The organism is Psychrobacter sp. Pi2-51 (genome assembly GCF_904846665.1).
Lineage (GTDB): Bacteria > Pseudomonadota > Gammaproteobacteria > Pseudomonadales > Moraxellaceae > Psychrobacter > Psychrobacter glaciei.
Window position 1 is genome coordinate 57672 of record NZ_CAJHBP010000011.1, and the last position, 49417, is coordinate 107088.

The following is a 49417-nucleotide window of genomic DNA, read 5'->3' on the forward strand; positions in this document are numbered from 1 at the left end:
AAGGGTCAAGGCCAGCTCTTCATAACGCTGCGCACTGGCAGCTTGTTTAGACAAGCGTTTTTGTTGGCTGACTAGCTCACTTTGCATGTCATGCAGACGTGCTAGGTTTTCTTGTGTTTTCTCTAGTTTCTTTTGCGTTTCTTCGCGGCGCGCTTGATAACGAGACACCCCTGCGGCCTCTTCAATAAATTCACGCAGCTGCATGGGACTAGATTCGACAATACGTCCAATCATGCCTTGTTCAATCACCGCATAACTACGCGCACCAAGTCCCGTACCCAAAAAAACATCGACCACATCACGGCGACGACAGCGCGTGCCATTGATGAAGTAATCCGAGCGGCCTTCTTTATTGACCTGACGACGTACAGATAGCTCTTGGTACAGGTTAAACTCATGACGAATGCCGGTATGCTCATCTTGCGTATGCTCAAATGTCAGCTCCACACTGGCGACACTTTTGGCAGCCTTATCTTGCGTACCAGCAAAAATGACATCACTCATCGCGCCACCACGCAACTGCTTGGCAGAGGTCTCACCCAGCACCCAGCGAATGGCATCAATCACGTTAGATTTGCCACAGCCGTTCGGCCCGACAATGGCGGTGATGCCATGACGGAAGGTAAAAGTCGTTGGATTGGCAAAGGATTTGAAGCCTGCCAGCTTTAGGGATTTTAGACGCATGAAGAATCAGTAAACTTAGCAAAAACAGGCGGCTATTCTACCTGAAATTGTAGTGGGTTTTTAGGGTTTGTGAACTGTTAGGTATAGTCTGACTTATATTTTTGAATCTCACTATATAACTCATCATATCTTTCATCAAACTTTACTTTTAGCGACTCCAGATTATCTGAATTACTATTTGTAGAGTTATGATGGCGATTATATTGTGATACGAATAACGGATTTGCTACGTCTAAGAACCTCTTGCATTCATCAACTAATTTAGGAAAGTAGAGCACAGTAATTACCTCTATCTGTCCGCCTTTCTCGATAAACTCATTGATATTAATTTGCCTTGTTCCTTGCTGCTGTACATTTAAATCTAATGATCTTAAGATCATAGAAAAATCAATAAGTCTAAACACCAAGTCTTCATACTTTTGTCTTAGGAAAATTTGTCGCTCATAATCATACTCAGTTTTTTGCTTAGCAAGATTATGATCGTGGTCAGAGTTCTGTTTTTTAGTATCCTGCTTATATCTTTGAACATTCAAAAAGTAATTTGCTACGAACGAAACTCCTCCTCCGGCTATCACACCGATAACACCAGCTATTAATGCGTCCACTCATTTTCCCTAAAGTAATATCATCCAAAATAGACGGAAAATTGGTATCCCTAAATCACCCCAATCCCACTTAATAACAACTGTCCACCAGCAAACACTAACAACACGCCAAACGCACGTTTTAGCATCAGCGCAGGTAATACATGGGCGAGCTTGGCACCGACTTTTGCCATCGCAAAGCTAGCCACTGAAATGCATAGAAATCCCGTGATATGTACGAAGCCTATCGTACCCTCAGGCAGATTGACCACATCTTGACCGAACCATGCAAACCCTGCCGCGCCAGCCAATGCAATCGGTAGACCACACGCTGCTGAGGTGCCGACCGATTGTTTCATCGGGAGTCCCGCCCAATTCAAAAAAGGCACGGTTAAACTACCACCGCCAATTCCAAAGATAGACGACGCCATACCAATACCTGTACCAGCACCAAACTGGACACCAGCAGAAGGCAATGGCTTGCCCAACTGTTCTTTATTAGAGAAAAACAGCATCTTAATCGCAACCAAAAGCGCGCCCACACCGATAATGGCTTGTAGTACCTTGCCGTCAATCATGTCCGCAACACCCGCGCCCACCAGACTACCAACGACCAAACCCAATGCCATTTTTCGCCACACTTCCCAGCGTACACCGCCGCGCTTATTATGAGCAGTGAGTGAGCTAATCGAGGTCACAACGATGGTCGCCAGTGACGTACCAATCGCCAAATGAGTGATCACTTCCGGCGAAAAATCATATGCGGTAAAGATCCATACCAATGCTGGTACGATAATCATGCCGCCGCCAACACCAAACAATCCAGCACTCACGCCAGCAAATGCCCCTGCAATCACAAACCACACATATAGCATCATCGAATTAGCCTTTTATCTTGCTTGTATTTTGAACGGTATTTTTATCTTACTGATTTGCCTGTTTATACACTTAGTGGCATCTTCTTAATTGCATTTGCCAAATCACACCCCAATCTTTATGCTGTCTGTTCGCGAAAACCGTCCAGTATATCAAAGATTATCCCAGCGACATTACTCAAGTAGAATAAACTTATGCCGATACTTAATCAATCATCTCACTCTGCGCCTGAGTCATTCACACTTGAGCATTTACCTGAGCTGAATCATCGCCATCTTACCAGTAGCGCGTCTACGAATAGCGAGCTAATAGCGGATGTACAGAATGGCATATTAAATGCGACCGAGATGCACCTGCTAACCGCTGAAACCCAAAGCGCTGGTCGTGGACAACACGGGCGCTCATGGCAATCACCGCGTGGCAATGTCTACCTGTCTCTCTATCATCCTGTTCACATACCCGTTAGCGGCTTACTGTCATTAATCATCGGTGTAGAGCTGGCAAAAATGCCCGTTATCCAAGTGCTAAACGAGCAATTACAAACGCAAGGACTAACACCAATCGGCGTGAAGTGGGCAAATGATTTGGGCTTTTACCAAGGTCAAAGTCAGCCTCAAAGCCAATCTGCCTTAGATAACGCTGATGCGCATAATACGGCACTAGACCAGCAGACGCTGCCGTTTAATAAACTTGCTGGGATTCTGATTGAACCCGTATCGCAAGCAGGCAGACTGGTTGGCGTGGTCATCGGTGTCGGTCTCAATGTCCAAGCCACACCAAAGCTAACTGCCCAAACCTCTGAAGGCATGAGTTATCAAGCGATTAGCTTACAAGATATTGCTGAGACACTACAGCCAAAAGCGCAGGCTGCCAGTCTACCGAGCTTACGTGTGCTCTATCAGCAAATGAGTAAAGCGTTAATGGCTGCTATGACGCGCTTTGAGCACCTAAGTATAGAAAAGCCAACGGGACATCGTTATTATCTGGACAGCTTTTTGAAGCAGTTTGACTCGATGGATGCACTGAGCGATCTACGATTACGTGTGACCCAAGAGCATAACGGTCAAACGAGTATACTCACAGGTCACGCTTGTGGTGTCGATACACATGGATGTTTGCAATTGCGCTTAGATAACGGTAATATTTCTACGCTTTTTACTGGACGCATTGACGTTATTTATTAAGTGTAGATAACCATACTGACGAGTATCATATATTAACGAGCACGATATAAAGGGACTTTTATGCTCTGGCTTGATCTTGGAAATACCCGCCTGAAATACTGGCTCACTGATGATATCGGTCAGATAGTCACACATGATGCCAAACAGCATTTGCAAGCACCAGCCGAATTACTGATGGGTCTGACGGATCGCTTTGAGCGCTTTGCCCCTGACTTTATCGGTATATCATCCGTATTGGGCGACAATCTCAATGCTCAAGTATCAGAGACCCTAAGTCGTCTCAATACGCCGTTTGAGTTTGTCCATGTGGATGCCACGCATACGCTGATGAAGAGTAACTATAATGACGAGCAGCTCGGCTGTGATCGTTGGCTACAGATGCTGGGTGCGGTCGATAAGAAAAAACGCCAATGTGTGATTGGCTGCGGTACCGCCGTGACCATTGATTTGATTGATCATGCTGAGCATTTGGGCGGTTATATCTTCCCGAGTATCTACCTGCAACGTGAGTCGTTGTTTTCTGGTACCAAGCAAATTACTATCTCTAATGGTACATTCGATAGTGTTGGCCAAGGCTTGACCACACAAGATGCTGTGCACAGAGGTATCTTACTCTCTATCGTTGGTGCAATTAATGAGATTAGCCACCGTCATCCTAACTTTGAGTTGATTATGACAGGTGGTGATGCAGCCACGATCTCGCAGCACGTCAATCGCCCAGTACGCTTGCGTGATGATTTATTATTAAATGGTTTGGCAAGATACTTTGATTATCGGAATAAGTCATAACTACTTATAGATAATTAAGTTTCACGTTAACATGAAAAAAGCAGTACGTTTTAAACGTACTGCTTTTTTATTTTACAATCAGAAAAGAGATAATATCTGGCTAGCTATTGCCCTAATACTTTCTTATTTTGTCTCGTTAAACAACTCACGACCGACTAACATACGGCGGATTTCACTGGTTCCTGCGCCGATCTCATACAGCTTAGCATCACGCCAGTAGCGACCAAGTGGGTACTCATTGGTATAGCCGTTACCACCAAATATTTGAATACCCTCGCCTGCCATCCACGTGGCTTTTTCAGCACACCATAAAATCACACTGGCACAGTCTTTACGTACTTCTCGACTATGACCGGCACCGCGCGCGTCCAACATATCGAGATTTTTGCCGACGGTGTACAAGAAGCTACGACCTGCTTGCAGTATCGTATACATGTCTGCAACTTTACCTTGAATAAGCTGGAACTCACCGATCGCTTGACCAAACTGCTTACGATCATGGATATAAGGCACGACATTGTCCATCACTGCTTGCATGATACCGATAGGACCTGCAGCCAATACGGCACGCTCATAATCTAGGCCACTCATCAATACCTTAACGCCCTCATTGAGACCGCCTAAAATATTTTCGCTTGGTACGGTCACATTGTTAAAGGTCATCTCGCCCGTATGGCTACCACGCATGCCAAGTTTATCCAACTTTTGCGCTGTGCCGAAACCTTCCATGCCTTTTTCAACGATAAAGGCTGTCATGCCTTTGCTGCCTAGCTCAGGATTGGTCTTCGCATAGACTACCATCACATCTGCATCTGGACCATTGGTGATCCACATTTTAGTGCCGTGCAACACATAGCTGCCGTCTTTTTCTTCGGCTCTAAGCTTCATACTGACCACATCTGATCCAGCACCAGTCTCACTCATTGCGAGTGCACCGATGAATTCACCGCTGACCAGCTTTGGCAAATATTTTTGCTTTTGTGCATCACTACCGTTACGTTTGATTTGGTTGATACATAGGTTTGAGTGTGCACCATAGCTCAGCGCTACCGATGCCGAAGCGCGGCTAATCTCTTCCATCGCGACCATATGTGCGACGTAGCCCATGTTAGAGCCGCCGTACTCTTCAGGAACGGTAATACCATGTAGACCGATGTCACCCATCTTCTGCCACAGATCCATTGGGAACTCATCACTACTGTCGATTTCGCTTGCACGTGGGGCTATTTCATTGGTTGCAAACTGCTGTACCATATCGCGTAGGGCATCAATATCTTCGCCAAGCTGAAAATTCAATCCAGGTAAACTCATAACCATTCCTTGTGTTTTGATATTTTTAAATTTCGAATTTCAATCTGTTTTTTAAAACCACTGTAACTGTATTTATAATGTCATTTTTGAAGTCATAGTCAATTCAATGTGAAAGTATGACAAGGCAACCGAGTGTCGATGTATATTGAATACTTCAAGCGAGGTTAACGCTGTCATACTTTTATAGTGGATTGACTTTGCTGTTTAAGACTGACGTTTATTAATGGCGTTTATTAATGATGGCACGTGCCACATTTGAGCCATTTGGACGCTTTAAAAACTCACTGATACGCTCGCCTGCCACGACCAATTTATCCAAATCAATACCCGTGCTAATACCCATACCATGTAGCATATACACCACATCTTCGGTCGCGACATTACCCGTTGCGCCTTTGGCATAAGGACAGCCTCCCAGTCCAGCCACCGAGGTATCAAACTCACTGACACCCATTTGTAGTGCGGCTAGCGTATTGCTCAATGCTTGACCATAAGTATCGTGAAAGTGCCCTGATAGCATAGAGATATCAGCATATTCTAATGCGGCTTGTAATGCTTGTTGCACTTTGAGCGGCGTACCAACACCAATAGTATCAGCAATACCAATTTGCTCTGAGCCAATCTCTATTAGACGCTTGGTCACATAGGCTACTTGGCTAGGGTCAATCTCGCCTTCATAAGGACAACCGACCGTACAAGAAATCACGCCTCGTACTTTGATGCCTTGCGCTTTTGCCGCAGCAGCCACTGGTGCAAAACGCTCAATGCTCTCGTCAATACTACAATTGATGTTTTTTTGGCTGAAGGTTTCACTTGCTGAGCCGAAAATAACGATTTCGTCAGGACGATGAATGATGGCATTTTCAAAGCCGCGCATATTGGGTACCAGTACCGAGTAGCAAACCTCCATTTGTCGCGTAGGTGCTAGGGCATTAAGTAGCGCACTGTTATCACCCATTTGTGGCACCCACTTTGGCGAGACAAAACTGGTTGCTTCTAGCTTTTGGACACCTGCCGCAATCAAATCGTTGATAAGCGTTTGCTTAACCTCAGTCGGTACCGTCGTTGACTCGTTTTGCAAGCCATCGCGTGGACTGACATCAACGATGGTGACGTGTTTTGGGTATGCATTTTTCATACTTATCATCCTTTTTAATGCTCGCCTTTCTATAGTCGATTCAATTTTAAAATAATACCGTATTGCTGGGATAGATTTTGCGAAGCCTCTGGAGCGCGAAGCGCACAGCAAGCGAGGAAAATGTATACCATCAGAAAGCTATTTTGAACGTACTTCTTTTATATTGCACTGACTATATTATTCTTCCGTCAGCTATTCGCTTTCCGTATCAATACGTAATAACTCGTCACCATCAGCGACCAAGTCACCCGCGCCAAATAACAATTCTGCCACCACACCATCCGTTGGTGCAGTAATCGTGTGTTCGATTTTCATGGCTTCGATAACGGCAAGTGGCTCGCCTTTTTTCACGGTATCGCCAACCGCCACTTTAAAGGCCACTACTTGTCCTGGCATCGGTGACTTTAAACTACCGACCGCTGCGGACTCTTCACCCACATGTGCCATAATATCAACAAGCGTAATCTCGTCACGGCCACTGTCTGTGAACACATAAACGGTCTCATTATGCACCCAGCTTTGCGCACTAGTACGTGCACCATCCAACCATAACGTATGATTATTTTCGTCACTGCTAACATAGCTCACTTGACCTTCATAAACCGTTTCGGTCTGAGCAGCTACGTTAATATTGCTATTATCCTGCGTGTTAGCGATTTCTTTTTCAATAACGAGCGTAAAGCTGCTGAGATTTTCAGTGCCTTTTTTACTATCAGAACAATTCGCATTATGCCAATTGCTCAGGCGAGCCGTATAAGCATTCTCATGATAAACCAAGCTGAATGAGCGAGTGTAATCGTTATAAGCACGGAAGCCAGTAGGTTTACTAAATGGATCGATATCTATCTCTTGCGTCGCCATCTCGCTCGCCATCTCGCTCGCAATCTGACGAGTAATGGCGGTCACAACCAGCGTCGATAAAGCTAAAGGCTGCTGGTTAAAAATCGCATCACGCTCATGTTCAATCAATGCAGTATCGAGATTGGCTTTGCTAAATGAATCGGTATTTAAAATATAGCGTAAAAATGCCGCGTTATTCGGCAAACCGACGATACGCGTTTGGGCAAGTGCGCGATCGAGCTTGGCTAATGCTTGCTCTCGCGTGGGAGCATGAACGATGACCTTAGCAATCATAGAGTCATAGAACGGGCTAATCACATCGCCTTCGCGCACGCCATCATCGATACGCACGCCAGTACCGTCTTTATCAATCATAAAGGTGCTGTGCTCAGGTTTTTGATACGTAAACAACGTACCTGTCGCTGGCAAGAAGCTATTGTCAGGGTTTTCAGCACAGATTCGTGCTTCAATTGCATGGCCGTTGATAATTAGGTCGGCTTGGGTTTTTGGCAATGGCTGACCTGCCGCGACCAACAGTTGCCACTCGACCAAATCGACACCGGTGATCGCTTCACTGACTGGGTGCTCAACCTGCAGCCGCGTATTCATCTCCATAAAATAAAAATTCATAGAATCTTCGCGCTGCTCAACGATGAACTCGACCGTGCCTGCACCAACATAATCCACTGCACGGGCCGCTTCGATGGCAGCGGTTCCCATCGCTTCACGCATCGCAATATCAACACCTGGTGCAGGCGCTTCTTCTAATACTTTTTGGTGACGGCGCTGTACGGAACAATCACGCTCAAATAAATGCACATAGTTGCCATGTGTGTCACCAAATACTTGGATTTCGATATGGCGCGGTTTTAATGCGTATTTCTCAACCAATACTTTGTCATCGCCAAAGCTGGTAATGGCTTCACGGCGACATGAGTCTAACAAGTCAATAAAATCGCTGCTCTTTTCAACGATACGCATGCCTTTACCTCCGCCACCTGCACTGGCTTTAATCAAAACAGGATAGCCGATACTATCGGCTTGCTGCTGCAAAAATTGCGCATCTTGATTGTCACCATGATAGCCGGGTATCAATGGTACGCCAGCTGTTTCCATCAACCGCTTGGATTCAGATTTTCCACCCATGGCACGAATAGCATCAGCCGATGGACCGATAAAGACTAAGCCAGCATCTTGACAGGCTTGCGCAAAGTCAGCATTTTCGCTTAAAAACCCATAACCCGGATGAATCGCTTGTGCGCCAGTTTCAAGCGCTATCGCAATAATGGCATCGCCTTTGAGATAGCTGTCTTTTGGTGCCGAACCGCCCAAATAGATCGCCTCATCACAGACAGCCACATGCTTGGCTTCACGATCCGCATCAGAGTAAACAGCGACGGTGCTGACACCCAGACGCTTGGCAGTCGCGGCTACTCGGCAGGCAATTTCACCACGGTTGGCAATTAGAATTTTAGAAAACATAACTATCCCTGTGTGTTATCGTTTTTATTTGACGTCTTGTCTATTTACTCATTTATCTCTCGTGCATTATTAATCTGCCGTCAACCAGTTGGGCTTACGTTTTTGCAAAAAGGCTTGCACGCCCTCTTTGCCTTGCTCTGATGAGCGGATATCAGCGATGCCTTTGACCGTATCCGCAATCAGCTCATCAGTGATGGGCGCACCCGCGACATTGTGTAATAGCTGCTTGCAGGTTTTTACCGCATCAGGGCTGTTTTTGACGACCTTATTACAGAACGCAGCTACTTCATCACTTAGCCACTCTTCGCTAACACGCTCATGGATAAAGCCAAGCTGGCGTGCTTTTTTGGCATCAAATACTTCAGCACTTAAGAAATAACGCTGCGACGCTCTGACGCCTAGCGCTCGTATGACATAAGGGCTAATCGTTGCAGGGGCTAACCCTAAACGCACCTCACTTAGGCAGAAGTTAGCAATTTTGACCGCGATGGCTACATCACAAGCAGCGACCAGACCCATGCCACCTGCATATACATCGCCTTGAATAGCCGCAACTGTTGGTTTTGGGCACTCATAAATAGTCTTAAGCATTTGCGCCAATTTATCAGCATCCGCTAGATTTTCTTCATAGCTATAATCCGCCATGGTACGCATCCAATTGAGGTCAGCGCCTGCACAGAATGCCTTGCCCGCTGCTGCTAGCACAATGACACGTACTTCATCATCAGCACCAAGCGTATTGAACGCATCGGTTAGCTCAGCAATCATTTCATCGTTAAAGGCATTACGTATCTCAGGACGATTCAGTGTCACCGTCGCCACATGTTGCACGACGTTAACCAATAAGCTTTTATAGTTATTTATATTTTGTTGCATTGTCTTCTCTTTTTTTAGTCGCTATCCACTATCTTTACTAATGGATATATTTATTGAGTACCATTAAATACTAAGAACTGGTTGTTGACTACATTCTAAAAACACCAAACGTCGTCTCTTCAATTGGCGCGTTATAGGCAGCGCTTAACCCTAATGCCAATACATGACGGGTATCAGCAGGATCAATCACGCCATCATCCCACATACGTGCCGTCGCATAATATGGATGACCTTGCTCTTCATACATTTCACGAATCGGCGCTTTAAATGCGGCTTCGTCTTCGTCGCTCCACGCTTCGCCTTTGCGATCAAAATTATCACGTTTGACCGTTGCCAGTACCGAGGCTGCTTGCTCGCCACCCATGACAGAGATGCGGGCATTTGGCCACATCCATAAGAAACGCGGGCTATAAGCGCGGCCGCACATGCCGTAGTTACCAGCACCAAACGAACCACCGACGATGACCGTAAATTTCGGTACTTTTGCATTGGCTACTGCCATAACCATTTTGGCACCGTGACGGGCAATGCCTTCATTTTCGTACTTACGCCCGACCATAAAACCTGTGATATTTTGCAAAAATACCAATGGGATTTTACGCTTGCAACATAGCTCAATGAAGTGTGTGCCTTTTTGCGCAGACTCACTGAACAAGATGCCGTTGTTGGCGATGATACCGACTGGCATTCCTTCGATATGAGCGAATCCGCAAACCAACGTCGTGCCAAAGCGTGATTTAAATTCATCAAAAGCACTGTCATCGACGATACGAGCAATGATTTCTTTGATATCAAATGGCTTGCGTTTGTCCGTTGGGATGACGCCATATAACTCTTTAGCGTCATAACGCGGTGGACGCGGTGTTATTTGATTAGGAATATTTTTCGCAGGGCGATTTAGATGACTGACGATATTACGGGCAATCGATAGTGCATGGGTATCGCTCTGTGCTAGATGATCGACCACACCTGACAGTCGAGTATGCACATCGCCGCCACCTAAATCTTCTGCGGTAACCTCTTCGCCAGTCGCTGCTTTGACCAGTGGCGGACCACCCAAAAAGATCGTGCCTTGCTCTTTGACGATAATCGACTCGTCACTCATCGCTGGTACATAAGCACCGCCAGCCGTACAGCTACCCATGACCACAGCAATCTGTGGAATGCCTGCCGCACTCAGATTAGCTTGGTTAAAGAAGATACGGCCAAAGTGCTCTTTATCCGGAAATACATCATCTTGGTTCGGTAGGTTTGCACCACCTGAATCAACTAGATAAACACATGGCAGATGATTTTCTTGCGCAATCTCTTGTGCTCGCAGGTGTTTTTTGACCGTCATTGGATAGTACGTGCCGCCCTTTACTGTGGCGTCATTACAGACGATCATACACTCAATACCATTGATACGGCCAATACCCGCAATCACGCCAGCCGCTGGAATCTCTTCGCCATACATATCATGTGCGGCCATCGGTGCCACTTCTAAAAATGGTGTACCCACATCAAGCAAACGCTCGACACGCTCACGTGGTAGCAACTTGCCGCGTGCTAAATGCTTGGCTCGTGCGCGCTCTGAGCCGCCTTGGGCAACTTTACGCAAGTGTACATACAGGTCATCGACTATCTCTTGCATCGCGGCACTGTTTTGCTGAAAGTCGCTTGAGTTTGGACTCAGTTTACTGGTTATGATAGCGCTCATGATATCCCTTTTTCTTTAATACGTAGATGCAAGTAGCTTTTTATGCAAATGATTCTAGCTACTGGTTATTTTAGTCTGGATTCGTATTCTTATTCGTATAGTCAGCTCGATTTATAATCGATACAGCGAGATTTGGATGAATTTTTTGTAGTCTCTGTCGGCGTAGGCACGGCAATCTAGAAAAATTAATACAAGTCTCGCGTTATACCATAACGTATTTATTCCACTTGGTATCGACCATAACTTTTAATAAAATAGACATAATAGTCAGATTAACTATAATCCCAGCTCTTCTTTCATCTGCTCAATGATTTTATATTTCTGAATTTTTCCAGTGATGGTCATTGGATATTCAGTCACAAAGCGATAGTAAGCTGGCACTTTATAATGAGCAATATGCTCACTACAGAATTGGCGTACTTCTTCTTCAGTCAAACAGCCAGCTTCCTTAGGAATAATCCAAGCCGCCAATACTTCGCCATACTTTTTATCAGGAATTCCGACGATTTGCACATCACGAATCTTTGGATGACGATAAAGGTAGTTTTCAATTTCTACCGGATAGATATTTTCGCCACCACGGATGACCATGTCTTTACTACGGCCAACGATTTTGACATAGCCATCTTCATCCATGGTTGCCAAATCACCCGTATGCATCCAGCCATCTTGGATGGCTTCGCGTGTTTTAAAGCGACTGCCCCAGTAGCCTTTCATCACTGAATAACCACGTGTGAGTAGCTCGCCTGTCTCGCCCAGCGCCACGATTTCACCCGTTGCGGTATCGATTACTTTGACTTCAAGTGCAGGCTGTACCAACCCCACCGTCGATACTTGCTTATCAAGCGGCGTATGTTCATTGGTCTGGCAAGACACTGGACTGGTCTCTGTCATACCATATGCAATGGTGACTTCACTCATGTGCATCTTATCGATGACTCGGCGCATGACCTCAATCGGACAGCTAGAGCCAGCCATAATGCCCGTTCGCAGGGTCGATAAATCAAAATTTTCAAACTCAGGATGGTCGAGCTCTGCGATAAACATCGTTGGCACGCCATGCAGACCCGTACATTTCTCTTCTTCGACTGCTTGCAAGACTGTCAGCGGCTCAAAGCCGTCATTCGGATAAACGATACAACCGCCATGCGTGAGAATCGCTAAATTACCAAGCACCATACCGAAGCAATGATAGAGTGGCACTGGAATACACAGCTTATCTTCTTCGGTGAGATTCATGGACTCACCGATAAAGTAACCGTTATTTAAGATATTGCGATGGCTTAAGGTTGCACCTTTTGGTGTGCCTGTCGTACCACTGGTGAACTGTACATTGATGGCATCCGTATTTTTGAGCTGGGCTTGGCGCTCGGCAACACGAGGATCGTTGGCATCGCCTTCCGCCATCCATGCAGAGAATTTCTGCATAAATCCAAAGGTCTCTTCCGACTCTGGCTCATCAATCCAAATAATGCGCTCAATCGTCGGAATCTCAACCAAATCAAGCTGCGTATAGTCTTTATGATAAATCTCAGGACACAGCTCGCGGATTAAACTGGCGTAATCACTGCTTTTGAAATGACGCATGAGCACAAGCGCCGAGCAGCCCAATTTATTCAGAGCATATTGCAGCTCAAAGGTGCGGTAGGCGGGATTGATATTGACGAGAATGACGCCGACTTTTGCCGTCGCTAATTGCATGAGCAACCATTCAGCATTGTTGTGTGACCAGATACCGATGCGATCACCGATTTCCAGCCCCATCTCAATCATGCTACTGGCCAGCTGATTAACATGCTGCTGTAGCTCACGATATGTCCAGCGGATGTTTTGATGGCGCACGACCAGTGCTTCGCGCTCTGGATATTTAGAGACAATAGCATCAAAAAAATCACCGATAGTCGCTTCAATCAGCGGCACATCAGGACCTTTGTCATAGCTTTGAGTTAGTGGTGCATTCGCTGAGCGTGCGCCCATGTTGATACTAGGAATATTATTTAAAATAGCATCGAAATCAACGTGAGTCGCATTCAAATCGGAATGTTGAGTCATAACGAGTCCTTTCGTTTTACTTTTTATAGTATTTATAGATAGTGCTTATTGATAGCCTGTGGGCAAGCTTTCTTCCTTGATCAGGTCTTACATAGCATTCAGCTACTATAACGCCATCAATGAAAGCGTGTCAACAATATCAATACAGTATGTATCATTTAATTAGTCATTAAATACTTGCACTTGGTAAAAGGTAGCATAGAATCATGGCAAATATTTGACATAAAAAAGCCAACCATACAATTGGTAGTATGGTTGGCCTCTTTAGCAATTAATGGCATCAATGCTTGATAGTTGCACTGCATAAGCCTTTCACACTGGATAATGGCTACTGCTCAAAATGCCAAATCACTCTAGACCCAACTCTTCAATCATTTGCTCAACGATTTTGTATTTCTGAATTTTTCCAGTCACGGTCATCGGATATTCATTGACGAAGCGAAAGTAGGTCGGCACTTTATAATGAGCAATATGATCCTGACAGAACTGCTTTACCTCTTCTTCACTTAAGCTGTTCGGCTCTTTTGCAATAATCCACGCTGCAAGCACTTCACCGTACTTTTTATCAGGAACGCCAACGATTTGTACATCGCGAATCTTAGGATGACGATAGAGATAGTTCTCGATTTCTACGGGATAGATGTTTTCACCGCCACGAATAACCATATCTTTACTGCGCCCAACCACAGTTATATAGCCATCTTCGTCCATCACTGCCAAGTCACCAGTATGCATCCAGCCATCAGAGATTGCGTCGCGTGTCTTAAAGCGGCTGCCCCAGTAGCCTTTCATGACGGCATAGCCATAGGTCAGTAGCTCGCCCGTCTCGCCAATCGGGACGACTTCACCCGTTTCAGTATCAACGATTTTAACTTCAAGCGCTGGCAACACCATCCCGACGGTAGAGACTCTTTTTTCAAGTGGGGTTTGTGAGCTGGTCTGACAAGACGCTGGACTGGTTTCGGTCATACCGTACGCAATAGTGACTTCGCTCATGTGCATCTTATCCATGACACGGCGCATGACTTCTATCGGACAGCTAGAGCCACCCATGACGCCTGTGCGCAAGCTGGTCAAATCAAAACTATCAAAATCTGGATGATCAAGCTCCGCGATAAACATCGTCGGCACCCCAAGCAAGGCGGTGCATTTCTCCTCTTCGACCGTTTGCAATACGGTCAGCGGATCAAAACCATCATTAGGATAAACGGCGCAACCACCATGGGTTAAAATGGCTAAATTACCACCCACCATCCCAAAACAATGATAAAGCGGTAATGGAATACACAGCCTATCATCGCAGGTCAGCTTCATTCCTTCGCCAAGAAAATAGCCATTATTGAGGATATTACGATGGCTTAAAGTGGCACCTTTTGGCGTACCTGTCGTCCCACTGGTGAACTGCACACTGATAGAGTCTGTATTGTGCAGCTGGGCTTGGCGCTCCGCTACACGTGGATCGTTGGCATCGCCTTCTGCCATCCAAGCAGAGAACTTTTGCATAAAGTTAAAGTCTTCGTCAGAGTCTGGCTCATCAATCCAAATGATGCGTTCAATCGTTGGAATCTCGACCAAATCAAGCTGTTGGTAATTCTTATGATAAATTTCAGGACATAGCTCGCGAATCATTTGCGTATAGTTACTGGTTTTAAAATGACGCATCAACACCAATGCCGAGCAGCCCAATTTATTCAGCGCATATTGCAGCTCAAAAGTTCGATAAGCAGGATTGATATTGACAAGGATAACACCGACTTTTGCCGTGGCTAATTGCATCAACAGCCATTCAGTATTGTTATGCGACCAAATAGCGATACGATCGCCGATTTCAAGCCCCATCTCAATCATGGCACTCGCTAACTGATTGACCTTCTGCTGTAGCTCGCGATACGTCCAGCGGATATTTTGATGGCGAGAAACCAAGGCTTCACGCTCAGGGTATCTACTAACAATGGCATCGAAAAAATCACCGATGGTCGCCTCAATCAGTGGCACATCAATGCCTTTATCATGGCTTTGGGTAAGTGGCGCATTTGCAGAGCGTGCGCTTATCTCAACCTTGGGAACATTATTGAGAATACTGTCATTATTAGTACGGTCAAAGTCAGAAACTTGAATCATAACGAATCCTTTCGTTTTGCTGTTTAATATGTTTTATCAGAGCGGTAATAGACTACGAAGGCAAATGCCATATTCTTCCTTAAATACTCTTTGTCACCATAGACTATAATTGAATCACGCCCTAGCCAATATGTAGTCGAAATACCCCAAAAACGCTACGATACTGCTGATATCAATTTTTTGTCGCCTCTGTCTGCACAGGCACAGCAAGCAAGCAAGCAAGCAAGCAAAATTAATATCAGCAGTGTGTGATGTATCGATATTACTTTTTAATGACTATAGCGCCTTAAATGAAAGCCTGTCAATCATATAGATACAGTACGTATCGATTATGATTGAGATAAAAAATAATAAATATAAAAAAACCAGTGCTGCATAGGGATGGCAACACTGGCTATAGTTTGTAATGCTTTTACAGTTATGCTTTATCCTTTAGGCTTTAGGTATTACAGGCGCTTTGATCGTTACCGTTGCGCTGACTGCATCGTTATCATCAAGCAAATCCATAATCAGCTCATCGTCGCTTTCTGTTTTAATTTGCCAATTACCCGCTGCTTGCGGTACACCCGTCACCATCACAGAGATGGCTTTATTTTTTAAGCGAATCATTGGTGGCTTATGCTCATAACCGCTGTGTTCATGACCTAAGATATCATCAGCGATGGTAGCAGCCTGTGCGCGTAATGGAGCCACGTAACGACAAGGCACGCCATCGATAGACATGCAGTCACCAATCGCATAAATATTGGCTGTACTGGTACGCAATGTTGGCGCATCCACCACGATACCAGTGCGACGATTGAACTCGACGCCAGCAGCAGCAGGCAGCTTATCATCGACCGTCAGACCTGTACTAGCAATCACATGATCTACGATGAGCGGTTCAATTGGCTCAACAGTCGTACTGTCTGTCGCTGATGCTAGCGCCTCATAACTGACTTGTAGCTTTCCATCACTGATACGAGTAATAGCAGATACTTGATAACCCCCTAAAAAGTTAATCCCTTGCGACTTGACCGCTTGAGCGATACGAGCCGTCGCTTTTGGCGGTAGCATTTGTGATAGTGGTGCATCGTTTAAATCAATGAGTGTCACCTGATGACCAGCTTTGAGTAAGTCTTCGGCAATTTCTGTCCCAACCATACCCGCACCGACGATGGCAACGTGCTGGCTACCTGTTGCGAGCTTTTCTTGCAACTGTCCAAAGCGCTCAATATGATTGACGTGCCATACCAAATCCTCTGGCAAACTTTTTGGGAAAATAGGATGCGCACCCATCGCCAGTACTAACTTGCCATAACTGATCGTGGCATAATCCGTGTTGGCTGGATCTGAACGCTGTGCAGAGACTAACTGTAATTCTTGAGTTGTCGTATCAACATCCGTTACTTGCGTGTTAGCAAGTAGCTTAACATTTGCAGCCTCTGCCGCATCAACACCAGTGGCTCTGACCAAATCTGCCGCACTTTTCTTTTGGCTAATCGCCATGGTCAGCATTGGCTTGTGATAACGGTCGCCACTATCAGCTGTCACCAAAGTAATCGGAATGTCTTTGTCTTTCGCACGAATCGCATCGATGACATGCCAGCCTGCCAAACCTGCACCAATAATAACGATACCATTGTTTGATACTTCTGAGTTTTCAGCGCTCATATTAGCTCCAATATAAATAAGAGATTATTTTAGTTGTTAGAATATTGACCGCTATTGTATCAGTAAACAGCCATGCACTCATCTAGTCACTTATGTAACCAATCATATCGATATCACGATGAGATGCATCAAGCTATCACGCACAAAAAAAGCGCCTATTCATTATTAATAGACGCTTGATATTTCATAGAGCTACATAATAAGAGCTGTATAAATGGTTAGTGATTTAGAATCTTCGATAAGAACTGTTGCGCACGCTCACTTTTTGCACCTTCAAAAAACTCATCTTTACTACAGTTCTCAACGATATGACCTTCATCCATAAAGATAATACGATTGGCTACCTGACTGGCAAAGCCCATTTCATGCGTCACGCACATCATCGTCATACCATCACGAGTCAGCTCAACCATCACATCGAGCACTTCTTGAATCATCTCAGGATCGAGTGCTGAGGTTGGCTCATCGAACAACATCGCTATGGGATCCATCGCGAGCGCACGAGCAATTGCGACTCGCTGCTGTTGACCACCTGATAGTTCCGCAGGATATTTATTGGCTTGAACCGTTAGGCCGACGCGATCTAGATACGCCATCGCCTTTTTCTTGGCCTCGCTCTCTTTACGACCCAACACTTTGATTTGCGCGACCATTAAATTATCGATGATGGTTAAGTGAGGAAATAGCTCAAAATGCTGAAACACCATGCCGACGCGGCTACGTAGCTTCGGTAAGTTGGTTTTTGGATCACCGACAGAGATACCGTTGACCATGATATTGCCTTTTTGGAAAGGCTCTAGCCCATTCACGGTCTTGATCAAGGTGGACTTACCGCTACCCGATGGACCACAGACCACGACGACATCGCCTTTGTGGACATGAGCGGTACAGTCAGTCAGTACCTGAAAGTCGCCATACCACTTGCTAACGCTATCTATCTCAACGACCTTCTCACTGCTAGCATGACCACTATTTGTGACCAGTCCACCAAAGTCATTTATAAACGTTTTAGCATTATTCATCATTGGCTCCTAGCCTTATTCTTACTCTTGCCCAATTGCATTCAGTCAAAATATAGTCAATCCTCTATAAAAGAGTTACCGCGTTAACCTCGCTTGAAGTATTACATATACATCTGCACTCGGTTGCCTTGTCTCTCTTTTAAACTGAATCAACTATACATTGATAACAAATGCAGTTAAATTTTGAAAGCATTAGAGCCTATCAAGTGAGATCAGATAACCATGTTCAGATAACCATGCATTGATCGACTCTAACGCTTAACAGTCCTTTATTAAAACCTTAGTCTTTTCTGTACGCGTTGTACACCTACCGAAGCTGCCAAGCTTAGGACGAAATACACAGCCCCAGCGCCTAAGATGTAAGGCGTCAATAGTCCCATTAGCTCACCACGTACGTATGCCGCTCGGAAGAAATCAGTCAGACCAATAGCGAACACTAAAGTCGTATCTTGGAATAAGATAATACATTGCTGCAAAATCAATGGCAGCATTTTGCGAAAAGCTTGTGGCAAAATGACCAAACGCATCGTCTGCCCATAAGTCATACCTAACGCTTTAGCCGCATTAACCTGACCACTACCGATAGATTGAATACCAGCACGGACGACTTCTGAGAAGTAAGCCGCTTCGAACATCATAAAGGCGACAACACAAGAGGCAAAGGCCGCATCTAGTTGTAGATACTTACCCGCCACCCAAAAATAAATCATCGGTACGGCAAAGTAGAACCACAGTAGCACCAACAGTAACGGTACGGATCTAAAATAATTAACATACAGCTTAGCGGGAATCTCTAATGCTTTGATACCTGATAAGCGCATGAGCGCCAATACAGTACCTAAGCTGATACCACCGATAATAGCCAAAAACAGGACTTTTAGCGTGGTAATCATGCCACCCATTAAGCCTGGATACGCGGTCGCAAGTTCGGTCATCATACTCATTTCTGACTCCCTGCGATAAGCCCTGGTACTCGTAATTTACGCTCGATCAAACCCATAATAGCGATTAGCGAGAGATTAAAGACGAGATAAATAATCGTCGCATAAGTATAAATCTCGAGGCTATTCTGTGTGTATTCGCTGATGGTTTTGGTCTGACTGATGAGCTCCATGACACCAACTAGTGAGGCGACAGAGGCATTCTTAAAACAGTTGGTCAGCTCAGAGCTAAGCGGCGGTAAGATAATACGGAATGCTTGTGGTAGCAGTACTTGCTTGTAAGCTTGCGGAATGGTGAAGCCTAGTGCATACGCTGCGTTTATCTGTCCTTTTGGTAGCGACTCGATACCCGTACGTACTTGCTCGACAATACGAGCTGCGGTAAACAGTCCTAAACCAATACTGGCTGAGAGCATCGCGGATGTATTCGGCGATAAATCTCTAAACCACCACTCTTGTAGCGCTGGCGTCAACCAACCAGGTGCCACATAAAACCAAAAAAATAGCTGCACAAGCAGCGGAATATTACGAAAAAAGGTCACATAAGCGGTGCCAATGCGACGAGCTGTTTTGTTAGGTAAGGTACGCATGATACCGAAGATAGTACCGACGACCATCGCAATGGTCCAAGCAATACTACCAATCAGTAATAACCAGCCAAGACCAGTAATCATCCAGTGGATATACAGCTCGTTGCCAATACCCGTATGCTCAAAGAGCACACCCCAGTTCCAGCTATAATTCATGATTGTCTCTCCGAACAGCGATTGAAAAACTTACGTGTCAGATGAACGATGAGTCCGATCTGAACACGTAAGCAAGCTAGATTGAAGGACAAATACTACTGTGCAACTGCTACTTTAGGCTGATCGCTATCATGTGGATTGGCGATAAGTGCTTTTAGGTTGTCTGACATCTCAAAGTTTAAGTTGACGTTCTTTGGTGGAATTGGGTTTAGGAACCACTTGTCATAGATGCTATTGATTTCGCCTGAGCTAAAGGTTTTGTTCAGCGCGTCGTTTACGACTGTTTTGAATTCAGGATCGTCTTTACGCATCATACAACCATAAATCTCAAATGATTGCGGTGTACCAACGATAACCCATTCATCAGGATTTTTAGCTTTGGCTTTTTCGCCTGCTAGCAATACATCATCCATCATAAAGGCATCAGCACGGCCACTTTCTAACATCAAGAAACCTTCGCCATGATCTTTAGCAGAGATGATATCGGTATCCATCTTTTTCTCGTCGTTGTACTGACGAATATAACGCTCTGAAGTCGTACCAGCGGTAGTCACTAGGCGCTTACCTTTTAGGTCTTCAAAGTCTTTGATACCAGAGTCTGCTTTGGTCAATAGACGTGTACCAATCTCAAAGAAACCATTAGAGAAAGCCACTTGCTCTTGACGCTCGACATTATTGGTTGTTGAACCACACTCGAAGTCGACCGTGCCGTTTTGAACCAAAGGAATACGAGTTTGTGAGGTGATTAGGTTATAACGAACTTCTAGATCTGGCATGTTGAGTTTTTCTTTAATACCCTCAACCACTTTCATCTCTAGATCATGCGCATAGCCCATAGGTTGGTTAGGATCATCGGCAACATATGAAAAAGGAATAGAAGAGTCACGATAGCCGACCACGATAGTGCCAGAATCTTTAATTTTTTGTAGCGTACCGTTCATAGTCTCTGAAGTCGCTGCATCATCTGCTGGCGCGTCAGTGCTGGTTTGGCTGCTGTTATTACAGCCTGTTAGGCCCAATGCCATTAACACAGCTAAAGTCAACGGTTTGGAAAATGAGTAGGTCATGAAATACATCCTTTTATCACAAGATTAAATGAGTGCTTGGACGACATAGGTCTGGCTGACCTGACTGCCCCGCATCCGTACGGTTGTTGCTATTGTTTAACACAATGCAACTTAATGTTACTGTACAACAAATTCACGGTAGAGGGTGATTTTTTTTTGAGGGAAGTGTTATTTTGGAATCTATTTATTTTTTGGTTGAAACTCGATGGCTCACAGCTATTACACCACCACAGAGGTTCACAGATATCTGACGAACCTATAAGGGCACTTATCGATCACTATTACCCATAAGTGATAAAACAGTATGGTAACTATGATTGATAAATCAGCAGTAATCCCCATAAAGCTAACAACTTCTTAATACTATAAATGACTTATGACACAAGATACTCAAGTCCCAAATACGGACAGCCAAACTGCTGGCAATCATGGTGACAACGACGTACGCCAACGTTTTTTTATTGAAGATTCGCCTGTACGCGGTGATGTGGTACGCCTATCACGCAGCTATGCGAGCACGATTGCCCAAAAGCCCTACCCTGAAGCCATCAAACGCCTATTGGGCGAGATGTTGACGGCAGCGAGTTTGCTGATCAGTACGGTTAAAATAAACGGCCGCCTGTCTATTCAGTTGCAATCATCAGACAGCGATAGCTTGCTGAATTGGGCGATGGCAGAATGCGATCAAGACGGTATCATCCGTGCGCTTGCCAGCTGGAAGGGCGAGACTGATGAGCAAGTGCAAGCTTGGAATGATATGACCCATGCCAAAGAAGCGTTTGCTGAGCTGGGCGCGACTGGACAAGGCGTGTTGTTTATCAACATTCAGCCTGAAGGTGGTGAGCCGTACCAAGGTATCGTCGAGCGTAGCCATGATAATTTGGCAGACTGCTTGGCACATTATCAGAAGCAATCTGCACAGATTCCGACGTTGATTAACCTTGCATCTGACGGCTTGCAAGCGGGCGGTATATTGGTACAAATGCTACCGCGTACGGCTGAAGAAACGGTTGAAGTCGAGCAAAATGAAGATGCTGGTATTGATGATGATTTATGGACGCGTCTGTCTGTATTGACGCGCACGGTCAAGCCAGAAGAGCTGACGACGCTGGATGCCAACGAGATTCTTTATCGCTTGTATCACGAAGAAAACATCGTGGCACCCGACCCTGCTCCCCTAGCATTTGGTTGCACCTGCTCGCGCGAAAAATGCGAGATGGCAATCGAACAAATCGGCGAAGCAGAAGCGTTAGATATCGTCGAAGAGCAAAACGGTACGTTTGAGATGGATTGCGGATTTTGCGGTGAAGTCTATAAGTTCAATAAAGATGATGTAGCAGCGATATTCGCTGAGTAAGTTTTTCATCACTATGGATTAGCCTTTATAGAAACACTAAACCCCTCAAGTGTGATGCTTGAGGGGTTTTGTGTTTGAGAAGCCGTATATTTTATAACCTCAAATGCTGTAAAAATTTGAGGTTATAATCCTCTACACTGCCACATCTAAACTTCTAGGGTAAGAATATATGCGCGTTCTACCAGCATAGTCACTTCGTCCATTATCGAGCAACCATTCAACGACTTGCTCTCGCACCCGTCTACTATGAATTAAGTTCATATGATTGACACCATAAAATATTGCTTTGTGACCATCTGGTACAAATAGCGCATGCTCAGCATCATCCTCGCCCAGCGCTGATGCGACCGACACTAGACTGTCCCCTAGCAAATCTGTCACTTTAGACTCGTAATGCGTCTCGATCAAAGCACTGGCGACAAAATAGGTTTTGATACCACTTGGCAACCGTGCAGGGTGACGAAAGTCTTGCGGCAGCACATTACGACCTTCTAGAGAATTCCAGTCAGCATCACGAATACTACCATGACGCAGATCAATGATACCCGCACTACGCATATCACCGAGCTTGGCAAGCGAGCCTGCAAATGGCAGCTTGGCGATGATGTCTTGCACATAATTACCGATACGCTCCAGCACGGCGCCATGATGCGGTGAGCCTAGCGTGATGAGATTACCCACTCGTTTTATCCAATCTAGGCGCTCTTGCTCGCCATAAAACAGCGCGCTACGAGAGACCAAGCCGCCCATACTATGACCGATCAAATCTATCTGACTGATGTTTGGGTTATTGTCGACCAACTCTTGCAGCAATTGAGAGAACTTGCGACCACTGCGCGAGATACGTCGACCTGTATTGTAATCCAAATACAGAACCGTGGTATCAGGTTGACTGAGGCTAATGGCATCGCCTAGGCTGTTTTCCTCTTGTGCTTGCCAGCTTAGGTGACTCATACATAGACCATGGCACAAAATAGCGACACGCCCTGATAGCGTTTCGCGTTGTAGATTGCCGTCTCTGTCGTATAGCACCATCGGAACAGCAAGCGCATTGTCATTATTAACGAGGTGATCACCCATGACGCCATTGATGATATTGACCAATTTCTTTAAAGAATCCGGCAATGGTCGTGAGCTTTTTTGATCGATCGCCCTTTTATAGATGCGTAGCACTGATGCGAGATTATTACCAACCATCAGCATAATATGGCGTATCGTCCCATAGATGCGTCCAGTGATACCACGTTGCCAATTGTTAACATTGCCTTCGTTAAAACGCCCTAAAGGACGCAAAATAACCTCACGGTGGATGGCTTCTACGATGTCAGTGACTTCAACCACACCCATCGTCGCCAGTTGGGCTAAGCCCTCAAAAAAATCAGCCAGAGAGACAGGCTCACGCAGCGTCGTCACATTATTATCATCTGCCAACAATTTGACCAGCTCATCGACATCGATGGCTTCAAGTTGATCTATTTGCTCGTACAAATCACCGTGCAGCGGCGGCATGTTATCGTCTGAGACGAAATGCGCCTCAAGTTCATGACGGGTGCGGGCATTACTGTAAGCGCTATCAGGGATAACACTATCAGCATAAGATAAATTTGGACGATTCATAATATTGAAACATTCAGCAAAGGGGATAGTTTTACATACTATCCTTTAAATGAGACAAATAGAAGGGAAATGATTTGACTTTCGGGTACGTTTCTTAGCAAATAACTTAATAATTTTATAGAGATAGGCCTTAGATGATGTGATTGATCTCATAAAACAAAAAAATCCCAAGCCATTACTTGGGATTTTTTAGACTGATTAATTTTTTATAAATCTGCTATATAGTATTAATTGTTTATATAAATGACTCGGCCAGTATGACATCGCCATCCTCGCGCGTAATCATAACCGTAGCTGAGCGCGGCGTCTTGCCGCCAGCGATAGCACCCCATGTATTGCCAGGATGTTGAATATTAATAAATAACGTTTTGAAGTCTGGGGTCATGGTAATACCCGTCACTTCGCAGCCTTCGGGACCAACGAAAAAACGTTTGATATTATCATCACTAGCAAGCATGCCAACTGGCGTTTGTTGCCCAGCCGAAGTGGTGGTAAGCGCACCATCACTCACCTTGCCCGGTAGCGCCGCCAGTAACATGCAGTTCGTGGTATCAGTATAAGCACCATCATCGGTCTGAATCCACAACACGCCACGTGGGTCAAAGTATAAGCCGTCTGGCGAGGACAAATCATTGCTGGCATTTAACTGCGATAAATTCTCTGCGGACAAACCACTAGGCGCAGCAAACAGGTAAATATCCCATTCAAAGGTCGTTGCCGCATGATCGCCGCCCGCTTCTGCCCAGCGGATGATATGCCCATTGTCATTGCCACGCGCTTTGCCACCTGCTTCATAGCTGCGCGGATTGGACGCTGAAACGGGCTGGTCGTCACGCTCGCCGCGATATTTATTATTGGTCAAGGTCACATATACCTCGCCAGTCATAGGGCTAACTGACACCCATTCAGGTCGATCCATCTTGGTTGCACCTAGCGCGTCAGCAGCAGCACGGGCAAAGATTAAAACCTCATCCTGTCCATTGAAAGGCAAGTCGCGATTAGAAGCGTCCAGTCCATTTTGACCATGAATCAGTGCTTTCCATTCGCCTCGACCATTTTCATTAAAGGTCGCGACGTAGAGCGTGCCTTCATTCATATACTTGTCGCCAGATTTTAGACCGCCACCGATATCCGAATTTGACCATGTGGCTTTGGATACAAACTTATAAATATATTCACCGCGAGCATCATCACCCATATAAAAGACCACGGGCTTGCCTTGCTCAACAGGCGCATAGGCACAGTTTTCATGAGCAAAACGTCCCAGTGCGGTACGTTTTTGAGGTACAGATTTTGGGTCAAATGGGTCGATTTCTGTGATATAACCAAAGGTATTAAAACCATTTCGGTAATCATCGGCAGCGCTTGCCCCAACAGCGGTCATGTCCCAACGTGAGAATTCGTCAGGGATTTTGGCGTCTTTGGCCTCAGGTGTGTGCCACAGATACTCCCAACCCGGAAAATTCTCCATAGCCCCGTAGCGTTCGCGCCCGTAGTTGTACCCAGCGCTCAATTGACTGGCATCTTGTCCACGCGCAAATACGCCTAGGAAGTTCTCTTCGGTGGTCAGATACGTGCCCCAAGGCGACAATCCTGCACCGCAGTTATTATTGATGCCACGTGTCTGAAAGCCTGTCGGATCAAATTTGGTCTTGACCAAATCAGAACCAGCGACAGGACCAGCTAACTGCGCGGTCGTACTGCTAGTAATACGGCGATTGTATTTTGAATCAGCCACCATCTCATAGCCCGTACCGTCAGCACGTCTGCTCATCTCGACCACCGCAACGCCATGGCAATTGACCTCTCGGCGCACATCGCTAGCAAGGCGACGATTTTTAAATATTGGGGCGGCAGTATCATCTTGGGTCACATAGTAGCCAAACGGACTCAATTCGTTACTATTCACATATTCATGATTCATGACCAGCAGGCCATTGTCTGACGCTTTAGCATCATACGCGCCGCCTTTCTTACCAAAGAACCACATGCCATCATGGTTGTCACCCATGCGCCATTCGAACGACTCGGCAGACTGCTCACGATTGTCTTTCCACTCATCGATACCAGAAATCAGTGGTGTACCCAGTGGCAATATCATCTCCGCTTTGTAGCCTTCAGCGACGCTCATCGTTTCGGCAGTGGAGTGTGCCACTGCGGTAAACTTCAAAGCTTCCGGACGCTTGAGATCACCCTGTGCAGGAATAGCAGCACTGTTGCCTGCGCTATTATTGACAGTATTACCGTCATCGTCGTCACTACAGCCGACCAACGGTAACGCGCCAAAAAAAGCGGCTGCCGTCAATCCTGTGCCACCTTTTAAAATACTGCGGCGGTTCAAGCGGCGACTAATAATGGTTTGAAAGTCGATATTATCGCTAGGGTTAGAGTCCTCAACGACTTCGTGGGCAAGCAGTTGCTTATTATTCAATACTGTCATTATCAGTCACCTTGCTGTTAGGCTGGATTGGCGTAAAAAGGCTCGTTGCGGCTGTATTTTGTCCGCCACAACAATACGAATTACGCTTAAGTCTACTGAGCATTTATGACAGTACGTTGAAAGCTAGATGACAATTTGATGACAAACCTTTTAATGATAAAATTTTATGGCAACGGATAAAACAAAAAATCCCAAGCGTTAACTTGGGATTTTTGATACTTGATATTTGATAGTAATCTTAGCAAGCTTATTGCACTTGTGCCTGCCATTCATGCGCGTCCAATTTTAACATGAGCTTATCGCCTGCGTGCAATATACCAACGCCACTTGGCGTACCAGTCATAATCACATCACCTGCTTGTAAGCTAAACGCATGACTGATATTGGCCAATAATTCATAAACTGGAAACAACATCAAAGCGCTATCGCCGTCTTGCTTCAGCGTATCATTAATGGTCAACTGATAATGCACCTCAGTAAAATCACCGAACGCTTGCGGATCGAGCCAATCAGCGAGTACACAAGCACCGTCGAAACACTTGGCACGCTCCCATGGATGACCTTTTTCTTTTAGCTCAGTTTGCAAGTCACGCAAGGTCAAATCCAGTCCCAATGTCACACCGCCGATCGCTTGCTGTGCTTGCTCAATCGTCGCGGCTGATAGGTCTGCCGATAGCTGAACACATAGTTCCGCTTCATAATGCGTATCGCCAAATACTTCTGGATTTGGGCGGATAACGCCTTGACGAATAGAGACCACCGCAGAGGCTGGCTTCATAAATAGCATGGGCGCGGCTGGCACCTCATTGCCCAACTCATGGGCATGAGCGGCATAGTTACGACCAACGCAGACGACCTTTCCGATGGGCGCGCGTAAGCTCTGATTGGCATTCTCAGCGCTGTCATCATCATTGACACTTGCGGCAATGGCGTTGACTAAAGACATATGTGGTGATTGGCTCATAATAGGGCGGGTCCTCAATTCAAGTGATTGTATCTAAATGGGTTAAAAATGGCTAAATTCTGTCAAACATCGTCAAATAGCTGATTAATATCCCGATATTATTTGCGCTATTTTCCTTGTTTGACTGCAACTTATCTCATTTTTGTGACCATTTTTAAAATGAGGACACGCCCCAGGCTCTCATAGCAAAATTATCAGATTTTATTAGCAAATTCAGCACTATCTAGCATAACGTTAGCGTTAAATCGTTTCAATAATAAGCCATCTGATGACAAACAACTAAGGAATCGTATTGGTCATCACATCTGGTGGCACATAGCTGGCATGACGGTTCATTCTTTTTTCAAACAGTCTAAAGCTAAATAAGATCACCCATGACAATAACAAGTAGACGATACCAGCCGCAAAGAACAACTCCATTAAGGTATAAGTACGGGCACTAATCGTACGAGCAACACCCGTTATATCCATCAAGGCGATGGTGGATGCAAGCGCACTACCCTTTAACATAAAGATAACTTCGTTACTGTAGGCTGGAATCACAATACCAAAAGCACGCGGCAAGGTAACACGTGTCAGTTTTTGCCATTTTGACATGCCAATCGCATCGGCAGCTTCTAGCTCACCAATAGGAATATTTTGAATCGCACCGCGAATGATTTCTGCCAAATAGGCACTGGTGTTGAGCGTAAAGGCAATAATAGCGCACCAGTAGGCTTTGCTCAGTACCGGCTCCCATAAGAACGAATCACGTACCGCTTCGAACTGACCAAGACCATAATAAATCAAAAATATCTGCACCAGCAGCGGTGTGCCACGGAAAAAGAAAATATACAAAAAAGGAATTATCTGTACCACCCAGCTTTTAGACAGTCTTAACAAAGCTAAAACCAAACCAAAGAGCAGCCCGACAACACCTGATATTATCACTAGTTGAACGGTCAAAACCGCGCCGCCTAGTAAGTCAGGGATATGCTCAAAAATAACCTGCCAATTCCAATCCATAGTATCTCTCCTCTACCCTATGGTCGATTGACGTTGAACGGATTGACGGCTCAGCTTTTTGGCATAGCGCGCCGCTGGATTGGCACGCCATTCAAGCCACATCATAAAGCCCGTAATCAGCATGGTTAAACCCAAATAGATAATCGCCGCCGCCATATAAAAAGTAAACGGCTGCTGTGTTGACTGCGCTGCGCGCGAGGACTGATACATGATATCTTTGAGACCAACCACCGATACCAATGCCGTGTCTTTAAGCAACACCAAAAACAGATTGCCCAATCCTGGCAAAGCAATTTGCCAGACTTGCGGCAAAGTAATGCGATAAAAAGTCTGGAAAGGACGCATGCCAATCGCTTGCGCCGCTTCACGTTGCCCTATCGGAATCTCTTGAATCGACATGCGAAAGATTTCAGTCGCATAGGCACCAAAAGCAATCGACAACGCCATGACACCGCCCCAAAACGCACTAATCTCGACATAGTCGTTATAGCCGAACTTTTTGAGAATGCTCATCAGCAGTATAGAACCGCCATAATAGATAAACAGTACCAAAAGTAGCTCAGGAATCCCGCGCATCGTGGCGGTATAGACAGTCGCAAGCTTACGTAGCAGCCAAATATTCGACAGCTTCGCTGTGGCACCGAGCAGACCAAAAAACATACCGATGACCAAACTGGTCATGGCAAGTTGTATGGTGACGGTAGCGCCGCTTAATAAAAGCGCACCAAATCCTTGTAAATCAAACACAATTATCCACTCAGTCTCTTTATATTAGCAATGTTAGCAAAATATGAGTTAAAAGGATCAGCATCAATAGCTGAGCGCGGCCTAAAACCGTATCTTATATCAAATTGATACGGACAACCTAGTTAATAGCACAAAAAAAATATTTACACGATTATAGACGCGGTAATTGACACAGTAAAAATGAGCGCTGATTTTATCATACTCGCTGGACGCTATGTTAATACTGACACGTAAAAGCGCGCTCTAAATAGCTACTTATCCCTGCAAGAAGAAAAAAAATAAGCGAGATTTGACCAAAGTTGACAGTCGATAACCATTTAAACAACAGGAGGTCTTAATAACACTCAAATAACGGTATAAAAAACATAAGGCACTTCGCCAGTAAATAAAGCCAGCAAATAAAAAAGGACATTGCCATGATGGCGATGTCCTCGTTATTCATACTGCAATAGCGAATAGCACCATGATAGCAAATGGTTATTGCGCTGTGCTATCTGCTGCTGGTTGCTCAGTGTTTTCTACTGTCGCTGCACTGGTGCTGGCGGCTGATACAGTAAAGTATTTTTGATTGATTTTGTCGTAAGTACCATTGGCTTTTAGATTGGCTAATGATTCATTGAACTTCGCTTGTAGCGGATCGCCTGGGCGTACGGCTATGGCAAAATTATCATTGATATCAATCTCTTCACCTTTTAGCACATAGTTACTGCCTGATGGTGAGCTGAGCCATTCTATGGCTGGCAGTTTGTCAGATATCATCGCATCGACGCGACCTGAACCTAAGTCTAAGAACGCATTACTCAAGGTATCATAGAGCTTCATATTGGCTTTTGGATAGGTATCCTCTAACCACTGTGATGAGATAGTCGAGCGCTGTGCGGCAATAGAGTGCGCATTGATATCATCGCTATTGCTTGGATTAAAGCTACTGTCTTTTTTAGCCAAAAAAACCAAGGCATTGCTAAAATAAGAATCCGTAAAACTCACTTGCTGCTCACGCTCAGGTGTCACCGACATCGCCGCGACGATGGCATCATATTTACCAGCCTTGAGGCCAGGAATAATACCATCCCAATCTTGAGCGACAATCTCGCAAGTGACTTTCATATCGTCGCAGATAGCATTTGCTATATCTACATCGAAACCACCCAGTGTGCCATCTGCATTGGTATAGTTAAAAGGGGCATACGCGCCTTCAGTACCAATACGTAATACTTCTTTTGTATCAGCAGCGGTGGCCTCGGTAGCTTCTGAATTGCTATCACCAGCACTATCTTGACTATTGCTACAACCCGCCAACATAAAGACCGATACCATGCCCAGTAGCGACATTGACCAGCGGCTGGTCGTTACCAGTTTTTTGACTGAGGCACAAGTCATACTGCTGGCTGGAACAAGATAGTTGCTCATGATCATCCTTGATTTTTATATTAGAAAAACAACTTCGTAAAACAATGCTTGCCTGATACAGGCAAGCCTCGTATTAGTTGGTCACGGCTTCTGTTTGCTCTTCTTCAGCAATCATCGCATTGGCATCGACATTGCCTTCGTCAACGACGACTACTTGCTCAACACTGCCAGTAGCAGTCGTTTTTTGCGCGGCAGCCGTAGTGCTGGTGCCAAAATAACTGCCAGTGATTTGATCATAGGTGCCATTGGCTTTTAGCTCGGCCAACGCTGCATTAAACTTGGCGACTAATGGATCGCCTTTACGGAAGGCAATACCCATGGCATCATCGTTGGTGCTGATTTCTTGGCCTTTGACTTCGTAGTCTTTACCTGCTTCAGTTTTCAACCAGTCGATACCCGTTACTTTATCCGACATCATCGCGCGCACACGACCTGAGGTCAGATCCAGATAGGCATTGTCTTGAGTGTCATAAAGCTTGATATCAGCATTGTCATGTTCATCTTGTAGATATTGCGAGGCAACCGTTGAACGCTGTGAAGCGACTGGCTGACCTTCGAGACCTTCTACGCTGATATCATCACCTTTTTTACCGATTAAGATGATACCACTGTGAAAATAAGGGTCGCTAAATTCTACGACTTCTTTGCGTTCAGGGGTGATTGACATACCAGCGATGGTTGCATCAAACTTCTGTGCGTTCAGTCCTGGAATCAGACCATCCCAATCTTGCGAGATAACTTCACATTCTGCTTTCATTTGTGCACATAATGCGTCAACCAACTCAATCTCATAGCCAATCAGTTTGCCATCGGCATCTGTGTAGCTAAAAGGCTTATAGCTTGATTCGGTCGCGATTTTGATATTCAAAGGCGTATCGCTCGCTGCATCCGCTTCGGCACTGTCTGCTGGTGCTGAGCTGTTATTACACCCTGCCAGCATGAGCATTGCTGCGCTTAGCGGCGCAAGCCACAAAGCTTTCTTAGTCATTGATGAGGTCATTGAAATTGTCATACCTATTGTTCCTTAATATATTTACCAGCCGTGTATTAACCCACTATTCGTTGATCGATACTGATTGATCAACGCACTTTCTTGCAAGCTCATTTATAAACGCTTACTGACCGAAGTTGATTTGCTCAAGACGTGCCAGCTCACCGTTACTACGGATTTCGCTCAGCGCTTTGTTAAAGTCGTCTCTGAGTGGGTCGTCCTTACGGACGGCAATGGCAATATTATCGTCATTGTCAATTTCGTCACCAACAACACCGAAACCTTCTGGATTGTCTGCTAACCATGATTTGGCTGAGACTTTTTCAGCCAATACTGCATCACTACGTCCAGATTTTAGATCCAAATAGGCATTGTCATAATTATCATAAAGCTTAACGGTGTTGCCATCTTTGCCTTCATAATTATCTTGTAGATACGCACCAGGCGTCGTTGAACGTTGACCGCCAAGCGTTAGGCTTTTGATCGAAGTAGGATCAAAGCTGCCTTTGGTATCGGTTAGCCATACCATGGTATTGGCGAAGTAAGGCTCACTGAAATCAACTTTTTCTTGACGCTCAGCAGTGATAGACATACCAGCGACCACAGCATCATATTTTTGTGCCAATAGCCCCGGAATAATACCGTCCCAATCTTGGGCAACGATTTCGCATTTGGCCTGCATTTGGTCACATAAGGCATTAGCAACGTCGATATCAAAACCTGCCAACGTGCCATCGGCATTGGTATAGTTAAAAGGAGGGTAAGCGCCTTCAGTTGCGATACGAATGGTCTTGCCAGCCGTTTCTGCCGCTGGTGCATCAGCGTTGGCACCAGCCGTTTCATCGGCAGGCTGACTACAAGCACTCAGCATTAACGCTGCAGTGACGGTCATCGATGACCATAATAGGCGAGAATTAGACATCATACATTCCTTAAATTCTAATGGGTTTTAATGTAGGGCTCTGATATTTTGTTCTCTGACTTCCCTGCCAGACAAGAAATATAGATAGCAGAAGATACAAGCAGCCGTCATTATTGACCGCCTGTAAGCCTTTTGATAATACCTGAGTAAAATATCAAAAACAAACGTTTTGCATACCGACTGTTATTATTGGGTAATAAATAGCTAACGACAATTACCAATCAGAAAGTTGAGTGGCATGAGCGATATGTCATAAAAGATAGTCCACAATAAGCGGCTAACTGTTTTGACGATGCGATGCCATAAAGTCTTTGACACGCTCAGAGGTAGGATTGTCAAAGATTTGTTCGGGCGTACCCATCTCTTCAACGACTCCTTGATGTAAGAATACGACTTGGCTAGACACTTCGCGGGCAAAACGCATCTCATGCGTGACGATCAGCATCGTGCGCCCTTCTTCTGCCAACTCACGCATGACTGCCAGCACTTCATTCACCAGCTCAGGGTCTAAGGCGGACGTTGGCTCATCAAATAACAATACCCGTGGCTGCATAGCAAGAGCACGGGCAATGGCGACACGTTGACGCTGACCACCAGATAGATTGGCAGGGTAAGCATCTTTTTTATCAAGTAAACCCACTTTATCAAGCAGCTGCTCGGCATCACTGATCGCTTGATCTTTTTTAATCTTTAAAACTTGCGTTGGCCCTTCGATGATGTTTTGCAAAATCGTTTTATGCGGCCACAAGTTGAAGTTTTGAAAGACGAAGCCCACACGCGCACGCAAACTCTCCAGTTGCTTGATATCTGAGGCTTGTAGCTCACCTGATTTGCCAGGCTTTAACATCAGCTCTTCATTACCGATGATAATACGACCTTGATTGGGCTTTTCAAGCAAATTAATACAGCGCAATAAGGTGGATTTTCCAGAGCCAGAAGAGCCCAAAATAGAGATCACATCACCATCATAGGCAGTGAGCGATACCCCTTTTAGCACTGCCAATGAGCCATAGCTTTTATGGACGTCTTGTAGATCTAAGGCGATAGGACGAGTCGGGTTTTTTGCAGTATCAAGCATGGTTCAGCAGGCTTCCAATATATATGAGTGAGAACGAAAATAAAAAACAGCATCGTATAGAGTATAAAGCAATGCCTTACATACCACCTTAATAGGATAGCGCGATGGCTAAGACACCATAAGAGAGGTATTGTCTCCTATAATGCAGAGAAAACGCAAACTTTGCGCAGCATTAGCTCATGAATCATCCAATGGACTGCTGGCACAAAAAAAGCCCAGACCGCATTTAGGTACTGAGCTTTATTTTATCACTTTAGTGTACTAGGCGTTGTTTTATCTGATGGTAACATCACGTCTTAAATAGTGTCTATTAATAGTGTCTATTGATAGTGTTTATTGATAGCCTGCGATTAGTACGTTGAAACATGCTCTGAGCTTTCAGTACCATCCAACACTTCTGCATCATCTGCGGTTGCTACTGCTACATCATCATTTGCACCAACAGCCATGCCATCATCAGCACTTGCAATGGCAATATCGTCAGAGCTACTTGCAGTCGCGCTCTCCTCTACTGCTGTTTGTGCATCTACTGCCGGTTCAGTTTCCATTGGTGACTCATCTTTTTTGCCACAAGCACTCAACGCCAGTGCCCCTGCGACCAGCCCAACCGTCAGCCAGTTTTTATATGCATATTGTTTAGTAGCCATGTCAATTCTCCATTACCTATGGTCTTTTGATTCAACACCATCTATCGATAGCGTTACTGTCTTAGTGCTTACTATACTGACGATACATCACGGCTACCTTAGTATTTACAGCGCAGTTCTGTTAAAGACACGTAAAGATAGAGTGGTGTATTGATAACAGTTATCCAATAAGAAACGCAGAATAAGACGAACAAAACAGCACCAGATAAGCCCTCATAAGCGCTTTGTAAAGCGGGCTCTGTTCACAAAATCATCTTTACTATCGCCTCAATCTCCTCTATGTTAAATAGCATAATGCCATATGGGCATCCAAAGCTGCTTTTTTTGCTAAATTTTCGCCTCTTTAGGCGCTTTTATCTATTTAGAACATGTATCACTATAAGGAAAAATTTATGAGTCAATCAAACATCACAGACGTTACCACCTATATGCAATCTGTTGGTAAGCAAGCACGCGCGGCATCACGTGCTCTCGCAGCAGCCAATACGAGCGACAAAAATACCGCCCTTATGTCAATCTATGACGTATTGCTAGAGGCGAAAAAAGATATTTTGTCTGCCAATAAAATCGATATGGACAACGGTCGAAAGAACGACTTAGACGCCGCCCTACTTGACCGTCTAGAGCTAAACGATGCGCGCTTCGATGGTATGCTACAAGGTCTAAAAGACGTATCGGCGCTACCTGATCCTATCGGCGAAGTCACCGACATGACTTACCAACCATCGGGTATTCATTTGGGCAAAATGCGTGTACCACTCGGCGTGGTCGGTATGATTTATGAGTCGCGCCCTAACGTGACATTGGAAGCAGCTTCTTTAGCCTTAAAATCAGGCAATGCGATTATCTTGCGCGGTGGCTCTGAAGCTTTTGAATCCAACCAAGCAATCGCCAAATGTATCTTAGAAGGTCTAAAAAAAGTCGGACTGTCTGAGCACAGTGTGCAAGTATTACAAACGACCGATCGTGCTGCTGTCGGCGAGCTGATTACGATGACAGAATATGTCGATGTCATCGTCCCACGTGGCGGTAAAGGTTTGATTGAGCGTATCAGCCGTGATGCCAAAGTCCCTGTGATTAAGCATTTAGACGGTAACTGCCACACCTTTATTGACAGTGATGCCGATCCTGAGATTGCTATCAAAGTCAGCGTCAATGCCAAAACGCATCGCTACGGCACTTGTAATACTATGGAGACACTATTGGTCGATGAATCAGTCGCGGATGAGCTATTACCAAAAATTGCTGAAGCCATCGTTCAAGCCGATGATGCCATGCAACTGCGTCTCGATGACAAGTCGCAAGCCATCTTGAATGACAATGCTGCGCTCAAAGGTCATCTATCTGCCGCAACTGCTGAAGACTGGGATACCGAATATTTAGCCCCTATCTTGGCGGTAAAAGTCTTGTCAGGTATTGACGAAGCCATTGAGCATATTAATACCCACGGCAGCCATCATACTGATGTTATCATTACTGATAACTATACCAAGTCGCAACGCTTCATCCGCGAAGTGGACTCGGCCAGCGTCATGATTAACGCCTCTAGCCGCTTTGCTGATGGATTCGAATATGGTCTGGGTGCTGAGATTGGTATCTCAACGGACAAAATCCATGCGCGTGGCCCTGTCGGTCTCGAAGGTCTGACTTCACAAAAATGGATCGTCTATGGTCATGGTGAGACACGCGCTTAGCTTATTGCGTCCCACCCTATCACCTACCGTTTAACTTAACGTATAATCAAAAAAAACGTCAGCTTAATTGCTGGCGTTTTTTTATGAATGACAATATGTTATATATGCTGCATACCTGTTATTTTGTATAAAAATAATCTATAGGAAAGCCGACCCATGCAAAGTGGCAAGATTAAGCACTGGAACCAAGATAAAGGCTATGGCTTTATCGATGTGGACGATCAAAATGAGGATGTGTTTTTTCATGTCAGTAAAGTTCGATTGTCACAGCCGATAACCGTCGGCCAAAGCGTCTATTTCAATAGTGTACGTAATGATAAGAACCAATTACGAGCCACTGAAGTCACGTCATCTTCACTGAGCATTGAAGCAGACACTGACAATGACACTGCGTCAAATGTGCCCAAGCACAGTCCTAATAATGCCAAACGAAATAGCCAGCACAGTAGTCGTAGCTCAAATCATAGCAGTCGCGTCTCAAATCGCAGCAGTCAAAGTGGTAATCAAAATAAGAGAAGCTTAGGCTCTACCCTATTTAGCCTTATCGCTATTATCGCCGTCGCGTTTTATTTCTTTGGTGACTTAAAATCTACTTTCTTTGCTGATGGTGTTGAGTCGACGACGATATCGGCATCTAAAGGCTCAAGCCCAGCAACCAACTCTGGCGTAACGGGTGATGCTCAGATAGATAGGACGGTAGCGCTCATTCAGCAAGGCGGGCCTTTTCCTTATCCAAATAAAGATGGCACGACGTTTTATAATCGTGAGGGCAGATTACCCGCGCAGTCGCAAGGCTATTACCGTGAATATACCGTACCTACCCCTAATGTGTCACATCGCGGCGCGCGGCGTATCGTTACCGGAGGCTATCCACCTACCGTTTATTACTTGACGGTCGACCATTATGATAGCTTTAGAAAATTGGAGGTGAATTAAAATGAGTGAAGCCATCCACTATGTTAATCAAAACCACATTAACCAAAACGGTACAGCACTACATGCGGTCATTCCTATTGAGGCTGTTACCATACCCGTGGGTGACGCACTGGATAAAACCACGCTATTGACGAGTCTAGCCCGCGCCTGTGACTTCCCCAGTTATTTTTCGCACAACTGGGACAGCGCGTGGGACTGCTTGATAGATAGCGAGGTGGTGCATTTAACGCTTGATTTGACGGTGATAAAAAGGATTAATACCGAAGATTTCAATGTCTTTAAGAGCATCATTGAGGATGCCTATAGAGAATTTGGCAAACCACAACTGTGGCTCATTGTGCCGTCTGAGGACGAAGTCTAATCACTGAGCGTAGCTGATAGTCACCGATAATTAGTCGTAATCATAGAAACCTGAATTCGAGATAAAGCCATATTTATCCCGAATTCAGGTTAATTTATTTTATAGAAAGGATTAACCTATGGAGATTACCTTAAACGGTTATTACACATTGATATTAGCCACCTTGGTGCTGCTACTTGGCCGATTTTTGGTGAAGAGAGTCAAGTTTTTAGAAGATTTTAATATTCCCGAACCGGTTGCCGGTGGTTTGGTCGCTGCTATTATCGTCTATATTCTCAATATGGTTTGGGGGTATAGTTTTAATTTTCACCAAGGATTACAGACGGCGACCATGCTGATGTTCTTTGCATCTATTGGCTTAAGTGCTGATTTTGGCAGGCTAAAAGCCGGTGGTACACCCTTATTAATTTTCACTGTCGTAGTCTCCGTCTTCATCATTTTACAAGATATCGTTGGCGTGGCGATGGCAAGTGCCTTGGGGCTTGATCCTCTGCTCGGTCTAGTCACCGGCTCTATCGCCTTGACTGGCGGGCATGGTACGGCAGGTGCTTGGGGCATTACTTTGGAAGAAGACTATGGCGTGGTCGGTGCGACAACACTTGGTATTGCTGTTGCTACTTATGGTTTGGTCGCAGGTGGTATCGTCGGTGGGCCTGTTGCCCGTCGTTTAATTAATCGACTTGGACTAAAGCCCGCATCTGCCAACCCACACCCTAGTGATATTGAAAAAGTCGCGGGCGCACAGTCGTTATATAGTACCAAGCATGACGAAGATAACGCGCACAGTGATAAAGAAATCTTTGAGAGGCCAGATAGCATGCGCTTTATCACTGCGTCTTCTACTATCGAAACATTAGCGCTCTTTGCTGCGGCATTGGCTTTTGCAGAAGTGATGACACTGGTAGCAGAGGGTACATGGTTTGAGTTGCCTACTTTCGTATGGGCATTGGCAGGCGGTGTCATCATTCGAAATGTGCTAACGATGGTCTTCAATTTTGATATGTTTGACCGTTCGATTGATGTGTTCGGTAACGCCTCTTTGAGTCTATTTTTAGCCATGGCGCTGCTGTCTTTGAAGCTATGGCAATTGACTGATCTAGCCGGCCCTGTATTGATTATCTTGTTGGTGCAGACAGTCATCATGATTATTTATGTCTATTTTATTACCTTTAAAGTCATGGGTAAAAACTATGATGCGGCTGTTTTGTCAGCGGGACATTGCGGTTTTGGTATGGGTGCAACACCCACAGCGATTGCCAATATGCAAGCAGTAACTGACCGCTATCTGCCTTCGCCTAAGGCGTTTTTGATTGTGCCAATGGTTGGTGCTTTCTTTGTGGATATTGTCAATGCGACGGTATTGCAGATATTTACGAAGTTGCCGTTTATGTAGGCTGATGCTGTCACAGAGCAAAACTTGATCCAATGAAAAAAACCGCTTAGCAAAAACTAAGCGGTTTTATGTTATATAACTTGCAGCAAAATCTGATTAATATTTACTGATTTTTTCGCAAACTGGCAATCCTGCATAAATCGTTTCTACCTAAAGTTTAATAGCTATCTAGCAAATAACGAATACTAGCCATCGAAAAGCCCGCCAAGACTGATCTTGGCGGGCTTTTTTAATTATCAAGTTATAATAGAGTGTTCAATCGAACCCATTATTTATACTTTTTAACTTCACCACTTTTCACACGAGCTATGAAAGAATTAACTTCTTTTTTCACAATTGGCATCAAGAAGTATAGACCGATGATGTTAAAGATTGCCATAGCGAACAGAGCCGCATCTGAGAAGTCGATAACAAAGCTAAACTGTACGATGGTACCGATAACAACGAAAACTAAGAAGATAAGTTTGTATATCATCTCGCCGCCTTTACCTTCACCAAAGAGGTATGTCCAAGCTTTTAGACCATAATATGACCATGAGATCATCGTTGAAAAAGCAAACAATAATACCGCGACAGCTAGGAAATACTGGAAGATGGGCGCCGTTTCCATAAAGGCAGCACGGGTTAGATCCACACCAGTGAGCGCTTGGGTTTGCAAGTTTGCGACAGTGTTCACCCCAGAGATAGTAATAACGAGCGCCGTCATAGTACAGATAACAACCGTATCAATGAAAGGCTCTAACAGCGCTACTAAACCTTCAGTAGCAGGCTCTTTGGTTTTTACCGCTGAGTGAGCAATAGCAGCTGAACCAACACCCGCCTCGTTAGAGAAAGTCGCACGTTTTAAACCTTGAATTAACGCGCCAATAAAGCCACCAGCCACGCCAGCACCAGTGAAGGCACCCGTGAAAATCTCGCCAAACGCGGCGCCGATATGATTAAAGTTTGCAACCAGTACGATGACACTCATTGTGATATACAATAAAGCCATAAAGGGTACGACTTTTTCGGTAACGGTTGCAATGCGCGGCATACCACCAATGATAACCATACCGACTAAAAACGCTAAACCAATACCAAAGAATATACTGTAATCCGTTGGAATGCTAAAAGTAGAGCTCATGACTGCAAAGGCTTGGTTACCCTGAAACATGTTACCAGCACCAAAAGTGGCCAATATACACATAAGGGCAAAACCGACGGCTAACACCTTACCAAATCCACCCATACCACGTTCAGCCATACCGCGGCTTAGGTAGTACATAGGTCCACCTGATACAGCACCAGAAGGCAGGATCGTACGGTATTTAACACCTAACGTACACTCTACAAACTTGGTCGCCATACCGAACAGACCAACCATAATCATCCAAAAGGTAGCACCAGGTCCACCAATGGCGAGTGCTGCACCGACACCAGCAATATTACCAAGACCAACTGTACCTGACAAAGCAGTGGCTAGTGCTTGAAAATGGCTAACCTCGCCTTCTTCTTTGACAGCAGGGTTTGGATCAGTATATTTGCCTCTGACAATATCTAAAGACAGGCCTATATGACGGAACTGAATAAAGCCAAAGTAAAAGGTAAAAACTAATGCGGCAACTAACAACCAACCTACAATTAGCGGAAAGCTTACATCGCCAAGAGGTACTGAAAAGAAAATAAGATCAACGAACCAGCCAAATATATTGGCCATAAAGCCATCGAGGCCAGCACCAAATGCTGCTAGACCTGATGGTTGTTCTGCTGCTTGCGTAAGAGTAGTAATAAGTAATAGCATCGTTGCGACTAAATATTGTTTTTTCATATAAACCCCTTTAGTGAAAATAATATTTATATAATCATTTACAGCGATACTGATACAAAGTGTAATTATTTATTATACTTTGTATCAGTATTATTACTAAATGTTCAATGCTGACTATATACTAATATTTTTATATAAACAAAAACATTTGCACATTTTTCTTAATTAAACATCAACTTAGCGCTTTAAAGCTGAAAGCCAGAGTCAGTCAAACTCACTATAATTATCGAAAAATGTCGGTAATATCTTTTAGCATAAATAATAGACTCACATATCATTAAAAGGGAAAAATGACAATATCAGCACAGGCTTGCGTTACATGATCTACTTTTCTGAAATGTTAGTCCTTTCGTTTATACCGGACTTTTATCGTCTACAAACCATTAACCATACTTTACTAAGTTATTTAGCATTGTAGAAAGCCATGCATTGTTATCTGCAATATAAGTGTCCCCTAGCTCTAGGATTTCATCACCCGCTTGAACTGTGTGAGGATAGTCAGTCATGGCGTCTTGTATATAATCTTGCCCATGCATCACCATATCCACCATACTCTTTTTAGTCACTTCAAAATGACATTGCCAACCAAGCACCCACGTACCTAACTCTTTATGTTTTGGCGTTTGATAGATAAAACCTTGATTGGCCCAAGCGTTTGATTTTGCAATTGCAGTCGCCCCTTGAGGACACTCAAAACCATCGCCATGCCAATGAAAAACCGTAAATTCGTGCTTTGGTAAATCTTTTAGTAGCTGATGCTCTAGCCCTTGTTTGGTTAATTGGATTGGCATCCAACCAACCTCTTTTATACCTGATAGAGCAACTTTTGCCCCCAAACTATCCGCTATTAACTGCGCCCCCAAACAAACACCAACGACTGTTTTTCCTTCTTCGATACTTTGCTGAATAAAGGCCTTCTCATCCGCTAGCCATTGAAAGTCAGCTTCATCATGAATGCTCATTGGCCCGCCCATAATAACCAACCAATCAAAACTGTCTTGAGAAGGCAATGAGTCATTTTCGTAAAAACGAGTGACAGTAATGCTATGACCTTGATTATCTGCCCACTGTTTAATATAGCTGAGTTCTTCAAAATCAACATGGTATAGAGCATGAATACGTAGCGTCATTGAATTATCCTTTTATTAAAAAAGAAAAACCGCCTAGCAAAAGCTAAGCGGTTTTTTATTGTACAACTCTGAATCAGAGCTGGCTAAATCAGTATAGATTTGAGCTTACTGGTTTTTTTCGTAAACTGGCAATTCTGCACAAATCGCTTCTACTTTACCGCGTACTTCAGTAGCGACCGCTTCGTCACCACGGCTGTCTAGTACGTCACAGATCCAACCTGCCAACTCGCCCGCTTGTGCTTCGTTGAAGCCGCGAGTAGTAATGGCTGGTGTACCGATACGGATACCAGACGTTACGAACGGAGATTTTGGATCGTTTGGTACAGCGTTTTTGTTCACAGTGATGTGAGCTTCGCCAAGCCATTTGTCCGCTTCTTTACCCGTCATTTCTTGCTTAACTAGGCTGATTAGCATTAGATGGTTTTCAGTACCGCCAGAGATGACTTCATAGCCGCGATCTTGAACCACTTTTGCCATCGCTTTAGCATTTTTAACCACTTGCTGCTGGTAAGTAGAGAAGTTGGCTTCTAATGCTTCTTTGAAGCAAACCGCTTTAGCAGCGATAACATGCATCAATGGGCCACCTTGGTTGCCCGGGAATACCGCAGAGTTTAGTTTCTTAGCAAGTACTTCGTCACGTGCCAAAATCATACCTGAGCGTGGGCCACGTAGGGTTTTGTGCGTGGTAGTAGTTACTACATCAGCGAATGGTACTGGGTTTGGATAAACACCACCAGCAACTAGGCCTGCAACGTGAGCCATATCTACTAACAGGTAAGCGCCTACTTCGTCCGCGATGTCACGGAAACGCTGCCAATCAACTACTTGTGAGTATGCCGAAAAACCAGCAATAATCATTTTTGGCTTATGCTCACGTGCTAGAGCGTCTACTTGGTCATAATCAATAAGACCAGTGCCATCTACTAATCCGTACTGTACGGCATTGTAGTTCAGGCCTGAAAAGTTAATGTGTGCGCCATGAGTCAAGTGACCACCAGCATCTAGGCTCATGCCCAATACTGTGTCATTTGCTTCTAGCAATGCTAAAAATACCGCTGAGTTTGCTTGGCTACCAGAATGTGGTTGAACGTTCACATACTCTGCACCGAACAACTCTTTAGCACGGTCAATAGCCAGTTGCTCTACAACGTCCACATGCTCACAACCACCATAATAACGCTTACCAGGATAGCCTTCAGCGTATTTGTTGGTTAGGTCAGTACCTTGCGCTTCCATCACTGCTTGTGAGCAGTAGTTTTCAGAAGCAATAAGCTCAATGTGATTTTCTTGACGAACGCTTTCTGCAGCCATCGCTTCAGCAAGTACTGGATCAAACTCTTTGATAGAAATATCTTTAAACATAGTGATGTCCTAGGTAGTGACTGTCGTTAAAAGACGTTATTAAAAAACGTCATTGAAAAGAAGCTGATAGCCTGCCCACAATAAAACAACTACTGCGTCAACGTCGCTCGAGATATGTTTAATACCTCTGCACTCTGTTTTTCTACAATCTGTTTTATGGTATGACCATTATTGTGAATGGCGTCTATTAGCAAAGAGTAAAATAAGAACAAACACAGGCGAGTGGCCTGCTATTAACTTGACTGATTCGTCAATAAAACCGATATACATTTACATCGATATTACTGCGAAAGATTAAGTGTAACATGAAAAATTGTGCTGCGAACGCAAAAAAACCTCACCTTAAGATGAGGGAATTAAATGGCCATATAACACAGATAAATAGCCAATAGAATAAGGTCTGTTGAACATTCAAATATTAGGACTGCTGATCACTAAAATCGCCCCAGACTAGGCGTAAACCGACGATAATGTCGAGACCTTAGCTAGGTTTACAACAACGTTTGAGGTGATTTTAGTAGCAGCCTTTCAGGGCAAATCTATTTTTTAATCTACAGCCATATGTATTTAATTAAAAAATGATGCTAATGAACTATTGGATGCTGACCAATGGCTTAGAAACCCAACCTTCACCTTTATCACTTTGTACATGATAGTAGCCATTTTGTTCAGTGCCCATGTAAATCATAATTTCTTGCTGAGATAAGATAGCGATTGGGTTTGAAGCTTTATTGGCCTGTGAATGCAGTTTGGTACTTTGTAATTTGCCAGACAATATAGAACCAGAAACCAGCTTTCCCGTATTGCTCTGAGTGTTTTGAGCCACTGTTTCTGTAAAGCCTACTTCTTCGCCTAAGTCAGACACCGCCTGTTTGCTACCTCTGATGGTATCGGCCGTTCTACCAATTGAGCTGATGGTGTTTTGCACCTCATAAATACTATCCAAAAAACCAGCGTTTGCGTTAACAGATAAAGCAAGCAATGACGTGCTGACCGCTAGCAAGACCATGGATTTTGACGATACAGATAGCAACGGCTTTAATAAACTCATAAGAAGTTCCTGATGTTAAGAAAAGTATAAAAATGTTACCCGAATGTATTTATACCATATTCTTAAATTACCGAACAACTGTTAATTCCATAATAATGCTAATTTGTCTTTTTATTTATCATGCGTCACTTGTCATTTTCACAGCCACTCCAATTTGCTATGCGTCATTGGCTAAAAATGCTGGCAAAAAGGTTTCGCTAATCATTAGCGTGCGCCCATACCAATCATAACGCGTTTGTCGTTGCCAGCCAGCATCGGTATGACTGATAAAACGCTGATTGGGTAAAGTGCGACGCCGTTTAAATAACACGTAGCCGATGGGCGTGCCTTTTAGCTGTTGCAGCCGCCGCGCGTTGCCTTTTAGAGTCGATAAAGGAAAGATACTTTGCGCTTCTACCCACGGCTGCTTATCATTACCATATAACTGTACTTCACGTATCCACGCCAGTAATGGACGATTCAGCATTGAGCCTTGCAGCCCTAGTTGTCTTTTTTGTTGCAACGTTAAAGGTCGAAAGCCCTCAAAACTGCGTTCTACGCGTAATGGCTGCCCTGCTCTTTTTTCTAGTACGGCAGTGAGAGAGCCTTCGGCATTGAGCCAAGGCAATAGCTCAGAGGGCGGGATAAAAGTGGCAGGACAAGCAAGAGAGTTACTGGGCATAAGAGTTACTGGACATAGTTAACGGCTAATAGTGAGAATTTAGAAAATAAACGGCTGCGAGTATCTATTAATAAACGTGATATTTATAAAAGTAACATTGATAAAAGCAGATATTAATAATAGGGTCTGTTGAACATTCAAATGTGGAACTAGCAGTGGCTATTTTTTAGACAATACGCAGTGAAATTTTTGACGCCTAGTCATTCTAGGGTAGACAATTTCGCCATGTATTGGCAAAAAATAGTCCTGCCCTGAAAGGCTGATGCTAATATTTGAATGTTCAACAGACCCTAATCAATATTCGTAAAATCGAGCATTAATGATTGATATCAAAGTCTGGCATATTATCGGCGTTAAATGGTAATGCTTCAAATGCCTGCTGACGATACTGTGCCATATGCTCACGATCTCTGGCACAAAAATCACCAATCGCAGGTACAAAGCGTGGATCATAGATACGATGCAGCGAGTGTGTCGTCGTTGGAATAAAACCACGTACCAGTTTATGCTCACCTTGCGTACCAGGATCAAAATACCTCAAGCCTTGCTCGATAGCAAACTCAAGCCCTTGATAATAGCACAGCTCAAAGTGCAAGCTATCATACTCACCGAGCGCGCCCCAATAGCGACCGTATAAGGTAGCATTATTATCAACATCACCATCAGCCTTGTCGCTGTCGGCTTTATCGTATAAAAATAAGCTACTCGCGATAATTTCACCGTCAGCATCCATGGCTTGCGCCAACATAATATGCTCAGGCAGACTATCAGCTAACGCCATAAAAAAATCGAGCGTCAAATAAGGCTTTTGCCCGCGTATCGCATAAGTCATCACATAACAATGATAAAACGCTTGCCAGTCTTCATTCGTGATGTCATTACCGCACTTACGCTGACAGCTAATGCCTTGCTCAGCGACCTTACGACGTTCAGCGCGGATGGTTTTGCGTTTTTTGGCTCTTAGTGTCGCCAAGAATCCGTCAAAATCAGCAAATGGCCGACTGTCTTGGCTGAGGTTTTGATTTTGCCATAAAAACTGACAGCCTTGACGCTCAAGTATCGGCATCTCAATGGGAGCGGACTCTACACCACTTTCTTGGGCAGCTATCGCAAGCTCTATATCGATTTCAATGGGCATAGACGTGGTGGCAATAGATGCCAGCTCAGGCGTGACAAATAATCCATGCCAGCTTGAGGCACCCACTTGCTGAGCGACATCATCAACACCAGCAATGGCTGTTTTGAGAATATCATCATTCAAATGCTCACCAGCTGCCAACCAAAGACGCTGACCTGTAATCGGTGTATAGGGCACGCTGGTGACCAGCCGAGGATAGTAATCGATACCATAGCGCGCATAAGCCTCCGCCCATGAGTGATCAAACACAAACTCACCGCGATGATGACCCTTTATGAATACTGGCATGACTGCGACAGGTTGCAGGGCTGTGTCTGTCACACTGTCTGTTACGCTATCGGTGCTATCAGCATAATCGGCGACACGATGTACCAGAATAAATATCGGTAGCCACCCTGCCTGCTCACCAATCGCTCCCGTGTCAGTCAGTATTTGCCAAAAAGCAAATGACATAAAAGGGGTGTCTGGCGTTTGCCACTGTGCTTGGCTCTGCCAGCTGGTATCATTGAGTAGCGCATATTGTAAAGTCATAGTACCTACACTGTTTTTCGTAATGGTCTAGCCTACCAAATGTGAGTGCTTTTGCTGTCACAATTTGCAAAAATAACAATATTTCTTGAAATATTACGCAGCATGCCTAACTATCAAAATAGCATAAAAAAAGCCAGCCACACGAATGTAGATGACTTTACTAAACTAGGGCATGTCCTCAATCTGAACGAAAATGCCTAAATGGGTTAAAAATAAGGACACGCCCTAACTGCCCTAACCGTTCTATTTTTATAAATAATGTGGTGTACCGCTTATCTGTTGATTGCCTTGATATTATGACTGTCGGTATCCACTTTAACACTTCAAAAAAACGGGTTTAAAAAACGGTAATTGTATAGAAAAGATGATATCAAAGCCCATGACTGGTAGAATAAGGCTATTATTAGCTTAATATAATTTGTATACATGAGATATGAATAAAAATAGTACAATTGGTTCATTATGCGAGATTGACATCGCATAGGATCTATAGTGGGTTAATGATAACCAGCCAGCTATTTTCAGGCAGTTTTGCACAGAGAGTCTCAAAGAGACGACTCATGATACATTTGATTCAATCACGATTCACTATCGCATAGAGTCTCTATAGAAATACCCATTTGTTTAAGCGTTAATATTAACTACAGCCTAAAGGGATACACTACTATAATGTCAAAAATTATTTATACAAAAACTGATGAAGCCCCAGCGCTAGCAACCTTGTCCTTCTTACCTATTGTCAAAGCATTTACCCAAACCGCAGGAGTTGAAGTTGAAACCACTGATATCTCTGTTGCTGCGCGTGTGTTGGCTGAATTCCCAGAATACTTAAATGAAGATCAGCGCGTTCCTGATAATCTAGCTGAGCTTGGTCGACTGACGCAAGATCCTGATACCAACATTATTAAACTGCCAAATATCAGCGCCTCTGTTCAGCAGCTAAAAGCCTGTATCAAAGAACTACAAAGCAAAGGCTACGGCATCCCTAACTTTCCAGAAGATCCAAAAACCGACGAAGAAAAAGAAATTCGTCAGCGCTATGGTAAGAGTCTAGGCAGCTCGGTTAACCCTGTATTGCGCGAAGGCAACTCAGATCGCCGTGCACCAAAAGCCGTTAAGAACTTTGCGCGCAAGCATCCGCATTCTATGGGCGAGTGGAAGCAATGGTCAAGTACCCACGTATCGCATATGCACAGCGGTGACTTTTACGATGGCGAACAATCGATGACCTTGGATAAAGCCCGTAACGTGCGTATGGAGCTGTTACTTGATGATGGCACGACGAAAGTATTGAAGCCAAAAATTGCTTTGCTTGATAGAGAAGTCATTGACCTAATGGTCATGAGCAAAAAATCGCTGCTAGAGTTTTATGAGCAAGAAATGGAAGATTGCCGCGAAGCTGGCATCTTGTTTTCATTGCACGTAAAAGCCACTATGATGAAGGTTTCGCACCCTATCGTGTTTGGACATGCGGTTAGAATTTATTATAAAGATGCCTTTGACAAGCATGGTGCTTTCTTTGACGAGCTAGGCATTAACGTCAACAATGGTATGGCTGATCTATACGACAAAATATCTGCCCTGCCATCATCTAAACGTGAAGAGATCGAGCAAGACTTGCATGCCTGCCAAGAGCATCGCCCACGTCTAGCGATGGTTGATTCTTCAAAAGGTATTACCAACTTCCATTCACCAAGCGATATTATTGTTGATGCGTCAATGCCTGCCATGATTCGTAATGGTGGTAAAATGTGGGGCGCTGATGGCAAACTATATGATTGCAAAGCTGTCATGCCAGAATCTACCTTCGCCCGTATTTATCAAGAAATGATCAATTTCTGTAAATGGCATGGCAACTTTGATCCAACTACCATGGGTACGGTTCCTAACGTAGGCCTCATGGCACAAAAAGCAGAAGAATATGGCTCACACGACAAAACCTTTGAGTCTAGTGCTACTGGTATTGCCCGTATTGTAGATATTGATACCGATGAAGTATTGCTTGAAAAAGATGTGGAAAAAGGTGATATCTGGCGCATGTGTCAAGTTAAAGACGACCCTATCCAAGATTGGGTGAAGCTTGCCGTCCGCCGTGCACGTGATTCAGATACGCCTGTCATCTTTTGGCTAGACCCGTACCGTCCACATGAGAACGAGCTGATCAAAAAAGTTAACATGTATTTGAAAGATCATGATACTGACGGTCTGCACATTGAAATCATGTCACAAGTTCGCGCCATGCGTTATACCTTAGAGCGTGTCGCTCGCGGTCTAGATACTATCTCTGCCACGGGTAACATCTTACGCGATTACCTAACAGACTTGTTCCCTATCCTAGAGCTAGGAACGAGCGCTAAGATGCTATCAGTCGTGCCACTAATGAAAGGCGGCGGTTTGTTTGAAACTGGTGCTGGTGGTTCTGCACCCAAGCACGTTGAGCAGCTGGTAGAAGAAAACCATCTACGTTGGGATTCGTTGGGTGAGTTTTTAGCTTTGACTGAGTCGTTGGAGCATTTGGCCAAAAACGACGACAATGCTAAAGCGCAAATCTTAGCAGATACGCTTGATAGAGCCACTGAAACATTGCTGCTAAATGACAAGTCACCGTCACGTAAGACGGGTGAGTTGGACAACCGTGGCAGTCACTTCTATCTGGCGATGTACTGGGCTGAAGAGCTTGCTGAGCAAGACCAAGATGCAGACCTTAAAGCGCAATTCGCACCATTTGCGCAAAAGCTTAAGAGCAATACAGACGCCATTATTAAACAGTTCAATGAGGCTCAAGGCAAAGCGGTAGACATCAAAGGCTACTACTTGGCAGATGAGTCATTGGCTGAAAAAGTCATGCGTCCAAGTACTTTATTTAATGAGGCTTTAACATCGTTATAATAGACTTAGATAGCTTGACTTAAGTCACGTTGCTGCTGAATACTTTTGCAGCTAGTTTGAGTTAAAAACAACAAGACACCCCTCAGTTTTATAGAGCTGCGGGGTGTTTTTTATTATCCGTAGATAAAAAGGTAATAGTGCCTATATAGTCAGTGAAAAGTAATATCGATACATGACGCACTGCTGATATCAATTTTTCTTGCTTGCTGTGCCTGTGCAGA

At 44.6% G+C, this 49417-nt stretch carries 39 protein-coding genes (1 of these 39 running past the window's edge); 8 read left to right on the forward strand and 31 right to left on the reverse strand.

Translation table 11 applies throughout. The features are described 5' to 3' along the window. The 3 genes from JMY08_RS07845 to JMY08_RS07855 all read right to left on the reverse strand — a co-directional run. A protein-coding gene (locus JMY08_RS07845; protein WP_201592727.1) for an AAA family ATPase crosses the window boundary here: on the reverse strand, nt 1-684 show its 5' portion. It extends 3306 nt beyond the left edge of the window; the window shows 684 of its 3990 coding nt (coding positions 1-684); it begins with the start codon at nt 682-684; its stop codon lies beyond the left edge, outside the window. A 77-nt stretch (nt 685-761) separates the two neighbouring features. Continuing rightward, nucleotides 762-1289: a hypothetical protein gene (locus tag JMY08_RS07850; RefSeq protein WP_201592728.1), complete on the reverse strand. Its 528-nt coding sequence runs from the start codon at nt 1287-1289 to the stop codon at nt 762-764. A 50-nt stretch (nt 1290-1339) separates the two neighbouring features. Continuing rightward, the gene (locus tag JMY08_RS07855; RefSeq protein WP_201592765.1) at nt 1340-2143 is read right to left on the reverse strand and encodes a sulfite exporter TauE/SafE family protein; all 804 of its coding nucleotides are present in this window, start codon (nt 2141-2143) and stop codon (nt 1340-1342) included. A gap of 195 nt (nt 2144-2338) precedes the next feature. Between JMY08_RS07855 and JMY08_RS07860 the strand changes: the two genes are divergently transcribed. Next, nucleotides 2339-3328 (forward strand): biotin--[acetyl-CoA-carboxylase] ligase, encoded by a 990-nt coding sequence (locus JMY08_RS07860; protein WP_201592729.1) that lies wholly within the window; start codon nt 2339-2341, stop codon nt 3326-3328. Nucleotides 3329-3388: 60 nt separating this feature from the next. Further along, on the forward strand, nt 3389-4117 hold the full coding sequence (locus tag JMY08_RS07865) for a pantothenate kinase (protein WP_201592730.1): 729 nt from the start codon (nt 3389-3391) through the stop codon (nt 4115-4117). Nucleotides 4118-4240: 123 nt separating this feature from the next. Here JMY08_RS07865 and JMY08_RS07870 read toward each other — a convergent pair whose 3' ends face one another. The 12 genes from JMY08_RS07870 to JMY08_RS07925 all read right to left on the reverse strand — a co-directional run bounded on the left by JMY08_RS07870 (nt 4241) and on the right by JMY08_RS07925 (nt 21065). Further along, nucleotides 4241-5428 (reverse strand): isovaleryl-CoA dehydrogenase, encoded by a 1188-nt coding sequence (locus JMY08_RS07870; protein WP_201592731.1) that lies wholly within the window; start codon nt 5426-5428, stop codon nt 4241-4243. A 220-nt stretch (nt 5429-5648) separates the two neighbouring features. Next, complete coding sequence (locus JMY08_RS07875) at nt 5649-6566, reverse strand: hydroxymethylglutaryl-CoA lyase (protein WP_201592732.1); 918 nt, start codon at nt 6564-6566, stop codon at nt 5649-5651. Nucleotides 6567-6758: 192 nt separating this feature from the next. Then, nucleotides 6759-8888: an acetyl/propionyl/methylcrotonyl-CoA carboxylase subunit alpha gene (locus tag JMY08_RS07880; protein WP_201592733.1), complete on the reverse strand. Its 2130-nt coding sequence runs from the start codon at nt 8886-8888 to the stop codon at nt 6759-6761. Nucleotides 8889-8957: 69 nt separating this feature from the next. Beyond that, entirely contained in the window at nt 8958-9764 is an 807-nt protein-coding gene (locus tag JMY08_RS07885; RefSeq protein WP_201592734.1) for an enoyl-CoA hydratase/isomerase family protein, read from the reverse strand. An 88-nt stretch (nt 9765-9852) separates the two neighbouring features. Then, nucleotides 9853-11463, reverse strand: a complete 1611-nt coding sequence (locus tag JMY08_RS07890) for a carboxyl transferase domain-containing protein (RefSeq protein ID WP_201592736.1) — start codon at nt 11461-11463, stop codon at nt 9853-9855. Nucleotides 11464-11739: 276 nt separating this feature from the next. Beyond that, nucleotides 11740-13515 (reverse strand): AMP-binding protein, encoded by a 1776-nt coding sequence (locus JMY08_RS07895; protein ID WP_201592738.1) that lies wholly within the window; start codon nt 13513-13515, stop codon nt 11740-11742. A 348-nt stretch (nt 13516-13863) separates the two neighbouring features. Continuing rightward, the gene (locus tag JMY08_RS07900) at nt 13864-15636 is read right to left on the reverse strand and encodes an AMP-binding protein (RefSeq protein ID WP_201592740.1); all 1773 of its coding nucleotides are present in this window, start codon (nt 15634-15636) and stop codon (nt 13864-13866) included. A gap of 432 nt (nt 15637-16068) precedes the next feature. Beyond that, nucleotides 16069-17289, reverse strand: coding sequence for an FAD-dependent oxidoreductase (locus JMY08_RS07905; RefSeq protein WP_201592742.1), 1221 nt, complete (start codon nt 17287-17289; stop codon nt 16069-16071). 218 nt (nt 17290-17507) lie between these two features. Continuing rightward, nucleotides 17508-18311, reverse strand: coding sequence for an amino acid ABC transporter ATP-binding protein (locus JMY08_RS07910; RefSeq protein WP_227679632.1), 804 nt, complete (start codon nt 18309-18311; stop codon nt 17508-17510). A gap of 272 nt (nt 18312-18583) precedes the next feature. Beyond that, nucleotides 18584-19255 carry an ABC transporter permease subunit gene (locus tag JMY08_RS07915; RefSeq protein WP_194620797.1) on the reverse strand — a complete coding sequence of 224 codons (672 nt, stop codon included), beginning with the start codon at nt 19253-19255 and terminating at the stop codon, nt 18584-18586. Beyond that, nucleotides 19252-19998 carry an amino acid ABC transporter permease gene (locus JMY08_RS07920; RefSeq protein ID WP_201592744.1) on the reverse strand — a complete coding sequence of 249 codons (747 nt, stop codon included), beginning with the start codon at nt 19996-19998 and terminating at the stop codon, nt 19252-19254. The genes JMY08_RS07915 and JMY08_RS07920 overlap by 4 nt, the downstream gene beginning before the upstream one ends. A gap of 95 nt (nt 19999-20093) precedes the next feature. Further along, a complete protein-coding gene (locus JMY08_RS07925; protein ID WP_194620796.1) occupies nt 20094-21065 on the reverse strand; it encodes a glutamate/aspartate ABC transporter substrate-binding protein in 972 nt (323 codons plus the stop codon). A gap of 376 nt (nt 21066-21441) precedes the next feature. Between JMY08_RS07925 and JMY08_RS07930 the strand changes: the two genes are divergently transcribed. Next, the gene (locus JMY08_RS07930; RefSeq protein WP_201592745.1) at nt 21442-22422 is read left to right on the forward strand and encodes an Hsp33 family molecular chaperone HslO; all 981 of its coding nucleotides are present in this window, start codon (nt 21442-21444) and stop codon (nt 22420-22422) included. Nucleotides 22423-22554: 132 nt separating this feature from the next. On the opposite strand, the gene JMY08_RS07935 is transcribed toward JMY08_RS07930, so the two are convergent. From JMY08_RS07935 to JMY08_RS07980, 10 genes are all read right to left on the reverse strand, one after another. Further along, the gene (locus tag JMY08_RS07935; protein ID WP_201592746.1) at nt 22555-24039 is read right to left on the reverse strand and encodes a hypothetical protein; all 1485 of its coding nucleotides are present in this window, start codon (nt 24037-24039) and stop codon (nt 22555-22557) included. A 235-nt stretch (nt 24040-24274) separates the two neighbouring features. Next, a complete protein-coding gene (locus JMY08_RS07940; RefSeq protein WP_201592747.1) occupies nt 24275-26479 on the reverse strand; it encodes a PhoX family protein in 2205 nt (734 codons plus the stop codon). Between the two features lie 247 nt (nt 26480-26726). Further along, nucleotides 26727-27443: a fumarylacetoacetate hydrolase family protein gene (locus JMY08_RS07945; protein ID WP_227679633.1), complete on the reverse strand. Its 717-nt coding sequence runs from the start codon at nt 27441-27443 to the stop codon at nt 26727-26729. A 279-nt stretch (nt 27444-27722) separates the two neighbouring features. Next, nucleotides 27723-28448 (reverse strand): ABC transporter permease, encoded by a 726-nt coding sequence (locus JMY08_RS07950; protein WP_201592748.1) that lies wholly within the window; start codon nt 28446-28448, stop codon nt 27723-27725. A gap of 12 nt (nt 28449-28460) precedes the next feature. Continuing rightward, nucleotides 28461-29195 (reverse strand): ABC transporter permease, encoded by a 735-nt coding sequence (locus tag JMY08_RS07955; RefSeq protein WP_010201853.1) that lies wholly within the window; start codon nt 29193-29195, stop codon nt 28461-28463. 477 nt (nt 29196-29672) lie between these two features. Then, complete coding sequence (locus JMY08_RS07960) at nt 29673-30512, reverse strand: ABC transporter substrate-binding protein (protein ID WP_227679635.1); 840 nt, start codon at nt 30510-30512, stop codon at nt 29673-29675. A 166-nt stretch (nt 30513-30678) separates the two neighbouring features. Then, nucleotides 30679-31617, reverse strand: coding sequence for a transporter substrate-binding domain-containing protein (locus JMY08_RS07965; protein WP_201592750.1), 939 nt, complete (start codon nt 31615-31617; stop codon nt 30679-30681). 103 nt (nt 31618-31720) lie between these two features. Further along, a complete protein-coding gene (locus JMY08_RS07970; protein ID WP_189582843.1) occupies nt 31721-32521 on the reverse strand; it encodes a transporter substrate-binding domain-containing protein in 801 nt (266 codons plus the stop codon). A 274-nt stretch (nt 32522-32795) separates the two neighbouring features. Then, the gene (locus JMY08_RS07975; protein WP_010201862.1) at nt 32796-33596 is read right to left on the reverse strand and encodes an ABC transporter ATP-binding protein; all 801 of its coding nucleotides are present in this window, start codon (nt 33594-33596) and stop codon (nt 32796-32798) included. A gap of 350 nt (nt 33597-33946) precedes the next feature. Next, complete coding sequence (locus JMY08_RS07980) at nt 33947-34243, reverse strand: hypothetical protein (RefSeq protein ID WP_010201863.1); 297 nt, start codon at nt 34241-34243, stop codon at nt 33947-33949. A 392-nt stretch (nt 34244-34635) separates the two neighbouring features. Between JMY08_RS07980 and JMY08_RS07985 the strand changes: the two genes are divergently transcribed. The 4 genes from JMY08_RS07985 (at nt 34636) to gltS (ending at nt 38627) form a co-directional block, all read left to right on the forward strand. Beyond that, a complete protein-coding gene (locus JMY08_RS07985; protein WP_201592752.1) occupies nt 34636-35937 on the forward strand; it encodes a glutamate-5-semialdehyde dehydrogenase in 1302 nt (433 codons plus the stop codon). Between the two features lie 156 nt (nt 35938-36093). Further along, nucleotides 36094-36873 carry a ribonuclease domain-containing protein gene (locus tag JMY08_RS14125; RefSeq protein WP_201592753.1) on the forward strand — a complete coding sequence of 260 codons (780 nt, stop codon included), beginning with the start codon at nt 36094-36096 and terminating at the stop codon, nt 36871-36873. 1 nt (nt 36874) lies between these two features. Then, nucleotides 36875-37234, forward strand: a complete 360-nt coding sequence (locus JMY08_RS07995; RefSeq protein WP_189582867.1) for a barstar family protein — start codon at nt 36875-36877, stop codon at nt 37232-37234. A 118-nt stretch (nt 37235-37352) separates the two neighbouring features. Next, the gene (gene gltS, locus JMY08_RS08000; RefSeq protein WP_201592754.1) at nt 37353-38627 is read left to right on the forward strand and encodes a sodium/glutamate symporter; all 1275 of its coding nucleotides are present in this window, start codon (nt 37353-37355) and stop codon (nt 38625-38627) included. A 268-nt stretch (nt 38628-38895) separates the two neighbouring features. Here the strand turns inward: gltS and JMY08_RS08005 are convergent, their stop codons facing one another. The 6 genes from JMY08_RS08005 to JMY08_RS08030 form a co-directional block, all read right to left on the reverse strand. Then, nucleotides 38896-40434: an alanine/glycine:cation symporter family protein gene (locus JMY08_RS08005; RefSeq protein WP_201592755.1), complete on the reverse strand. Its 1539-nt coding sequence runs from the start codon at nt 40432-40434 to the stop codon at nt 38896-38898. A gap of 383 nt (nt 40435-40817) precedes the next feature. Beyond that, nucleotides 40818-41564 (reverse strand): type 1 glutamine amidotransferase, encoded by a 747-nt coding sequence (locus JMY08_RS08010; protein WP_201592756.1) that lies wholly within the window; start codon nt 41562-41564, stop codon nt 40818-40820. 105 nt (nt 41565-41669) lie between these two features. Beyond that, nucleotides 41670-42926, reverse strand: coding sequence for a serine hydroxymethyltransferase (glyA, locus tag JMY08_RS08015; RefSeq protein WP_201592757.1), 1257 nt, complete (start codon nt 42924-42926; stop codon nt 41670-41672). A gap of 592 nt (nt 42927-43518) precedes the next feature. Continuing rightward, entirely contained in the window at nt 43519-43977 is a 459-nt protein-coding gene (locus JMY08_RS08020; RefSeq protein WP_189582879.1) for an SH3 domain-containing protein, read from the reverse strand. A 157-nt stretch (nt 43978-44134) separates the two neighbouring features. Beyond that, nucleotides 44135-44638, reverse strand: coding sequence for a chorismate--pyruvate lyase family protein (locus JMY08_RS08025; RefSeq protein ID WP_201592759.1), 504 nt, complete (start codon nt 44636-44638; stop codon nt 44135-44137). Between the two features lie 316 nt (nt 44639-44954). Then, on the reverse strand, nt 44955-46307 hold the full coding sequence (locus JMY08_RS08030; RefSeq protein WP_201592760.1) for a GNAT family N-acetyltransferase: 1353 nt from the start codon (nt 46305-46307) through the stop codon (nt 44955-44957). Nucleotides 46308-46976: 669 nt separating this feature from the next. On the opposite strand from JMY08_RS08030, the gene JMY08_RS08035 reads away from it, so the two are divergent. Further along, a complete protein-coding gene (locus JMY08_RS08035) occupies nt 46977-49196 on the forward strand; it encodes an NADP-dependent isocitrate dehydrogenase (protein ID WP_201592761.1) in 2220 nt (739 codons plus the stop codon). The last annotated feature ends 221 nt before the right edge of the window (nt 49197-49417 follow it).

Excerpts from the sequence above, each read along its gene's own strand:
- JMY08_RS07920 (WP_201592744.1), bottom strand. The coding sequence starts at position 19,998 with ATGAATTATAGCTGGAACTGGGGTGTGCTCTTTGAGCATACGGGTATT.
- JMY08_RS07915 (WP_194620797.1), bottom strand. The coding sequence starts at position 19,255 with ATGAGTATGATGACCGAACTTGCGACCGCGTATCCAGGCTTAATGGGT.
- JMY08_RS07875 (WP_201592732.1), bottom strand. The coding sequence starts at position 6,566 with ATGAAAAATGCATACCCAAAACACGTCACCATCGTTGATGTCAGTCCA.
- JMY08_RS07880 (WP_201592733.1), bottom strand. The coding sequence starts at position 8,888 with ATGTTTTCTAAAATTCTAATTGCCAACCGTGGTGAAATTGCCTGCCGA.
- JMY08_RS07960 (WP_227679635.1), bottom strand. The coding sequence starts at position 30,512 with ATGGTATCGGTCTTTATGTTGGCGGGTTGTAGCAATAGTCAAGATAGT.
- JMY08_RS08025 (WP_201592759.1), bottom strand. The coding sequence starts at position 44,638 with ATGCCCAGTAACTCTCTTGCTTGTCCTGCCACTTTTATCCCGCCCTCT.
- JMY08_RS08035 (WP_201592761.1), top strand. The coding sequence starts at position 46,977 with ATGTCAAAAATTATTTATACAAAAACTGATGAAGCCCCAGCGCTAGCA.
- glyA (WP_201592757.1), bottom strand. The coding sequence starts at position 42,926 with ATGTTTAAAGATATTTCTATCAAAGAGTTTGATCCAGTACTTGCTGAA.
- JMY08_RS07970 (WP_189582843.1), bottom strand. The coding sequence starts at position 32,521 with ATGATGTCTAATTCTCGCCTATTATGGTCATCGATGACCGTCACTGCA.
- JMY08_RS07950 (WP_201592748.1), bottom strand. The coding sequence starts at position 28,448 with ATGGATTGGAATTGGCAGGTTATTTTTGAGCATATCCCTGACTTACTA.
- JMY08_RS08010 (WP_201592756.1), bottom strand. The coding sequence starts at position 41,564 with ATGACGCTACGTATTCATGCTCTATACCATGTTGATTTTGAAGAACTC.
- JMY08_RS07865 (WP_201592730.1), top strand. The coding sequence starts at position 3,389 with ATGCTCTGGCTTGATCTTGGAAATACCCGCCTGAAATACTGGCTCACT.
- JMY08_RS08030 (WP_201592760.1), bottom strand. The coding sequence starts at position 46,307 with ATGACTTTACAATATGCGCTACTCAATGATACCAGCTGGCAGAGCCAA.
- JMY08_RS07890 (WP_201592736.1), bottom strand. The coding sequence starts at position 11,463 with ATGAGCGCTATCATAACCAGTAAACTGAGTCCAAACTCAAGCGACTTT.
- JMY08_RS07895 (WP_201592738.1), bottom strand. The coding sequence starts at position 13,515 with ATGACTCAACATTCCGATTTGAATGCGACTCACGTTGATTTCGATGCT.
- JMY08_RS07975 (WP_010201862.1), bottom strand. The coding sequence starts at position 33,596 with ATGCTTGATACTGCAAAAAACCCGACTCGTCCTATCGCCTTAGATCTA.
- JMY08_RS07995 (WP_189582867.1), top strand. The coding sequence starts at position 36,875 with ATGAGTGAAGCCATCCACTATGTTAATCAAAACCACATTAACCAAAAC.
- JMY08_RS07930 (WP_201592745.1), top strand. The coding sequence starts at position 21,442 with ATGACACAAGATACTCAAGTCCCAAATACGGACAGCCAAACTGCTGGC.
- JMY08_RS07940 (WP_201592747.1), bottom strand. The coding sequence starts at position 26,479 with ATGACAGTATTGAATAATAAGCAACTGCTTGCCCACGAAGTCGTTGAG.
- JMY08_RS07980 (WP_010201863.1), bottom strand. The coding sequence starts at position 34,243 with ATGGCTACTAAACAATATGCATATAAAAACTGGCTGACGGTTGGGCTG.
- JMY08_RS07900 (WP_201592740.1), bottom strand. The coding sequence starts at position 15,636 with ATGATTCAAGTTTCTGACTTTGACCGTACTAATAATGACAGTATTCTC.
- gltS (WP_201592754.1), top strand. The coding sequence starts at position 37,353 with ATGGAGATTACCTTAAACGGTTATTACACATTGATATTAGCCACCTTG.
- JMY08_RS07935 (WP_201592746.1), bottom strand. The coding sequence starts at position 24,039 with ATGAATCGTCCAAATTTATCTTATGCTGATAGTGTTATCCCTGATAGC.
- JMY08_RS08005 (WP_201592755.1), bottom strand. The coding sequence starts at position 40,434 with ATGAAAAAACAATATTTAGTCGCAACGATGCTATTACTTATTACTACT.
- JMY08_RS07855 (WP_201592765.1), bottom strand. The coding sequence starts at position 2,143 with ATGCTATATGTGTGGTTTGTGATTGCAGGGGCATTTGCTGGCGTGAGT.
- JMY08_RS08020 (WP_189582879.1), bottom strand. The coding sequence starts at position 43,977 with ATGAGTTTATTAAAGCCGTTGCTATCTGTATCGTCAAAATCCATGGTC.
- JMY08_RS14125 (WP_201592753.1), top strand. The coding sequence starts at position 36,094 with ATGCAAAGTGGCAAGATTAAGCACTGGAACCAAGATAAAGGCTATGGC.
- JMY08_RS07965 (WP_201592750.1), bottom strand. The coding sequence starts at position 31,617 with ATGACAATTTCAATGACCTCATCAATGACTAAGAAAGCTTTGTGGCTT.
- JMY08_RS07945 (WP_227679633.1), bottom strand. The coding sequence starts at position 27,443 with ATGAGCCAATCACCACATATGTCTTTAGTCAACGCCATTGCCGCAAGT.
- JMY08_RS07985 (WP_201592752.1), top strand. The coding sequence starts at position 34,636 with ATGAGTCAATCAAACATCACAGACGTTACCACCTATATGCAATCTGTT.
- JMY08_RS07925 (WP_194620796.1), bottom strand. The coding sequence starts at position 21,065 with ATGACCTACTCATTTTCCAAACCGTTGACTTTAGCTGTGTTAATGGCA.
- JMY08_RS07905 (WP_201592742.1), bottom strand. The coding sequence starts at position 17,289 with ATGAGCGCTGAAAACTCAGAAGTATCAAACAATGGTATCGTTATTATT.
- JMY08_RS07870 (WP_201592731.1), bottom strand. The coding sequence starts at position 5,428 with ATGAGTTTACCTGGATTGAATTTTCAGCTTGGCGAAGATATTGATGCC.
- JMY08_RS07910 (WP_227679632.1), bottom strand. The coding sequence starts at position 18,311 with ATGAATAATGCTAAAACGTTTATAAATGACTTTGGTGGACTGGTCACA.
- JMY08_RS07860 (WP_201592729.1), top strand. The coding sequence starts at position 2,339 with ATGCCGATACTTAATCAATCATCTCACTCTGCGCCTGAGTCATTCACA.
- JMY08_RS07885 (WP_201592734.1), bottom strand. The coding sequence starts at position 9,764 with ATGCAACAAAATATAAATAACTATAAAAGCTTATTGGTTAACGTCGTG.